The 57671-nt window shown below is 47.3% G+C and carries 52 protein-coding genes (2 of these 52 running past the window's edge); 18 read left to right on the forward strand and 34 right to left on the reverse strand.

Annotation, left to right across the window (positions count from 1 at the left end; genetic code table 11):
• The 23 genes from H9J30_RS12670 to recG all read right to left on the reverse strand — a co-directional run.
• Positions 1-27, reverse strand: partial view of a restriction endonuclease gene (locus H9J30_RS12670; protein WP_240131334.1) — the beginning only. The gene continues 831 nt to the left of window position 1, outside the view; only the first 27 of its 858 coding nucleotides appear in the window; it begins with the start codon at positions 25-27; the stop codon falls past the left edge of the window.
• A 142-nt stretch (positions 28-169) separates the two neighbouring features.
• On the reverse strand, positions 170-721 hold the full coding sequence (locus tag H9J30_RS12675) for a hypothetical protein (protein ID WP_240131335.1): 552 nt from the start codon (positions 719-721) through the stop codon (positions 170-172).
• 724 nt (positions 722-1445) lie between these two features.
• Positions 1446-2189 carry a hypothetical protein gene (locus H9J30_RS12680; RefSeq protein WP_037423265.1) on the reverse strand — a complete coding sequence of 248 codons (744 nt, stop codon included), beginning with the start codon at positions 2187-2189 and terminating at the stop codon, positions 1446-1448.
• Between the two features lie 10 nt (positions 2190-2199).
• Positions 2200-3462: a beta-ketoacyl-ACP synthase gene (locus H9J30_RS12685; RefSeq protein WP_240131336.1), complete on the reverse strand. Its 1263-nt coding sequence runs from the start codon at positions 3460-3462 to the stop codon at positions 2200-2202.
• Positions 3463-4188 (reverse strand): 3-ketoacyl-ACP reductase FabG2, encoded by a 726-nt coding sequence (locus tag H9J30_RS12690; protein ID WP_240131337.1) that lies wholly within the window; start codon positions 4186-4188, stop codon positions 3463-3465.
• 104 nt (positions 4189-4292) lie between these two features.
• Positions 4293-4835 carry a hotdog family protein gene (locus H9J30_RS12695; protein ID WP_240131338.1) on the reverse strand — a complete coding sequence of 181 codons (543 nt, stop codon included), beginning with the start codon at positions 4833-4835 and terminating at the stop codon, positions 4293-4295.
• A gap of 5 nt (positions 4836-4840) precedes the next feature.
• Positions 4841-6058 carry a beta-ketoacyl-[acyl-carrier-protein] synthase family protein gene (locus tag H9J30_RS12700; protein ID WP_240131339.1) on the reverse strand — a complete coding sequence of 406 codons (1218 nt, stop codon included), beginning with the start codon at positions 6056-6058 and terminating at the stop codon, positions 4841-4843.
• Between the two features lie 104 nt (positions 6059-6162).
• Entirely contained in the window at positions 6163-6912 is a 750-nt protein-coding gene (locus H9J30_RS12705) for a DUF3261 domain-containing protein (protein WP_240131340.1), read from the reverse strand.
• Between the two features lie 4 nt (positions 6913-6916).
• Complete coding sequence (locus H9J30_RS12710; protein WP_240131341.1) at positions 6917-8242, reverse strand: NAD(P)/FAD-dependent oxidoreductase; 1326 nt, start codon at positions 8240-8242, stop codon at positions 6917-6919.
• The gene (locus H9J30_RS12715) at positions 8243-10747 is read right to left on the reverse strand and encodes an MMPL family transporter (RefSeq protein WP_240131342.1); all 2505 of its coding nucleotides are present in this window, start codon (positions 10745-10747) and stop codon (positions 8243-8245) included.
• Positions 10747-11571, reverse strand: a complete 825-nt coding sequence (locus tag H9J30_RS12720) for an outer membrane lipoprotein carrier protein LolA (protein WP_240131343.1) — start codon at positions 11569-11571, stop codon at positions 10747-10749. Before H9J30_RS12720 ends, H9J30_RS12715 begins: the two co-directional genes overlap by 1 nt.
• Positions 11568-12002 (reverse strand): acyl-CoA thioesterase, encoded by a 435-nt coding sequence (locus tag H9J30_RS12725; RefSeq protein ID WP_240131344.1) that lies wholly within the window; start codon positions 12000-12002, stop codon positions 11568-11570. Before H9J30_RS12725 ends, H9J30_RS12720 begins: the two co-directional genes overlap by 4 nt.
• Positions 11999-13564 (reverse strand): HAL/PAL/TAL family ammonia-lyase, encoded by a 1566-nt coding sequence (locus H9J30_RS12730; RefSeq protein WP_240131345.1) that lies wholly within the window; start codon positions 13562-13564, stop codon positions 11999-12001. The genes H9J30_RS12725 and H9J30_RS12730 overlap by 4 nt, the downstream gene beginning before the upstream one ends.
• Positions 13561-15369 carry a glycosyltransferase family 2 protein gene (locus H9J30_RS12735; protein ID WP_240131393.1) on the reverse strand — a complete coding sequence of 603 codons (1809 nt, stop codon included), beginning with the start codon at positions 15367-15369 and terminating at the stop codon, positions 13561-13563. Before H9J30_RS12735 ends, H9J30_RS12730 begins: the two co-directional genes overlap by 4 nt.
• A 20-nt stretch (positions 15370-15389) precedes the next feature.
• Positions 15390-15764 (reverse strand): ApeI family dehydratase, encoded by a 375-nt coding sequence (locus H9J30_RS12740; RefSeq protein ID WP_240131346.1) that lies wholly within the window; start codon positions 15762-15764, stop codon positions 15390-15392.
• A complete protein-coding gene (locus H9J30_RS12745; RefSeq protein WP_240131348.1) occupies positions 15757-17121 on the reverse strand; it encodes an AMP-binding protein in 1365 nt (454 codons plus the stop codon). The genes H9J30_RS12740 and H9J30_RS12745 overlap by 8 nt, the downstream gene beginning before the upstream one ends.
• Entirely contained in the window at positions 17118-17666 is a 549-nt protein-coding gene (locus H9J30_RS12750) for a COG4648 family protein (RefSeq protein WP_240131349.1), read from the reverse strand. The genes H9J30_RS12745 and H9J30_RS12750 overlap by 4 nt, the downstream gene beginning before the upstream one ends.
• Positions 17666-17914, reverse strand: a complete 249-nt coding sequence (locus H9J30_RS12755) for an acyl carrier protein (protein ID WP_011074023.1) — start codon at positions 17912-17914, stop codon at positions 17666-17668. The genes H9J30_RS12750 and H9J30_RS12755 overlap by 1 nt, the downstream gene beginning before the upstream one ends.
• 9 nt (positions 17915-17923) lie before the next feature.
• A complete protein-coding gene (locus tag H9J30_RS12760; protein ID WP_011074022.1) occupies positions 17924-18178 on the reverse strand; it encodes a phosphopantetheine-binding protein in 255 nt (84 codons plus the stop codon).
• Positions 18162-19013: a lysophospholipid acyltransferase family protein gene (locus tag H9J30_RS12765; protein WP_240131350.1), complete on the reverse strand. Its 852-nt coding sequence runs from the start codon at positions 19011-19013 to the stop codon at positions 18162-18164. Before H9J30_RS12765 ends, H9J30_RS12760 begins: the two co-directional genes overlap by 17 nt.
• Complete coding sequence (locus tag H9J30_RS12770; RefSeq protein ID WP_240131351.1) at positions 19006-19746, reverse strand: beta-ketoacyl synthase chain length factor; 741 nt, start codon at positions 19744-19746, stop codon at positions 19006-19008. The genes H9J30_RS12765 and H9J30_RS12770 overlap by 8 nt, the downstream gene beginning before the upstream one ends.
• A gap of 369 nt (positions 19747-20115) precedes the next feature.
• Positions 20116-21009 (reverse strand): DUF3014 domain-containing protein, encoded by an 894-nt coding sequence (locus H9J30_RS12775; RefSeq protein WP_240131352.1) that lies wholly within the window; start codon positions 21007-21009, stop codon positions 20116-20118.
• Between the two features lie 178 nt (positions 21010-21187).
• Positions 21188-23263: an ATP-dependent DNA helicase RecG gene (gene recG / locus H9J30_RS12780; protein ID WP_240131353.1), complete on the reverse strand. Its 2076-nt coding sequence runs from the start codon at positions 23261-23263 to the stop codon at positions 21188-21190.
• A 509-nt stretch (positions 23264-23772) separates the two neighbouring features.
• Here recG and H9J30_RS12785 point away from each other — a divergent pair.
• The 7 genes from H9J30_RS12785 (at position 23773) to H9J30_RS12815 (ending at position 33438) form a co-directional block, all read left to right on the forward strand.
• On the forward strand, positions 23773-24435 hold the full coding sequence (locus H9J30_RS12785; protein WP_240131356.1) for a TorD/DmsD family molecular chaperone: 663 nt from the start codon (positions 23773-23775) through the stop codon (positions 24433-24435).
• A gap of 159 nt (positions 24436-24594) precedes the next feature.
• Entirely contained in the window at positions 24595-24918 is a 324-nt protein-coding gene (locus H9J30_RS12790) for a hypothetical protein (protein ID WP_240131358.1), read from the forward strand.
• 63 nt (positions 24919-24981) lie between these two features.
• A complete protein-coding gene (locus H9J30_RS12795) occupies positions 24982-25896 on the forward strand; it encodes a DmsE family decaheme c-type cytochrome (RefSeq protein WP_240131359.1) in 915 nt (304 codons plus the stop codon).
• 11 nt (positions 25897-25907) lie between these two features.
• On the forward strand, positions 25908-27878 hold the full coding sequence (locus H9J30_RS12800; RefSeq protein WP_240131361.1) for an MtrB/PioB family decaheme-associated outer membrane protein: 1971 nt from the start codon (positions 25908-25910) through the stop codon (positions 27876-27878).
• An 18-nt stretch (positions 27879-27896) separates the two neighbouring features.
• Positions 27897-30485, forward strand: coding sequence for a molybdopterin-dependent oxidoreductase (locus H9J30_RS12805; RefSeq protein ID WP_240131362.1), 2589 nt, complete (start codon positions 27897-27899; stop codon positions 30483-30485).
• Between the two features lie 18 nt (positions 30486-30503).
• The gene (locus tag H9J30_RS12810; RefSeq protein WP_144345499.1) at positions 30504-31121 is read left to right on the forward strand and encodes a DMSO/selenate family reductase complex B subunit; all 618 of its coding nucleotides are present in this window, start codon (positions 30504-30506) and stop codon (positions 31119-31121) included.
• A gap of 295 nt (positions 31122-31416) precedes the next feature.
• Positions 31417-33438, forward strand: a complete 2022-nt coding sequence (locus H9J30_RS12815; RefSeq protein WP_240131363.1) for a hypothetical protein — start codon at positions 31417-31419, stop codon at positions 33436-33438.
• Between the two features lie 95 nt (positions 33439-33533).
• On the opposite strand, the gene H9J30_RS12820 is transcribed toward H9J30_RS12815, so the two are convergent.
• Positions 33534-34247 carry a Crp/Fnr family transcriptional regulator gene (locus tag H9J30_RS12820; protein WP_240131364.1) on the reverse strand — a complete coding sequence of 238 codons (714 nt, stop codon included), beginning with the start codon at positions 34245-34247 and terminating at the stop codon, positions 33534-33536.
• A 242-nt stretch (positions 34248-34489) separates the two neighbouring features.
• On the opposite strand from H9J30_RS12820, the gene H9J30_RS12825 reads away from it, so the two are divergent.
• Positions 34490-34894 (forward strand): YkgJ family cysteine cluster protein, encoded by a 405-nt coding sequence (locus tag H9J30_RS12825; protein WP_413725510.1) that lies wholly within the window; start codon positions 34490-34492, stop codon positions 34892-34894.
• On the opposite strand, the gene H9J30_RS12830 is transcribed toward H9J30_RS12825, so the two are convergent.
• Complete coding sequence (locus tag H9J30_RS12830) at positions 34857-35693, reverse strand: substrate-binding periplasmic protein (protein ID WP_240131366.1); 837 nt, start codon at positions 35691-35693, stop codon at positions 34857-34859. The two genes, H9J30_RS12825 and H9J30_RS12830, sit on opposite strands and share 38 nt — an antisense overlap.
• A 171-nt stretch (positions 35694-35864) precedes the next feature.
• Between H9J30_RS12830 and paeA the strand changes: the two genes are divergently transcribed.
• A complete protein-coding gene (gene paeA, locus H9J30_RS12835) occupies positions 35865-37181 on the forward strand; it encodes a polyamine export protein PaeA (RefSeq protein ID WP_240131367.1) in 1317 nt (438 codons plus the stop codon).
• Positions 37182-37239: 58 nt separating this feature from the next.
• Here paeA and ilvY read toward each other — a convergent pair whose 3' ends face one another.
• On the reverse strand, positions 37240-38112 hold the full coding sequence (ilvY, locus tag H9J30_RS12840) for an HTH-type transcriptional activator IlvY (RefSeq protein ID WP_240131368.1): 873 nt from the start codon (positions 38110-38112) through the stop codon (positions 37240-37242).
• Between the two features lie 196 nt (positions 38113-38308).
• Here ilvY and ilvC point away from each other — a divergent pair, with 196 nt between their 5' ends.
• The 7 genes from ilvC to H9J30_RS12875 all read left to right on the forward strand — a co-directional run bounded on the left by ilvC (position 38309) and on the right by H9J30_RS12875 (position 47452).
• Positions 38309-39787 (forward strand): ketol-acid reductoisomerase, encoded by a 1479-nt coding sequence (gene ilvC, locus H9J30_RS12845; protein WP_240131369.1) that lies wholly within the window; start codon positions 38309-38311, stop codon positions 39785-39787.
• A 579-nt stretch (positions 39788-40366) separates the two neighbouring features.
• Complete coding sequence (ilvG, locus tag H9J30_RS12850) at positions 40367-42040, forward strand: acetolactate synthase 2 catalytic subunit (RefSeq protein WP_240131370.1); 1674 nt, start codon at positions 40367-40369, stop codon at positions 42038-42040.
• Positions 42037-42297, forward strand: a complete 261-nt coding sequence (gene ilvM, locus H9J30_RS12855; protein WP_240131371.1) for an acetolactate synthase 2 small subunit — start codon at positions 42037-42039, stop codon at positions 42295-42297. Before ilvG ends, ilvM begins: the two co-directional genes overlap by 4 nt.
• Positions 42298-42382: 85 nt before the next feature.
• A complete protein-coding gene (ilvD, locus tag H9J30_RS12860; protein WP_240131372.1) occupies positions 42383-44242 on the forward strand; it encodes a dihydroxy-acid dehydratase in 1860 nt (619 codons plus the stop codon).
• A 1-nt stretch (position 44243) separates the two neighbouring features.
• Positions 44244-45881 (forward strand): threonine ammonia-lyase, biosynthetic, encoded by a 1638-nt coding sequence (gene ilvA, locus H9J30_RS12865; protein ID WP_240131373.1) that lies wholly within the window; start codon positions 44244-44246, stop codon positions 45879-45881.
• Positions 45882-46023: 142 nt separating this feature from the next.
• Positions 46024-47157, forward strand: a complete 1134-nt coding sequence (locus H9J30_RS12870) for a pyridoxal-phosphate-dependent aminotransferase family protein (protein WP_240131394.1) — start codon at positions 46024-46026, stop codon at positions 47155-47157.
• A gap of 1 nt (position 47158) precedes the next feature.
• On the forward strand, positions 47159-47452 hold the full coding sequence (locus H9J30_RS12875; RefSeq protein ID WP_240131374.1) for a hypothetical protein: 294 nt from the start codon (positions 47159-47161) through the stop codon (positions 47450-47452).
• A 254-nt stretch (positions 47453-47706) separates the two neighbouring features.
• Here the strand turns inward: H9J30_RS12875 and H9J30_RS12880 are convergent, their stop codons facing one another.
• Entirely contained in the window at positions 47707-48519 is an 813-nt protein-coding gene (locus H9J30_RS12880; protein WP_240131375.1) for a hypothetical protein, read from the reverse strand.
• 680 nt (positions 48520-49199) lie between these two features.
• Here H9J30_RS12880 and H9J30_RS12885 point away from each other — a divergent pair.
• Positions 49200-50075: a Tim44 domain-containing protein gene (locus H9J30_RS12885; RefSeq protein WP_240131376.1), complete on the forward strand. Its 876-nt coding sequence runs from the start codon at positions 49200-49202 to the stop codon at positions 50073-50075.
• A gap of 86 nt (positions 50076-50161) precedes the next feature.
• On the opposite strand, the gene H9J30_RS12890 is transcribed toward H9J30_RS12885, so the two are convergent.
• The 5 genes from H9J30_RS12890 to H9J30_RS12910 all read right to left on the reverse strand — a co-directional run bounded on the left by H9J30_RS12890 (position 50162) and on the right by H9J30_RS12910 (position 55619).
• Complete coding sequence (locus H9J30_RS12890; RefSeq protein WP_240131377.1) at positions 50162-51526, reverse strand: sodium-dependent transporter; 1365 nt, start codon at positions 51524-51526, stop codon at positions 50162-50164.
• A gap of 336 nt (positions 51527-51862) precedes the next feature.
• On the reverse strand, positions 51863-52363 hold the full coding sequence (locus H9J30_RS12895; protein ID WP_240131378.1) for an Lrp/AsnC family transcriptional regulator: 501 nt from the start codon (positions 52361-52363) through the stop codon (positions 51863-51865).
• Positions 52364-52545: 182 nt separating this feature from the next.
• Complete coding sequence (locus H9J30_RS12900; RefSeq protein ID WP_240131395.1) at positions 52546-53328, reverse strand: phosphatase PAP2 family protein; 783 nt, start codon at positions 53326-53328, stop codon at positions 52546-52548.
• 116 nt (positions 53329-53444) lie between these two features.
• Positions 53445-54923 carry a cell envelope integrity protein CreD gene (gene creD, locus H9J30_RS12905; RefSeq protein WP_240131396.1) on the reverse strand — a complete coding sequence of 493 codons (1479 nt, stop codon included), beginning with the start codon at positions 54921-54923 and terminating at the stop codon, positions 53445-53447.
• 168 nt (positions 54924-55091) lie between these two features.
• Positions 55092-55619 carry a hypothetical protein gene (locus H9J30_RS12910; protein WP_240131379.1) on the reverse strand — a complete coding sequence of 176 codons (528 nt, stop codon included), beginning with the start codon at positions 55617-55619 and terminating at the stop codon, positions 55092-55094.
• A gap of 236 nt (positions 55620-55855) precedes the next feature.
• Here H9J30_RS12910 and H9J30_RS12915 point away from each other — a divergent pair, with 236 nt between their 5' ends.
• Positions 55856-57022, forward strand: coding sequence for a winged helix-turn-helix domain-containing protein (locus tag H9J30_RS12915; RefSeq protein ID WP_240131380.1), 1167 nt, complete (start codon positions 55856-55858; stop codon positions 57020-57022).
• Here the strand turns inward: H9J30_RS12915 and H9J30_RS12920 are convergent.
• On the reverse strand, positions 57019-57384 hold the full coding sequence (locus tag H9J30_RS12920; protein ID WP_240131381.1) for a hypothetical protein: 366 nt from the start codon (positions 57382-57384) through the stop codon (positions 57019-57021). The genes H9J30_RS12915 and H9J30_RS12920 overlap by 4 nt on opposite strands.
• A gap of 59 nt (positions 57385-57443) precedes the next feature.
• Positions 57444-57671, reverse strand: partial view of a hypothetical protein gene (locus H9J30_RS12925; RefSeq protein ID WP_240131382.1) — the 3' portion only. The gene runs 105 nt beyond the window's last position; only the last 228 of its 333 coding nucleotides appear in the window; its start codon lies beyond the right edge, outside the window; its stop codon occupies positions 57444-57446.

Raw genomic sequence — 57671 nt, forward strand, 5'->3', positions numbered from 1 at the left:
AATCTCGTAATCTCTACCGCTAGACATTTTTCCTCCGAGAATATAACGCCCGGTTAAGGGGCAGCCAACGCCACTGACAACTTAACGCATAACACCGTAAATCACAAAAACCAACGCATAGTAAAAATGCCGCGCGTTGGCTGTCCCTCTTGAACCCTTTGTTATATGCCTAACCGCAATTAGCTACGATATGATCAATTTTTTTAACAACCTTACTCCATTGAGATGATGTAAACTCTTGCTCTTCTAGTTCAGTTAGAAATTTTTCGAACTCCTTTTCTAGCTGATTTAGAAACTTTGTTGCGTGAATTACCTTCGTATCTACGCAAACAATCGGTAACGAGAGATCTCTGCGAATACGCCACCCTCCAGTAGTTTCCGCTTGATGCAGAATACCGCAGCGAATGTGTTTATAAAAATCCGCTCCAAGTCCGGTAAAATCAGTCAAATGATGTGACGTGGAAAAGAACTCTTCGAAAATCATTCTCCCCGACCCATTAGTTTTCTTCCATCCACGTTTTAGTGAAATTAGAGATTCAATAACTAAACACGAGACTGCCATCATACTAAATCCGTGCTTGGATTCGTTTTTCTTGAATGGTTCAAAATATCTTTCTGAATAGCGATGGCGTAGAACCGTGATAATTTGAGCCTTATCTTGGCTATCTTTTAATTGTTGCCAATCCTCTGATGAAAAGGATGACGATAATTCAACTGACATAAAAACCTCATTACTAGAATGGCATATAATAGTGTATTACCCGCACTTCTAATGAAACCCAAACCATAATGGACTCGAAGTTTGAGAAATAAAAGTAAATAATTCAAATGTGCCAGTAACTTAGCATCCATTACGGTGAGTTTTCAATCTTTTTTCATGCAGAAAAAGCGAGACTTTATATACCAAGAAGTATTTTGGCGCGGTATGTAAATCAGAAAACATGAAAAGACGAATATTTTTAGTTGATTAATGTTTTTTTGAAATTAAAAAACGATACTCCTTTGGCTCGTTTTCCCCGAGGGTTGTCACTTTTTCTATTATACCTGTACTTATACAGTCATAAGCGGGACACCAAATTTAACAAGCCACCCATTGTTAAATTTCCTAAATGTTCAGTTGTAAATAGCAATTTTTCAAAGTGTTAATCTGACTCTAGTCTTTCAAGCCAACAGATTACGCTGATGCTCGAAAGGCAAACCATGGTGATTGGTGAGACGACCGTCCGCCCCATGGACGAGGCGGCCCTGCATCCAATGATGGACTTGAACAACATCTGTGTTTAACTGCCAGTTCACCATCCATGGCTCTCGTTTATAAGCTTTGAAATCCTAGTTTTATATTCACCGTGTCGTCGAGTCAGTACCATGATCTGCTTACACTATGAAATCAACAAGCCGAGATGATTCTCGGCTTGTTATTAAGGCTTTTACTAACTCAAAAGAGATTAGTAGTACTTCTTCAAATAGCTCTCGGCGTAGCTTTTCAGCTTTTTGTTAGGGTTATTGTTGGCAATATTTTCAATCACTTCACGATATTGGGTATTGCCCGATGCAGCGAGTGCTTTAGCCATATTGGCGTAGGTATCGATGGCTAACTTGTCGTTACTCATCAAACGTGGATTTTTCAGCTCAACGCTCAGGCGTTCTAGCAAAAAGTCATCGTAGTTTTGATCGTCCATCATGCGTTTGGCTGCGAGGCGCATCAGCTCTAAATCATTGCTTTTAAAGGCGTTGGCATAGGCATTATTTTTAGTACTTTGCTCGGCCACATATTGGCTTTTATCGCCTAAAATAGCATTCCATTTTTTATACTGGTCAAGATTTTCAAGCGCTTGGGTGGCGTATTTTTTCAGCTTCTTATGGTAGTCGCCATTGATAATATTGTTGATGGTGCCGCTGTATTTATCGTTCCCTGAGTAAGCTAAACCTTTGACTAACCATGCACTGTAGTCGATAGCATTTTTCTCGGTGGCTTGTGGCAGCGATGCGATAAGTTTGGCCTCTAACACATCGTAAATGGCGGGATCGGATAATCCGGCAAGCGTCAGGGCTTCGATGGCTTGTTTTTGCTTAAATTGGTTGTCGCCTTTAAAAATTTCTTGATAGGTTTCAACCGTATAATCCTGCGCCCACACCGGCGAGGCCAGTAAACTGATACCGAGTAAAATGCTTGCAACTAATGGTTTCATTGATATGTCCTTATGTCGTTTTCCAGCGTTTAAAAATCAGTGAGGTGTTGATACCGCCAAAGGCGAAGTTATTGCTCATCACATAGTCGGTGTCGAGCGCACGTGGCTCGCCACAAATGTAATCGAGTGCGGCACATTCTGGGTCGATATTGTCGAGATTGAGCGTGGGGGCAAACCAGCCCGCATTCATCATTTCGATGCTCACCCAAGCCTCTAACGCACCGCAGGCGCCTAAGGTATGGCCGGTGTAGCTTTTAAGGGATGAAATCGGCATATCCGCACCGAATACCGCGTGGGTCGCATGGCTTTCGGCAATATCACCGCGGTCGGTGGCGGTGCCGTGGGCATTTACATAACCAATGGCGTCGGGCGTGAGCGCCGCATCCTTAAGGGCTAAACGAATGGCGATTTCCATGGTCTCGCTATTGGGCTGAGTGACATGCTGACCATCGGAGTTAGTGCCAAAACCGACGATCTCGGCGTAAATTTTCGCGCCGCGCGCTTTGGCGTGTTCTAACTCTTCAAGCACCAGCGTACAAGCGCCTTCGCCAATCACTAAGCCATCACGCTGGGCATCAAAAGGGCGTGGCGATAATTCTGGCGTCGTGTTTTTCGTGCTGGTCGCAAACAGCGTATCAAAGACTACGGCCTCGGTGGCGCAGAGTTCTTCGCCTCCACCCGCGAGCATTAAGGTTTGCTGGCCATATTTAATCGCTTCATAGGCGTAACCAATGCCTTGGCTGCCTGAGGTGCAGGCACTGCTGGTGGTATGAATGCGCCCTTTAAGGCCAAAGAAAACCCCCACGTTTACCGCGGTAGTGTGAGCCATCATGCGGATATAACTGGTGGCGGTAACGCCCGACATATCGCCAGTTTTCAGCATATCGCCAAAGGCGGTAATGGGATCGGTGCTGCCAGTGGAAGATCCATAGGCAATGCCCATCTCTCCCGAAGTGACGATAGGGTCGTCCAAGAGTCCCGCATCAATAAGTGCAAGTTCGCTGGCACGAGTCGCCATAATCGAGACCCGTCCCATGGAGCGGATTTTTTTGCGCGAATAATGGCTTGGCACTTCAAAGTCGGTCACAGGGGCGGCAAGGCGAGTGTTTAGCCCGTCATATTTGTCCCAATCCGCCATTGTCACGACACAGTTTTTTTGTGCCTTAAGGCGGTTTGCGATACTCGGCCAGTCGTGACCTAAGGCAGTAATGCCACCGATACCGGTAACAACAACTCGTCTACCCAAGCGGGTCGGGTTTGTCGGCTCAGTCATTTAGATCATGCCTCCATTCACCGAAATCACTTGGCGCGTGATATAAGCAGCATCGTCCGACATTAAAAAGGCTGCTAAGGCGGCGATTTCATTGGGTTTGCCCATGCGGCGCATCGGCACTAACTGCTCGACCATATCCTTAGGAATATCCGCTACCATATCGGTTTCGATTAAGCCTGGGGCGATACAGTTTACGGTGATCTTACGTTTGGCCAGCTCTAAGGACAGCGCCTTAGTCGCGCCAATCAATCCGGCCTTAGAGGCGCTGTAATTGACCTGACCACGGTTACCCGCGATACCGGAAACGGAAGCCAAGGTGATAATTCGTCCGCCCTTGCGCGCTTGTACCATAGGCATAACGCAGGGATGAATCACATTATAAAAACCATCGAGATTAGTGTGGATTACGCTATCCCATTCGGCTTCGCTCATCGCCGGAAAAGCATTGTCACGGTTGATGCCCGCATTGAGTATCACGCCATAGTAGGCGCCATTAGCCTCGATATCGGCCTCAAGGGCGGCTTTGACGGCAACGCGGTCGGCAACATCAAACTTTAATAGGCGGACGTTCACCCCAAGGGCGCGAAGCTCTGTGGCGCTGGCATCAGCGGCGGCTTGATTACTGTGGTAATGCAGCGCGATATCATAACCTGCCGCAGCCAGTTTAAGGGCGATGGCTTTGCCAATGCCGCGGCTCGAACCTGTGACTAATACTCTGTTATTCATCTTTATTTCTCCACCCTATGACGCTGGATTAATGGCTGGTAATGCATCAAAGGGCTAAATCCTTTTGTGATAATACTTGTTGTTGCCAAGCATAACTCTGGGCATTAAGCCTGCTGGCTTGAGGCGATATACGCTTGGGTGTCCTGTGGCTGGAACACATTCACATTGGCCTCTGCAACTAACTGTGGTGTTTGCTGCGCTTGCGCCTCTGGCAATAGATAAATCTGGCAATCGAATACCGCCAGTCCCGACTCTTCCTGATAGAGGCGTTTAACCAGTGTCCGATAGCAGCGATTGAGTTCGTATTGCGCCGAGTGTAAGGCTAATTTACGCGATCCCAATAAAAATCCCACGCGGATTTTATCGTGACGCAGTTTAGCCTCAACGCCCGCTAAAGCGGCAATGCTCTGCGCCATATATTCGATGCCCACATAATTGGGGACGGCTTGACTATGCTCGTCAAAATAAGCGCTCTGCGGAGTGATCAGCACTTCGGTTTCGAGCGCATCCTGCTGATGGCTAATAATCTTATCAATCAAGATCATTGGCGCGCGGTGCGGAATAAAATCGGCAATATTCTGCTCAGCTAAGTGTTGCAGCCAAATCGGCTCGGCGGCTGAAATTGCGGTATCGATAGAACTGGACATCAATCTTAAGCCTCTTTACGGCAAAAAATCAGGCTGGCATTGCTGCCGCCAAAGGCGAAGGAGTTGCTCATCACATAGTTAAGCTTGTCATGATCGGCGCATTGCTTGGGCGCGACTAGCGCAATGCTGGGGTCCTGCGGATCTTGCTGCCCATCAAACCTATGGGGCGGCAGGGCAAAGCTGTGATTATGCGGTGACAGCAAGAGGTAACAAAATGCGGCTTCAATCGCGCCCGCAGCGCCTAAGGTATGGCCGACCAGCGGTTTGGTTGAGCTTGCAGGGGGCGGCGTGTCGCCAAATACCGAGAGTAGGGCGCGGCTTTCCATTGCATCATTTTTAGGCGTTGCTGTGCCATGTAAGTTTATATAATCAATATCTTGCGCAGATATTTGTGCATCATCAAGCGCGGCCTGCATGGCGGCAATCGCCCCTGCGCCTTCAGGGTGCGGCGCTGACATATGGTGCGCATCGCTCGACTCGCCAATACCTGCGAGCAATACGCAGGTTTCATTTGCTGTGTTGTCTGTCGCTAGGGTTAGGGTAAACAGGGCTGCGCCTTCACCGATATTGATGCCATCGCGATTGGCGCTGAAGGGATTGCAATGCCCCTTGGAAACCGATTCTAAGGCGTGAAACCCGTTAACTGTGAGTTGGCACAGGCTGTCGATACCGCCGACAATCACCATATCGCACAGCTTGGCCTCAAGTAGGCGTTTGGCACTGGCAAACACTTTGGCGCTGGAGGAGCAGGCGGTTGAAATGGTGTAGCAGGGGCCTTGGAGCGCAAATAACTGGCGCAAAAAGTCGCTGGTACTGCCGAGTTCCTGTTGGAAATAATGATAATCCGCCGGAAAGTGGCCGTGTTGATTGCGATAGGCCAAGGCGGCTTCGCCCTTCGAAATTCCCGAGGTGCTGGTGCCTAAGACAACGCCAATGCGGTTGGCGCCATATGTCTGTTTCGCCTGTTCGACCGTGTCGGTAATTTGCTGCGCGGCAGCAAGGAGTAACTGATTATTGCGACAATCGAATTGCGCCAGTGCGGCAGGTATCGTCGGTAATGGCTCAGTGACGGGCGCAACCAGTGTTGACTCCCCAAATAATAGGGTGTCATTGGTTTGCATGGCACTGGTATCGCCTGCAATCAAGCGGGCTAACACTTGCTCTTGCGTTTGCCCTAACGGGGTACACAATCCAATCTGTGTAATGGCGACTCTGTTATTCATTGCGGCTTGTTATACCTATTACCGAATCTGGGTGGTAAATATAAGTGGCTAATATTGCTGAGTTTAACATTGTTATTATGGCTTAGCCGTCTTTAACGTGACGCTTAAATCGGTTGTATCTCTAATTCAAACTTTGCCTGTGGCATGGTCAAATTAATGTGTGCCTGCCAGAGGGAATCGTCGGTTTGGTGCTGATAACGAATTTGTATCACTTGGGTTTGGTTATCGTTGTAACTGATAAGCGTGTCTTGGCTATAAAACTGGCGGCAGGGAATGGCGTCACATAACCCTGTCACTAAACTTCCACCTTCTAAATGACTACGAATACTCTGTTCTGGCCAATAGATAAGTTGCATCATCGCCATCAGGTATTCGGCTTTAAACTCATTCCCAAGTAGCTGGCTCTGCTCACTGCTGAGTGTATTCCCATCGTAAACCAAGGTAAACAATGCTTGCCCTAGCGGGGCGAGCCCCACCAGCGTCATGCGTTCCCCTTCAAGTTCGAGCTGGGTGAGCAGTTCATGGGTGTTATCGCCCACTTTAATGCTCACCTTCTGACTAAAAGATTGGGAGGATACCTTTGCTTTGCTGTCGCCTTGCTGACTCTGGCTCGAAGAGTCTGTGCCAGTTGGGTTTGCGGCAGGCTGACTTGTTGGCTTAGTGAGTGGTTTATCCGTTGCAGGGCCAAAATGCTGTGGCAGTGGTGCTAAGCAATAACGCATATCTTTTGTGAATCCGACGCAGGTTTGCCGATAGAGCAGCTCACTGCAACCCATCAAGCCGAGGCTTGAGAACATTAGGGGTACTGTCACTATCGCTTTTGTGCGACCTTTGGCGTTAGGGCTTAGACGCATCGAATTACACCTCGGCTAATTCGTTGATTGTGAGTTCGCTGATTGCTGGTTCGGTGGTCGTGAGTTCAGCATCCTGCCGACATAGCTCGACCACCATGTTTAGACGTCGCTCGGATTCTTTAACAAAGGGATTTTGCACATCCCAAGCATAGCCCGCCAAAATCGAGCAAATCATCTGCTTGATTTTAGGATTCGGATCTTCATAAAAAATCACATCTTGGAAGCGGCCATCGTACCAAGCCTGCACATAAGTGCGGAAGGTGTTCACCCCTTGCATTAACGGCGCTGAGTACTCGGTAGGCCAGTCTACGGTATTACCATTAAGCTGTTTGGTCACGCATTTTGCTGCCATGGATGCCGACTGCATCGCGATAGTTACGCCCGATGAAAACACCGGATCGAGGAACTCACCGGCATTGCCCAGCAACGCAAATTTATCGGTGGCAAGGCGCGATACGTTGGCGGAATAGCCCTTGAGCGTCGCGCAGGGCTGGGCGACTTTGGCATTGGCTAGTAGTGCTTTCAGGCCCGGCTCTTCCTTGACTATAGTCATTAACTGCTGCTCTAAATCGCCTTCTAGGCGCGCGAGCAATTGTGGTTCGGCCACCACACCAAGTGAGCAGCGACCATTGCTGAAGGGAATCAACCAGTACCAAATATCCTGATGCTGCGGGTGCACGCTAATTAAAATCTTATTTCGGTCGAAGTTGGGATCGCTGATGTTATCTTCCACATGGGTGAAGATGGCGCTGCGGGTAGGCAGTGAGGACGGCGTTTCGAGGTCGAGCAGCCGTGGTAAGACTCGGCCAAAGCCGCTGGCATCGAGCACATATTTGGCCTCGACTTGATAAAGTTCACCCTGCTCGTTACGCACAGTTAAACGTGGCGCGGCAGTTAACTCTATCGCCTCAACGGTTTCACCGTAACGGATCTCCACCCCAAAGCTTGCCGCAGTATCGGCGAGCAATTTGTCGAAGTTTCCCCGTTGTACTTGGAAGGTTGTCCCCGGCCCAGGGGTAAATTTGTCGGTAAAATCGAAAGTGGTATACACCCCGTTACGGCGGAAGGCTGCACCGTTTTTATATTGGAATCCCGCGGCATTCAGCGCCTCTAACATGCCCGCTTCTTCGATAAATTGCATACAGCAGGGCAGCAAGCTCTCACCGATCGAAAAGCGCGGAAAGTGTTGTCTTTCAAGCACGACGACACGTTTACCTTGCTTATGTAACAAGCTGGCGGCAATCGAGCCGGATGGGCCCGCACCAATAATGGCGACATCGACGCAAAGGGAGTGAGACTGTGTGGCGCTAGCCGCATTAGAGGTAGACATTTAAATAACATTCCTTGTAGGTATCGAGACCTTGTTGGTGGTTAAAACCTGACTGGTGGTCAAAATCAATGGCGAAAGTACAAAGGTAAAGCCTATGCCGAGGGATAGGGTTAATCCAAAGTAATGAATGGCTTGGGTTTGGCTAAAGGCGAGTAAGCCAAAGGCCAATAGGGTCGAACAGGCAGACATAAATACCGCCATCATCACCGCCTTGCCATGTTGTTCAGCGGAGGCAAAAAACAAGCTGTAATCTATCCCAATCCCGAAGACTAAAATCAGCGCCAGCGCATGGAATAAGCTTAAGGGGGAGCCGACTAAGCCTAAAATGGCTAAGGTGAGTACCGCGGCCAATGCCGGCACGGCGACAACCACAGTGGCCTTTTTGAGCCCAAAACTTAGGCTAAATAGCAAGAGCGCGATAACCAGCGCTAGGCCCAATAATTTAAGGGTGAGCAGGCGATAATGCCCCATCACGGTGGAAATATCCGCGACTTTATCGATAAGTTGTACCTGTGGATCTTTGGCAAAGCGCGCTTTGAGAGCCGCAATATCTTCAATACCACCGAGCAACACTATGGCGCCATGGCTGTCGCTTCCTAGGTTTGTATTATCTGCACTGGCCCTTGGGTTCGTTGAGTGTTCAAGCGGCGCTAATCTCAGAGGTGCAAGCCAAAGTGGTGCTAGCTGTTTACCAAAGCCCAGTTCGAAAAAATCCGTCGGGGTGATATAGCTGTCTTTAGCTGCAAGATAGGCGGCAGTAAGGTTTGGCGCTAGGCTCTCATCAAGGCCAATGCTATTTAGCACTGTGGTTAATTGCGACTGGTAAATCTCGCCCTGTAACCGATATGCAGCATCTTGCTTTTGCTTGCTTGGCAGGTAACGGCTAAGGCTGACATAGTTGCCCAGCTCTTGCTGTTTAATGGCGGTATCGAGTTGTGGGCCTAGGCTTTCGAGTTTCTGCAATAAGGCTTCTTCACTCGATGCGCGCACCAATAAAAACTGGTTATCGGTGCCACCACTGAGGAGTTTTCTGAGCTTATCTTCAGGCTCTGTCACACTCGCAGGGCTTTGCTGTAAATGGCGAATATCATCATCCACCTTAAGCTGACTGATTCCCAGTAAACAGACGCCTACGAGTGCTAAGGTGAATAGGCTCAGGCCCCATGGCGACACCAGCTTGTTTGATAATTGCGTCAGACGCGCAAGATAAGCTTGCGCAAGATTCAGCGGACGCTCCCCCGATGGCAACTTGCTGCCCGCTAATAACGGATAGGCCAGCACTAACGTCAGGTAGGCGCCGAGTAAGCCAGAGGCGCAGAAAATCGCCACCTGTTGCATACCGGGAAACGGTGCTAAGCCAATGCCAACATAGGCCAAGGCGCTAGTGATAAAGGCGAGCGACACTGTGGGGAAGATATAGGCCACGGTCGCCTGCGCGCTACGCTGATGATCGCTTAACCGCTCGCAGTAAAAGTGGAAACTGTAGTCGATGGCTATTCCAATCAGGCTGGTGCCAAAGACGAGAGTCAGTAAATGCAGCTCCCCGAACACGCTTAAGGTAAAGGTCACCGCCAGCAGTAGGCCGCTGGAGATGGTCACTATCGCCAGTAGCAGCGGCATCACGGAGCGAAATGCTAGCCAGACTAATAACACCACCCCAAGCAGAGAGGCGAGGCCAAGGACAGAGATTTCACTCTTGGCAGTATTGGTGGCTTCGATGGCATGAAATAGCGCGCCCGCCTGTAAGACTTGTATGCCGGCATATTGCTCAGTGACGGTAGTAAGTGCTTGTGTTAACGCTGCTTGCTGAATGAGTTGGGCATTGGGATTAAAGGCGCTGTCTTTGCCCTTTGCCATTACAATGGCGGCCACGCCTTCACTGTTATCAACACCTTGGTTGGGATGAGCAAGTAAAATCCCTTGCTTGGCGCTCAGTTTCGAGCTGGGCGCGAGGGCGAGCAAATTGGCGGGAAATAACAGCAAAGGATCTTGGGTCAAGAGTTGGCTATTGGCGTAACTAAAGGCGTTGTAGAGCTGAGCAGTCGCCGAGGCAACTAAGCTATCGAGGCCATTATGGGTTAACGCATCGGCTTGCTCCGAGGTTAATAGCTTAAATCGATGGGGAAAATAATACTGGCCTAGGGTTTCACCCATCTGCATATCGGCGCTGCGAATATCGGTAAAGGCGCCGTTTTGAGCCTTAAGCTGCTCAATCAAAAGTGTTGCCGCGGCAATGGCTTGCGTTTCATCCTTGGCAATCAGGGCAAGATACACTTGATCGGCGAGTGTTGACTCCACTTGCTCAAGAGCGCGCGCCGTAAGGGTGTCTTGCTGCAGATGGGGCAGCATGGCGAGTATATCGCTTTGAACCTTGGCCCCATAGTGCCACAGTTGCAGCGTCCATAGGCTCGCCGCCAGCATCAGGCTCAGCCAAATAGCAAAACGCCATTTGATCGATGTCTGCATCAAAGTGTGATTTATGCGTGCGGCAATCTTGGTCGCCATTATTTCGCCTTACTCTCTTTAGGATCAGTCTCCCGTGAAGGATCTTTTTGAGTCACAGCGATGGAAAACTGGGCTAATTCGGCGTCGCTCAGTTTACCTTGGCGCAGCTCGCGAAAATCGATACGGGTGATATCCTGCGGGCTTACGTTGGGTGCGGCGCTGAGCAGCACTAAGGCATGAAGAGTATCGCTGCCTTCGAGCACCATGTTAGCGATGGCTTTTTTCATTAGCGGATCTTTAGGGGTTAATCCGAGCTGCCAGTTTTCCTTAGCTAATTCATTCGTTAAGGTTTTTTGAGCTAAGAAGTGCAGCTCAAAATGATTGCTTAAACCCGAAATATCACCGCCCAGCATGGCACTCACCAGACTGGGTAATAAATCTCCCATGGCCGCAGCACTTGCCGAAGCATCGGCGCTGCTGACTTGCACTCGTCCTTGGCTATCTCGCTGAATAAGATGCTTATCCTTTAAAATGAGCAAGGACTCAAAGGGCGTAAGCTGCTGCCAAATCAGCCCTTGGTCTTTGTCGAATACAAACTGACCTTGGCTAACGAGGGGCTTTTTTAGCACTTTAAGTTGGCGGGATTGCACAAAGTGGCCGCGCACCGTCTCGCCAAGGTTAAGCTTTTGGCTGAGGGCGAGTAATGCGGCGTTATCGGCACCTTGGTTAAACAGGGGCTGATATTGGCTCGCTTCTGTAAGGTTTGGTGCAGCAAGGTCTTGCGCCTGCACTGAGCCAAGCAGCACGGTGCAGTTTAATAGTGCGCCTTGGCAGAACCATTGCACCCACTTAGCTCGCGACCAGGTTTTGAGGAGGACATTCATTCGTTATCCGCCTTTGCCAGCAGCGGGGCGATTTTGCTGCGAAACACCTCTGGCGTCACAAAGCACATTTCTTGGCTCGTCATATCCACCGCCGCCTGAATGGTATAGCCCTTAGTAATGCGCTCGCCGGTTGCGGTATCACGGATTTGATAATTGATTTTTAAGCGATTTTCCCACTCAACTAACTCGGCACGCACGGTAATATGTTGCTCGAAGGTGCTGGGCTTAACGTATTTGATCTGCACATCAATAATCGGCCAAGCGTAGTTCGAGGCTCGCATTTGGCGGTAGTTATAGCCTAATTCATCGAGCAATTTGCAGCGGGCAACCTCAAAGTAACGCAGGTAATTTCCATGCCAAGTAATCCCCATCGAATCCACATCGTGGAAGGGGACCTGCATATCCATTTCTATGCTAAGCAAGGCTTTCATCGGCACACTTCCCATTCACCGGCTTGGATTTTAGCGACGGTTTGGCGCAGCACGGCTTCCAGTGGTCGGTCTTCGACTAATGGCGCAAAGTCAGCGCGCACTTGGGCGAGCGTGGTCGCCAGCGAAGGGGTCAGTGAGGCTTCGTCTAACTCGTTTTGTTTGATACGAAGATCAATGCCTTGAGTCATGGCCAGCAGGGCTGCGGCGGCGACTTGTTCTGTTAGTTGCAATATGCGCATACAGTCACGGGCGGCGATAGTACCCATGCTGACTTTGTCTTGGTTATGGCATTCGGTTGAGCGTGAGAAAACGCTTGCGGGCATAGTGTGTTTCAGTGCTTCCGCCGTCCAAGCTGAAACGCCGATTTGCACCGCCTTAAAGCCATGGTTGATGGCGCGGCGTGCACCAGTCGAACCCGAAAGGTTAGCGGGTAAACCGTTGTTAAATTTAGGGTCCATCACTAATGCCATTTGGCGATCGATCAGATCAGCGATATTGGCCACAGTATTTTTTAAGGAGTCCATCGCAAAGGCGATATGCCCGCCGTAAAAATGGCCGCCATGGAGAATATGCTCGCCTTCAGCATCGACAATCGGGTTGTCGTTGGCGCTGTTAACTTCGGTCTCGATAAATTGGCGCATAAAGGGCAGCGCATCCTGCAACACGCCAATAATGTGCGGCGCGCAGCGGATGGAATATCTATCCTGCAATCTGTCGGAATTGCGCGGGTGAACATGGTGGTTCAAATCTTCCCGTATCCAAGTGGCGATTTGGTTTTGCCCTGGATGGGGTTTGGCGGCAAACAAAATATCGTCGAAATGGTTGGAGTTGCCTTTGAGGGTTAACGACGCCATGGCGGTAATGCGGCTGGTTAAACGCGCTAAATATTGTGCGCGATCAAAGGCCAAACAGGCTAATGCCGTCATCACTGCGGTGCCATTCATCAGGGCTAAGCCTTCTTTGGGGCGTAGCACATGGGGTGTGATATTCAGCTCGCTGTAAACTTCTTTGGTGGCTCGGCGCTCGCCGTTATAAATCACTTCACGCTCACCAACCAGCACGGCGGCAAGGTAAGACAATGGCGTTAAATCGCCACTGGCACCGACTGAGCCTTCCTCTGGGATCACTGGCACGATATTGAGATTAAGCAAGGTTTCGATGCGCTTTAATAACTCATAGGTGACGCCCGATTTGCCAATGACGAGGGAGTTTAAACGGCAAGCCATCACGGCGCGCGCCTGCATTACGCTTAAGACTTCGCCAAGGCCACAACCATGAAAACGGGATAAGTGCAGCGGCAGTTCGTGGACTAAATCGAGACTCACGTTGACTGTGCAAGAGTCGCCATAGCCGGTGGTGACGCCATAGACCACGCCTTCTTCGTGCAGCAAACTATCGATAAAGCGGGCGCCTTTTTGGATATATTCCTGATAATTAGCATCATCACAGAGTTTGACCTTGGCACCCTTAGCCACGGCGACGACCTGCTCTAATGTGAGTAACTGACGGCCAAATTCGATTGGCGACTCAACGGTTGTCGTGTGAGTAACTGCGTGGTTCATAAATGCTCTGTCCTGTCTGTAGTGCGCTCCTGCTCCGGGAGTGCTGCTGTCGTTTTGTGGGCGGATGTCGCGCGGTTGACCTGGTTATCATCCCGCCAAAAATCAAAAAAGTTAAACCACTGCAAGGGGTCACGCCTTGCATAGTGTTCGAGGCGCTCGCTGTAGCGATAAACGGCCTGTTGGAGTCGTTCCATTCTGCCCGCACGCGGGCCTTTAAGTGTCTCGGCGAAGTGTTCTAAATGCACTCGATAACGCCCTTGCTCACGCAGGCAAAACATCAGATACACAGGACAATCCAACAGGCCGGCCAAAATAAATGGCCCCTGCGGGAAGGCGGCCTCTTGGCCCATAAATGGCGCGTACACGACTCGCCCTTGGGCGTGGGATGAGGTTCTATCCCCTGCAATCACCACTAACTCGCCGTCCTCAATCTTTTGCTGCAATAGCATGGAGGTGGCGGGATTTAGCTCGGTCACTTGGATCAAATTCAGCGTGCTATCAGGATTTAACTGCTTGAGTACGTTATTAAAGTTTTCGGCATGGCTGGTTAACACCATGACATTGACTTTGACCTTGCGCTGGTGGATTGAAATCGCGCGGCACAGCTCGAGATTGCCTAAGTGGGACACCAGCAGTACGGCACCTTGGCCGCTTTCTAGCTGTTCGGCCAGCACTTGGCGGTCGGGAAAATCCACTTGGCTTAATTGAATGCGATCGCACCAAGCATCGATTCTATCGAGCGCCGCATTACCAAAGGCGATAAAGTGGCTTAAGCTGTCGCGCCAGCCAACGGGGCGACTTAATTGCGGGTGTTGTGGCTCAAGGCGCTGCACGCGGCGCAGAAAATCCAATGAGGCTTCGCGGCTGACTTTGCCGGTCAAGAAGAAATAGCAAATCACGGGATACATAATGGCGCGGCATAGCCAATGGCCACCAAAGCGGTAGCTTTCAACTAATAGTTTGATGCCCCAATAACTGCCGCGCTCCTTCATGGCCGACCAATGGGTCGTAGTATGAGCGGATTGTACCGATTTAGCCGCTTGTTTACGGCGCAGCAACTGCGGCAGACGCTTTAACATGCCAAAAAATAACCGCGTGTGCAGTTTAGTGATACGCACATTGTCGGCCACACCTTGAAAGTGGCTGACGCCATTTTCGGGATAAATGACCTTGGTGGGGTGAAACAGAATTTCTACCCCTTGCCAGTAGAGTTTTACTAGGATTTCGATATCAAAATCCATCCGTTCTGTCAGCGCTTGCTTGCTCAGTAGACGCTCGGTGGCAGCTAGGGGATACACCCTAAATCCGCACATAGAATCTTGAATATCAAAGCTTAAGGTTTCGACCCATACCCAAAAATGGGTGAGATAACGGCCGTAGAGTCGCCCCTTAGGGACGGACTCATCGTACTCGGGCTTACCCGAGATCAGTGCATCTGGCTTGGCCTGCGCTTTGGCGAGCATCGCGGGGATATCGCTCAAATTATGCTGGCCGTCGGCATCCACCTGTAGCGCATGGGTAAAGCCATCGCGATAGGCGCGGCGAAGCCCTGTCATCACTGCCGCACCTTTACCTCGGTTGTAGGGGTGTTGCAGCAAGGTCACCCAATCGTGTTGCTTCGCTAAGGATTGCAGCAGATAGCGGGTCTCATCATGACTGCCATCGTCAATCAAATAGCAGGGCAGATTGAGGACAGCGAGCTCGGCCAAGGTCTGGGCGATCGCGGCGCTATGATTGTAATTGGGGATCACCAGTGCCAGCTTGATTGGGGCTGGGCCCATCAAATCACTCGGTGGGGCTAACATTATGTCGTTCATAGCGTCGCTCACTGAGCCACTCCATCACCTTGCTTGCTGGCAAAGCTGATACGGCCTGAGGCATAGCGGTGGTCGCCATCGCTGTAGGCAAAGGTGAGTTTTTCCTTGGCGGCATTGTGACTGATGACTAAGGTCACTTCCTGCCCAGGCAGAATAAGCTGTTGAAACTTTAGTACTTCTAAATTAGCGACCGCAGCGTTGTAACCAAAATGCTCACAACCTAAGCGCACGGCCCAATCGAGTTGGGTCACGCCGGGGAGTACGGCTTGCTCAGGGAAATGGCCGTTAAAATACTCAAGATCGGCGGCGACCAGCAGGCGTAATTCAATGCTATCAGGGCCGATCTGCGACGTGAGTATCGGCGGTAAACTCGACTTAATCATGGTCAAATAACTCAACTAGCTGGGCGGCGACACGCTTACCCTGAGTGTTTAACGGTAAGGTGTCGGGATAACGCCAGCGGCGCGGCAAGGTTACTCGTTCAAACTGGGTCAGTAGATGCGCTTTTAAGGCATTGTTGATACTGAGTTTTCCCTGCTCTTGATGCACGCTGCGGCCCAATGGCGATAGCGTAATAACGGCTCCTAACTGGGATTTAAACTGGGGCAATACCACCAATGCCGCCTGCTCGACATAGGCATGACTACAGAGCAAGGTCTCCATTTGCGCCAGCGACAGGCGTTTTTCTTCAATCTTAACGATGCGATCGAGCCTGCCTTTGAGCCTGAACTGGCCATTGGTCGTCGGCTCAATTTTATCTTCGCAGCGTAACCATTGATCGTCGGCTAAATAGGGTGACTTAAGCAGCAGGGCGCCATCATCTGGATCTTGGTCTATGGTAATTTGTTCAAACACTTGCCAAGGTTCATCGGCCTCGTGTTGGCGACGATAGGCGATACCGCCGGTTTCGGTGCTGCCGAATATCTCTATGGGTAAATGGCCATAACATTGGGCGACACCCTGGGCGGCGGTGAAACTTAAGGGACCACCGGAGCTAAAGACTAAGCTGGGTGAACGTAATTGGCGTTCGTGCTCCAGCGCCTTCGGCAAACGGGATAATTGCGCCGGGCTACTGATCAAACATAAATTCGGCAACAGCGCAGTGTAGTAGCTTAAGGTCTCTGGGTATTCAATCTGCTCGCTTAAAAAGGGTCTACTGGCGGCTAAGGGCCAGAGGATTTTAAACAGCAAGCCGTAGATATGCTGATGGGAAACGGTCGATACCACACTGCAATGGGGCAAATGTTCGGCGAAGGTGTGCTCGAGCACTGTTACTTCGGCATCGAGCTGCCTTAAGCTCTTGCTAATCGCCTTGGGCTCGCCACTGCTACCCGAGGTAAACAGCACCAATTCACCAAAGGTGTCGCTCTTGGGCCAAGGTTTGGTGGGCAGGCTCAACTCTTTATTCAAAAGGATAAAGGCATGACTCTCGCACAATGGTTTGTCGGACAATATGCCTTCAAATTGGTGTGTTAATTCGCTCAGGGTGCCGGTTTGGGTGTTGGGCGGCAAAATAATTTCTTTGCCCGCCAACAGTGCGGCGCACAGACCGACGGCAAACAGATCGCTGGTATCACTCGCTAGCAGCCATTTTTGCTCAGGCGCTTGGCGCAGCTGCTCATAAAAATGGGCCACCTGATTGGTAAACAGGGCACCTGTGACAATGTCATGGTGGTTAAAGCTGATCAGTTGTTGGGCAAATGGCCCCTGGATTAACCAGTTTTTGAGTAGCTGTGTCATGTTTTCTTCAACCAAAAGCTGCGATATAACCATTCCCCACCGAGGAGCAGTCCCATGAGTACATATGCAATCAAACCGTTGTACAAAGTCCAAGTTGCTAAGCTGGTAAACACGGCGGTATAAGCCGCCATGGTGCCATTTAAGATAAATAAGCCACACCAAAGCAGGGTGACTTTTTTAAGGTAACCTATGGCTTCATCCGGCAAGTCGGGCTCTTTGAGCCGTGCGAGCCGTTCAATCATGCTCGGGCCTTGGTATAGCGAGTAGCTAAACAGGGCTAACATGGTGAGGTTAATCACCACAGGGTAATACAACAGCCAGTCGCTACGCTTTGCGACAAAACTGCCCGCGGTGAGCGCAATCCCCACAAGCAAAGGCAAAACTAAGGTTTTAACCTTTTGCTTTTGCAGCATTAAACGCACTACCAACAAGAGGCATAGCACTAAGGCGATTGTGCCTGCGGGTAGATAATTTAGCCCCAAATACACGGCAACTGGGTAGGCGATCAGCGCGAGTGCGGTGAGCACCTGTAGCAGGACGCGCATTAGTCTTTTACTAGGCCTTCAATGGCGTTGACCACATCATTGACTGTACGAACTGATTTAAATTCATCGGGTTGAATTTTTTTGCCTGTCAGTTGCTGCAGTTTTATCACCAGATCGACGGCATCAATGCTGTCCAGATCTAATTCTTCGTAGAGATTGGCGTCGGGGGTAATCGCATCGGCATCAATCTCAAACTCATCCACTAAAATAGTGGTCAGCATAGCGAGGATTTGTTCACGGTTTTGCATCTTCCTCTCCTATGGGCGCTGTGATTCGATAAATTTAGCAAGGCTGGCCACACTGTAAAAATGGGCTTTAGTGCTATCCGAGTTGGCTTCGATTTTGACATCAAACTTTTTCTTGATGGCTAACCCTAACTCGAGGGCGTCGATAGAATCGAGTCCGAGTCCGTCACCAAATAGCGGTGCATCGGTTTCAATATCATCAATACTGACATCTTCGAGGTCGAGGCAGTCGATAATTAACTGTTTAATTTCATTGTGTAAAGTCATAATTATGTTCGAGTTGTTGTTGATAATATTGTTCAAGGTCTCGGGTTAATTGCCGAGCCATTTTCGCATGCTCACCTAAAGAGGCTTGATAGGCTTGGTGAGAAATTGTGTTGCCGATTTCGACGGCCATTCCCATGGTCTGCCTTGGGATCTCATACCAAGGCTGCTCCTTTGTCAAACCGCGCACATTAGTGCGTAATACCACGGGTAAAATATCGGCTTGGGTACGAATGGCAATATTGGCCGCGCCCCGGGCAAACTCATTGATTATTGAGCCAAATACTGTGCGAGTACCTTCTGGGAAAATAATTAAATTAGTGCCTCTTGCGAGCACTTCACGGCAATCTTCGAGCATCAACTCGGCGCCGCGATTGGGGATATAACCGGCGCAGGACACCACACCGCGCAAAAACGGATTACGCCAAAGGCCTTGTTTGACGATACAACCTGCATTGGGCATCAAGCTGATTAACACCACTACATCCACTAGGCTTGGGTGATTGGCAATGACGATCACTCCTTTGGCGCTATGTAACTGCTCGGCATTATGGGTGCTAACTTTGATCACCCCAGCCCACGTTAGCATGGCGACAAAGCCCTTAAACATAAAATGCACGGCTTTTTGTACGCGGATAATCCTAGCCTCAGGTGTGCCGGGCCAAAAACGCAGTAATGGTAATATGGTGAGCGAACTTAATAGTCCGCCCAAGCCAAAGGCGATATAGCAACTGACGCCACCGAGCCAGCGGGGGATGTAGTGTATCCCCGCGCGGCGTTTTTCGGGCAGCGTATAAGCGACATTGAACTGTGCACCCTGTGGAGCGGGATTAGCCATGCTCTACGCTCCAGTGCCAATGGGATAAACAACCAGCAATGTTTTGTGAGGTGGCTAACGCATGGATTAACATCCCGTAGGACAGTGGAGGAATGTTTTGTTGTTGTGCTTGGGCCAACTGGCTGAGTGTGAGTTTGACCGGCGCAGTATGGCTGGCAGGCGCGAGGGTAAAACCTAAGGCTAAAGGGAGTTCATACTCTTGGGTAAACTCATCGTATACCGGTGGCACAGGATCATCGCCAAAGACCAGTAATAGCGGCTCGGCGGATTGATGCAACTGGGCGAAAGCTTCCACCATGGCTTGGGAAAGGGTTTCAGTGCCCGCGGCAACCGAGGTCGAAGGGGCGGTGTTATTGGTTAAAATACCAAAAATACCGCTGCCAGTGTTGTGCACTGATTGACTAAAACCTAAGGGCGAAAGCGGTTGCTTAGCGATAATTTCTTCGAGCAAGCCAATAGTACGGTGCAGCTCGCCGTGGCGAGAAGCAAATATCGAACGGCAGTTTGGGGGCGTATCGCATTGAAAACTCACATCCAACATCATTTTTGTTAAACGACTAAAGCGCCTGCGCTGCATGGCTGGCACTTGGGGAAGGGTTGGAGAGATTCCATCGGTGAGATCATGCTCTTTGGTCGTTTCAGCCGAGTGCTTGCACCAAGTTTGCCAGTCATCATGCTGCTGATACTTTGGAGACCATGCGCCCCAAGAGAGGATGCTGAATCTGAGTTGCACTACTTTGCCTCGACACGATTTAAAGCTGTCTTAGTTATCCCTAACTAAGCAAAAATACTAATGAATTGATTGGCTTATCGCTGTTTGTTCGTTGGATTAACGAACACAATTCCCCCATTTATCGAACTGCGCATTCTACACTAAGTCCTTAGTTTTAATGAAGTCATTTGCATACCTGAGGTTAATAAAATGCAATGGGATAGCGATTTGTCACGGTTGGATAACATAGTTTTCAGGTCGGGGAGTGAGAAGGGGGCAGTGTAGACTAAGTTGCTTAACGCCAGTTGAACAGACAACGAGATCATAAATAAACAGGCGCTTGAGGCGCCTGTTTATTATTTATGCTGTAACAACGGATTGGATATCAAGCTATTGTGCGAGCTGATTTTCCATTTTACGCAGCGCAGCTTTCACTTTGCGGGTGTTCTCAGGGCCCATACGGACAAGCAATTTTTGGGCGCTGGGCAAGGCTTCTAAATTGGGATCGACGAAGCGATAGTTTACGCTAATTGAACTCAGTTCTATGGGTTCTTCAATGATAGGTGCTGCAAGCATTACCTTAATCGCTTGTAGCATTCTGTCATTGAATTTGGCGTTGCTATAACCCAGTTCAGCAAAGGCCTCATCAAACAGCGGCGTGAGTTGCTTGTAGGTGTGCATTAAACTTTGCTGATCCATATTAGCTATCACGGTCGCGTAGGCATCGTATCTGTGGTAACTCTCTGGATTTAAATACACTTTGTTAGTAATTTCAGACACAGTAAATAGCTTTTCAGGGCCTTTCACTGGGCTGACTTTGCGGGTGAGCTCGCCCTGAGCCAAGTTATCGACAAAGACCACAAACTGACGGATCAGATCTTGATTGACTAAGGATGATCCAACGACATTGTTATTGATGATCGCCAGCGCTTTTTGATGCACAAAAGCATCGCTCTCAGGCAAGCTTGGTACGATTTCAGCGGGCACTTGAGGCTCCACAGGTGTAACAGTTGTGTCTGTGGGTGTTGTGACAGCAGGTGTCTCGCTGACCTCTGTTGTCGTTTCAGGTTCAGGGGGTGTTTCCAGAGTGAGTGGTTCAGAAGACGGAGGCTCTGGCAGCACTATCGGTGCATTAGGAATGAGCTTGGGTGAGTCATCTTTACTGTAGTAGTAATAACCTGCCGCAGAGAGCAGGATGACGAGCACAATCGCAATCAATGCAAAGCGATTACTGCTAGAGGAGGTCTCTTGAGGTGTAATTCTATCATCTTGATTAACTTGCATTTTACATCCTTCGCTTCAGTGTCAAGGTAACGTGGTGAATATCATAGTGCTAACATTAAAGTGCAAGTGCCGCCTTGGTTCAGGTTGCAAGTTTATTTTGCAAGTTTACACGCGCTTGTCCATAGAGGTTAGCTGAACAGTTTGAATTTATTTTACCTTGAAGGGGTTAGCTTAAGGTTTAGGCTTGAACATATTGTTGCCTGTGTCCAAGCCAACGATGAATAATGGCATCAACCGCATCGGGTGCTTGTGACATCACATGATTCGCAAGCTTTTGGATATGTGGTATAAGCGCTTGATCTCGAACTAAATCAGCTATCTTAAGCTCGGCTAGCCCTGTTTGCTTAGTGCCTAATACTTCGCCGGGACCACGTATCTCTAAGTCTTTCTGTGCAATAACAAAACCATCATTACTCTGCCGCAGTACATTCAACCGCTGACTTGCGGTTTGACTCAATGGCACCTTGTAGAGTAACACACAATGACTGGCTACGGCACCGCGCCCTACGCGCCCGCGCAGTTGATGCAGCTGTGCAAGCCCCAATCGCTCGGGGTTTTCGATAATCATTAAGCTGGAGTTAGGGACATCTACGCCGACTTCAATGACTGTCGTTGCCACCAATAAATTGATGGTTCCCGCTTTAAAGTCCGCCATAATCTTTTGCTTTTCAGCACTTTTCATCCTGCCATGTACTAAACCTATCGTCAGTTCTGGTAGCGCTTGGTGCAATTCTTCAGCGGTATCTTCGGCTGCTTGACACTCGAGCACTTCGGACTCTTCAATCAAGGTACAGACCCAATAGGCTTGGCGCTTGTCCGTGATCACGCTGTTGCGGACGCGTTCGAGTACTTCATTACGGCGCGAATCGGGAATGGCGACTGTGGTAACGGGCGTGCGTCCCGGCGGTAGCTCATCAATAATCGAGGTGTCGAGGTCTGCGTAGGCTGTCATGGCTAACGTCCGTGGGATCGGGGTGGCCGTCATGATCAATTGATGGGGATGAAAACCTTGGTTGATGCCTTTCTCCCTGAGTCCCATGCGCTGGTGGACGCCAAATCTGTGCTGTTCGTCGATGATGATCAAGGCGAGCTTGTGGAAGATAACCTGCTGCTGAAAAATGGCGTGGGTGCCGATCACCATTTGGGCGGCGCCAGATTCAATATCCGCTAAAGATTGCGCGCGAGCTTTACCTTTAAGCTTACCTGCAAGCCATCCGACTTTTAATCCCAGAGGTTCAAACCACGCGGCAAAGTTTGCCGCATGTTGCTCAGCGAGTAACTCGGTTGGGGCCATCATGGCCACTTGATAGCCGTTTTCAATCGCTTGCAGGGCGGCGAGGGCGGCGACTAAGGTTTTACCAGAGCCAACATCACCCTGCACTAAGCGCATCATGGGGTGCGGTTGTGCTAAATCTTTACCTATCTCGGCAACGACACGTTGCTGCGCGCCAGTGGGTTTAAAGGGTAGCGAGGCGAGAAAAGGGTTTAGTAATTGCCCCGTGGCATGCATGGTTACAGCGGCGTCGAGGTTACTGCGTTGCCTGAGACGAAGCATGCTCAGGTTGTGAGCGAGTAATTCTTCCTGCACCAGTCGCTGCTGCGCGGGGTGTTGACCAAGCTCTAAATCAAATTGTGAAATCCCCGCATGGGGGCGATGCAGGGTTTGCAGCGCCTGTTTTAGGCTCATGTTGTTTGGCTGCAAATGGGCGGGTAATAACTCGGTCAAGCCGCCATCTTCTAATAATTCAAGTGCCTGTTCGGTGAGCTTAATCCAACTCGCCTGTTTTAAGCCCTCGGTGGTGGGATAAATCGGCGTAAGTGTATCGCTTAGGTGAATATCCTCACCCGGATAGACGATTTTATATTCGGGGTGGACTATTTCCGCTTGATGATTGCCGCGGCGAATTTCGCCATAGGCGCGGATCATTAACCCGTTTTGCATCGCATTGCGCTGCGCCATTGAAAAGTTAAAAAAGCGCAGGCTCATACTGCCAGTATTGTCACGCACATTGCAGACTAGCATGCGTTTACGACCTTGAAGGATTTGAGTCGACTGGATTTCGGCCTCAATGGTGCCGTAATTTCCGGGCATGAGTGCGGCGATGGGGTAGATTTGCGTGCGGTCTTCGTAGCGCAGGGGTAAGTGAAACAGCAGATCTTGTACTGTTGTGATGCCGAGTTTGGCGAGTTTTTCCGCGACTCTTTTGGCGACACCCTTGAGTTCGTTGATCGGAACAAGATCCAATTGCTGCAAGTCGTTAGCACTCAATCACTGTGAATTTATACATATACTAACAGAGAATATGCGTAAGGCAATCTTAGGGTTTATTAACTCAAGCTAAACATTCTGATTCATTACTAAACACTCGTGAGGGGCGCTTGCATGTCTAGTTTAGTTCATAGTTTGCAATTTGATTATTTTAGACTTTCATTAAATTTTAATGTTACAGAGGACGCTAGCGAAATAACAATTCTTCAATAATGAGAATGCCAGAATGTTATTTTTCAAATAAAGGTAACACTTATATAGCCATAGGTTAATCTTTAAAATTAAGGTGTTAAATGTTAGCTATTCGTGAGTATGTTTTAACTATAACCTGACAGTGGTCACAAAAAATGACTTTGTGTCATGAAATGTAAATAGGGTTACAAAATTTATTCAAGCTATAGGTTAATTTAGAATTGTAAAGTGATTGGATGTTGTTGGTATATGACTAATTTTATTAATCATGTAAATTATTTAATAGTAATAGGGTAATTTTGATGAGCAAATCCTCATTTGATTATGAACTATATGCAGGTGCTGGGTCCATGCTTGGATCATTAATTTATAATTATCCTAATGATATCGAGCTTATTAATCAGCTTAAAACGGATGAATTTGCTCAAGCATGGCCACGCTTTGATAACAGTACTCTCGAAGAAACATCTATCTCAAAATTAGATAGTTATCTAAATGCTTGGCAAGCAACCGATGCCGAATTGACGGAGTTACAATTAGACTTTGGTCAGTTATTTATTGGCCCTAACAGCCTTAAAGCGGTGCCGTGGGGATCATTTTATCTGTCCAGCACAAGGCTGCTAAATGATAAAAGTACATTAGAGTTATCCAAGTTTTATGACAGTGTTGGGATTAAACTTGAGTGCCGAGCAAATGAGCCTATTGATCATTTTGCATTCTATATGCAAACACTAGGCTATATGTTAAATAATTTACATGATGATATGAATTACCTGCAAAATTTGCGTCATATCGACATTTTACTAAAAAAGCATTTATTGCCTTGGTCTGATCAATTTTTGAATAATTTATTGGCTGCTGCCAACACTGATTTTTATCAGGCCATTGCCGGGCTTTCCAAAGTTTATCTTGATAATTTAACCATGATGATAGAACGCATTATGATGGCAAACAATCTAAAATAACATTAGGTTAATTTGATGAGTTTATTGTCCACAGTGAATGTTCAATATGCTAAGTCAATACTCTCCAATCGATTATCAATTAGCATATGTGCCCATTCGGAGATTGTTGATCTTTTTAAAGGGGCGACGACGATATCGAGTATTAGCAGTCTCATTTCCATGTCGGTATTTAATGAAATGGATAGCGCTAGATTGGATGAATTAATTCAATCGCCAGACATTCCCCTGGATGATGAAAGTTTTACCCAGTGTTTACTGTTTGTTGCTAATGATGTTGTAAATACTGTGTTGATAACCGCAAAGATTGAACAAGCACAGCAGTTGATTATTTCAATGATCAATGTTTGGTTGGAAATTAATAAGCAAGGAGCTGTAACCGCTCAAAAACCTAACCTGTATCAAGCATTGTTAGTTGCGTCGAGTGTATTTGCACAGATTAATAAAAACGTATCATCCTCAGTCAAAAATATGCTTGCAAGATAAACCATGTAAACGGTTGTTTGCTGCTATTTTTGGTAAAAATCAATATTTGGATTGTATTTTAATATGAAAAAAATACTTTTAGTACAGCTATTATTTATTAGCACTTTTTTCCTGCCATCGCTTACCTTTGCAGCAGAAAACCTAGAGTCATTATTAATTAAGAAGTTTGAAGAGAAGCAATACTCTAAGAGTGGTGCAGATACCTGCCTCACCTGCCATAAAAAAGATGAAAAGGTGAGCAGTTTTTTAAACTCAGCCCATGGCGTATCTAATCAAAAAGGGCCGATGGCAGGATTACAGTGTGAAACCTGTCACGGGCCACAGGGTAAGCATCGTGGAAAAAATGAACCAATGATCACCTTTGGTGAGCAAGGAAATATTGATATCAATAAACAAAATGGTATTTGTTTATCTTGCCATAAAAATGAGATGCAAAGTGATTGGCATAATGCAGCCCATCAGCAACAAGCTTGCAGTAGTTGCCATAATATTCACGCAGAGGTGGATCCTATATTGGCAAACGCAGTAAGCCAAAATAAAGTGTGTGCCGATTGCCACCAAGCAGAAAGTCATCAGACATTAATGCGTTCATCACACCCGCTAACAAATGGGCAAATGACTTGTACTGCATGTCATGGAGCACATGGCACAATTAATGATGTTGATTTGATAAAAAATAATATTAACCAAACCTGTTATACCTGCCATGCGGATAAAAGAGGGCCACTGCTTTGGGAGCATGCCCCCGTCGTTGATGATTGCACCCATTGCCATAATGCTCACGGAAGTGTGAATGACAATTTATTAAAGACCAGAGCGCCATTGTTATGTCAGCAATGCCATAACGGTAATCCCCATGCTGCTGTGGATCAAGGCATTGCCGGCACGAATGTATTTAATAGTTCAGGTAGTTGTTTAAATTGCCACAATCAAATACACGGTTCAAATCATCCTTCTGGCAATAAGTTACTGAAGTAATGGAGTGAGTAATGAAGTTAAGTAAAACGACAATTGCTTTAGCGATGGCAGGATTTTGCTTTCAGGCATATGCGCTTGACACGACATTTGTGAATGAAGAACCGCAATTAGTTGATATTAAAAATTGGACATGTAAACAATGTTCAGAAAAAACGATGTCAGGCAATATGCAAGTTGGTGTTGCCCATACCGATAGTGACAATAAGCGTACACTTAATAGCTTGGGGACGACAGCTGGCCTTGATGCACTTGTTGATGCGAATGTCAAAATGCGCACAGGTAGTCAGCAACTGCATGCTAAAGCCTATATGACAGATCCTAATATAGCCTATGGTCAGGTCAGTATTGGTGAATATGGCTTATATCGTGCGAGTGTCTTTGGATCTACAAAATTCCAACAAGATGCGAACAATGCTTATTCGGCTCAATACATCGATCAGAATGGGTTGATCACAAATAAAGCTTATCGTGATGATTTATACAAACAAAGGGATGAGTTTGGTTTTAAAGTTGACCTAGAGTTCAATTTGTTTGATTTGAATGTGTCTAATGGTATTACCTATAAGTATGACAATGCCTATGGCAACAAGGCTCTCGGTCTTTTACAGCGGCAAGCACCTTTAAAGCAAAAAGTTCAGAATATCATTAAACCCTATGATACAGAAACGAATACCCTAGATGCCTTTGTGGGATTGTCTGGTGAACAATGGCAATTAAAGCTTGATTACAGCGGTTCTTTATTTAGTAATTCAATTGATGCTATAACTGATTTTAATGGAAATCAGTTATATGCCGATGCGCCTGATAATGAAAGTCATCAATTGGCAGTAAGCGGTTTTATGCAGCTAGATAACACTTTATTCGCGATGAATGTTGCAAGAGGTGTTCAGCAACAAGATGATGACTTGCTTTATCATAGCGACAGTGATTATTTAGCTTGGAATGGTAAAGTCGAACTGAGCAACAATCACCTTTCAATTGATCATAGGTTCAATACTCAATGGAAGGTTAAAGGTGCTTTTGAGTCGAGCTCCAGAGAGCATTCAGGCGCGCGTTACCAATTAGGTGATTATGGGCAAGTTACGCGATTGCTGGATAAGGAAATTAATAAATACAATCTGAGTACTCAGTATCAGTTTAATCGTGAACTGAAGTCTGAAGTAGGCTTCGAATTAAAAAATACTGTACGCCAAGATCAAGAGCGTGAAGAGGTTGATGAAAACCAGTTTTGGGTAAAGGCTGATTATCGATTCAACCCTAATCTTAAGTTAAATGCAAAATTGAGTTATCTGCAACGTGATGGTTCGGCCTACGAGGCCAATCAACTCACCTCAGAGAGTAGCAATGCTATTATCAGGAAGTATTACCTGGCTGATATGGAGGGGGTTGCATTTAACTTCGGTGCAAATTACACCTATCAGTTTTTGGATTTTGGTGTCAAAACCCAATACAAATATAATGACTATATACATACTCGCTTAGGATTGACTGAAAGCACCAGTATCGGGGTGGATGTATATTCAAATGTAACGGTAAATAATCAGCTCAGAATTTATGCCAATGCAGGTGTTGAGCAAATTGATAATAACCAAAGCAGCGGCTTTGAAAGTGACCTAAATTGGTTAGCAGATACTCAAGACTCTTTTGTCTATGTTGGTGCGGGTGCCATATATCAAGAGTTATTTGATTTGCCGTTAAGCATTAATATGGATTATCGCTATAGTGAATCAGATAGTCAGAGCCGAATTCAACAGCGAGCGTCTGCTGATTATTTTAATTTTACGCATCAGTTTGATATTAGTTTAAATTATGAATTATCAAAGTCAGATAGCCTCTCATTGAGTTATCGTTATGAACGTTACTTTGATACTGATGCCGCGAATGTCGATATTGATACTATTTTGGGTTTAACCACCCTGGGATTAATGGATAATAACTTTAATGCCCATCAAGTCAGTTTCTTATATAAGAAAAGCTTTTAAATTTAGGGGATGATTCTAATGAAAAGACGTGCATTTTTGAAAATGTCGGCCTCATGTGCGGCTGCAGCTACCGTTGTGGGTTGTGGTTCTGATAAAAATCCAGTATTAAAGCCAGAGGTATCGCCTGAGCAGGTGCCTGAAATATCCAAGCTTTCAGCATGTATAGGTAATTGTTTTCAGACTTGTCCATTAAGAGTTTATAGTCGCAATGGCATTATTACACGAATTGAATCTGAAAGCGGTGGTGATATCAAATTTGTGGATAACTGGAGTGTCGATGGTGCTCATCATGAAATTCGCCCTTGTTTAAAAGGTCGTGCACAAAAACAAAAGGCTTATAGTGCCGATCGTGTAAAATATCCCATGAAGCGTGTTGGACCAAGAGGCAGTGGCCAATATGTCCGCATTAGTTGGGATGAAGCTATTAATACCGTTGCCCAAGAGTTATCCACTAAGATTGCTACTTATGGTGCACAATCCATTTATTTACCCGTAGCAACCGGAGATTATGATTATCAAGTCGATGGCATGTATGCGGCAATGATGTTCTTGCATGAAATAACCAAGAAGAAAATTCCACTTTATATTCCAGAGATGGATTTTACGATGGAGTTAGATGCATCTGGTTATCTCATGTATCACGATAGTTATTCGGCCGCGCAGATGAAAGATGCGGTAAAGAGCACCTTTGGTTGGGACGATCTGTGGGGAACGGGGAATACCTTACTCGATGTCAAAAATGGCACCGATTTGATGATTTGTTTTGGTTATAACCCGATGGAAAGTCGGATGGGCGGCGCGGGCTCTGCTTACGATTACACCAATCTGAAGCGTCAATTTGGATTTAAGACCATTTATATCGAACCGCGTTATACCGATACTATGGTGGTTTGTGATGATCAGTGGGTCCCTATTCGCCCGGGTACCGATGCTGCGCTTGCTGAAGCAATTGCCTATGTATGGATTGTTGAGATGGATGAAGCGCCGCTGGATATGGCATTTTTGCAAAGTAAAGTTTATGGCTATGGCGCAGAAGCGGCTTTCGATCATTATCCTGAGTTGCCATTAGCAAAAAGTTATAAGGGGCATATTTTAGGGCTAGATGATGGCCAAGCTAAAACACCCGAATGGGCAGCTGCAATTACGGGTATTCCTGTCGATACCATTCGAGCACTGGCCAGTGAAATTGCGGCGGCAAAAACACCGTTCTTTATTCAAGGCTGGGGTATTCAGCGTGCTCAAAATGGTGAAAATGCGGCCCGTTCATTATTTATGTTACCCATTTTGCTGGGTAAGATTGGTGATAAAGGCACCAATTTCTGCTCTGTACCTGGCGCAAAAACTTACGCCAAGCCGATTGTTGCAGGGATGGAAGCAGACAGTGTCGGTAATAGTGTGGGGTCAGCTGTCATTAATGGTACCGAATTTACCATTCCTGGCTATAAATGGTTAGAAGGGGTTCAGCGTCCACTGAATTCACGGGATGATGGTTTGCGACACATGCTCGGAGAAGAGCAGGCAAAGGATCACGATAATATTCTCGAGCTGAAAAATCCGATTAAGTTTATTTTTGGTAATGCCTGTGGTACGACATTAAATCAAACTGCAGATATTAATCATACTTTAGATATTCTTAATAATGCACCTGAAGCTCAGGATCTGTTCATTTTAGCGATAGATCATATGTTTTCTCCGAGTGCAAAAATGGCGGATATCATTTTACCTTGTATTACTAACTTAGAAAATTCCGATATTGTGACAAATAAGTTAGATCATGATTCAGGAATGATGGTGTATTCCTATGTGTTTGAACGTGCTATTGAACCTATGTATGAAGCCAAAAGTACTTGGGAGATTTGTCGATTATTAGCGGCACGAATGGGGGTTGAGCACTCTTATGCTCGCTTAAAAACGCAAGATGAATGGGTTAAATGGAGTTTTGAGCATTACGCTAAAAAAGTGCCTAATTTATATAATCCAGAAGATACCTATGAGTCGGTATTAGGCCGCAGTCCTGTGCGTCGTATTGCCTCTGAAAATCCATTATTTAAAGGATTGCGTGAATTTAAATATGGTGGCGCAACCTTAAATACTCCTTCTAAAAAAATTGAGGCTTATTCTTTAACATTATTAAATCGCACCCGATTTGAAAAGTTTGAAGAAACAGAGACCAGCTTTATTGGGAAATATATTCCGGCAACTGAAGGCGCTGAGGATAATGAGTTTGCCGCAGAATATCCGTTCCAGTTGATAAGTTGGCATCATAAGGGGCGGGTGCATTCAACTCATGCTAATTATCCTTGGTTAAAAGAAGCCAATGATCAAGTGGCGTGGATTAATCCACTTGATGCGCAGCGCTATGGTGTCGTTAACGGCAAAAAAATGACCTTGACCAATCCTCGCGACGCAAAAATGGTGATCACCGCCAAAGTCACTACGCGAGTCATGCCCGGCGTGATTGCCATGGGGCATGGGGCATGGCATCAACCGGATGCGAATGGGGTCGATCATGGTGGCAGTGTCAACGTGCTCGTTAGCCGCAAAGCTAGCCCGACAGCGCGTGGGATCCCCGCCAATACTGCGCGTATCAGAATTGTTCAGGCTTAATTGAGAGAGATATTGATCATGCAAGAACCAACCCAATACGGTTTTTATGTCGATACCACTAAGTGCAGTGGTTGCAAAACGTGTCAAGTGGCCTGTAAGGATCGCAGTGATATCGAGGTCGGTAAACAATGGCGCCGCACCTATGAATATTGCGGTGGCAGTTGGACGGAAGGAGAGCAAGGCACTTATCATCAGGATGTTTTTGCCTATTATATTTCAATAAGTTGTAACCATTGCAGCAATCCAGTGTGTGTTAAAGCTTGCCCTACGGGAGCGATGTATAAAGAGCGCAGCACTGGCTTAGTGAAAGTGAATCAAGATTTGTGTATTGGGTGCGAAAGCTGTGCTCGCGCTTGTCCTTATGATGCGCCGCAGATCGATCCACAGCGTAAAGTGATGACTAAGTGTGATGGTTGCAGCGACCGTGTTGCTAAGGGCCTCAAACCAAGCTGTGTGATGTCCTGCCCGCAGCGCGCCTTAGATTTTGCATTAATTGATGAGTTAAAGCAGCAGTATGGCAACGATAGCGATATATCAGGTTTGCCATCATCTTCTATTACTCACCCAAATTTAGTATTAAAAGTGCATGCTAAATCGGGGCAGCGTGGTGACATTATTAACATCACGGAAGTGTAATAATTGTAAAAAAATGGATAGCGCTAAAGCCCGCTATCCATATTAACTCAGTAAAACTTTTATAATGTGTTTAACACAAAATTTTTATCAACTTATATAGAGTAGAATTATTTAATTCGCTTTTTATTTTTAATGAAACTTAACTGTGATGTGTCTTTTATTGTTTGCACAATATGATTGTTAGCACAAGTCACGTATCAAATTAGTAGCTATATTATAGCCGCTATATGACGATCTAATTAAAGAATCAGTTTTATAAAAATACCAACTCACTACCTTAAATAGGATGGATTTGATGAAAGTATCTAAAATAGCCAACTTAGTTGGATTAGCCGTAATTAGTACGACGTTAATCGCATGTTCTAATAATGATGATAAAAAGCCAACTTCACCGCTGGAAACTAATTATAAATATGCGAGAACCACCATCGCTCCGGTAGATGAGATTTATTATGGTCGAGCGCATGTGAAGAATGAATTTGCGCCCTATAAAGGATTAACAGATGAAGATGCTGCAAATGATCTGTTGCCTGCAAAGGCTCGTCGTAATGCCGCTTACGCATGGGGAGTCGCAGAATATGGTAATGAGGTGTGGTTTGGTAGCCTAAATAACGGCTGGTGCGGCTGGATGATGAAGCATCTTAAGCTGCCTATCTATAGCACGGCATTTGATTCAGAGATTCAAGCCTGTAACTTAGTTGATATTAGCCGCCCTGGGCAGCTATATATTTATGATGTGGCTAAAGGAAAAACAGAGGTCATTGATCCAAGCAAATTTAATAATGCAGCAGGCCAAAATTACGCTCACGATATTGCAACAGGCCCGACGGCCATAAAAGATGGCCAATATGTGGGTGAGGAAACTAAAACCTACGGTTTCCGCTCTGCAGGTCAGTTTGATGGCATCGTGTTTTTTGTCGGTCACGCCAATTTAAGTCAAGATGCCGAAAGTGATGCCGCTGAAGGCTTTTTACGGTTATTTGCCTTTAACGCAGAAACGCGTACCTATTTAGGTAAGGCGGATTTCCCTTATGATTCAGTTCGTCGTATGACAATTCTTAAACACCCTGATGGTAGTCAGGCCTTGTATACCTTTATGGGGCCAGACACTTCATTAGGTCAAGCTGGGACAGCTGGCACCGTGGGATTACGCTGGGTGGGGACCAAAGAAGCACCATTAACCGGTGGCGATCTACATGGTTTTGAAGTGGTCACAACAGCAGATTTTAACTATGAAGGCTTACCGGGTGAATTTGTGCAAACACCCGATGAAAAGGGCAGTTCACGATTAGTGGTCACAACCTGGGCTCATCCTAAACTGGGTAAGGTTGAAGGTTATCAAGGTGGCAGAATGTTGGCATCTAACCCCATGCCACAGAATGGTTTTAGTAAGGCAGACCCCATTAACTTTGAGATGATTTTCTCAACTGATGATTATGAAGTGGATGCAAACATTGCTAAAGGTTACGAAATGGGCGCAATGACTATGCATAATGGTTATCTCTATTTCGGCACTATGCATGTGGGTCACTCCGGTGGTTATGATAAGGTCAAGCAAGCCTTCCCTGATGCCTTCCCCACCGTTGGCGATGGTGAATTCTCTAAAACAGAGCAAGAATTATCGATTAATTCATGGAGAGCCTCCTCTTTATTTAGAATGAAGATGGATAAGTTTTTGACTCCTGAGCAGTTTAAGCCTGAGTTGCTTTATGGCTATGACAAAATGTGGACCTTTGATGGTAATGTGTGGGCCGAAAAACCGAATAAACTGGGTTTAAGCCCTAAATTTGGCCCAGCAGGTTGGGGTGAGCCGTTAAACGTCTATGCTTGGACGGCAGTGACTCACAATGACAAAGTGTATTTTGGTAGTTTTGATTTAGGCAGTGGGATCCGCGATTATTATGATCTCGTCCGTGGCGTACAAACTCCACAAGCCGATGAACGTATGCAAGGATTAGAAACTAAGCAGCCCGATGTATTCTGTATGGCGCCTAATACCTGTATTGGTGTAGATATGATTGTTTCAGGCAAGTCTTGGTTTGATGTTGCGGTTAATAATCCGATGTTTTATATCTATGAATGGGCAATGAAGCAGCCTGGGGCGGCGAATAAATCTGGAGCTGATCTTATCGTGTTTGAAGATTTAGACAATCCTGCCAAAGTGATCACTTATAATGGTTTTGGTAACAGTGGTAATAATGGTATCCGTAATGCCTCTATTATCGATGGTGAACTGTATTTTGGCACCTCAACCTATTCGAATTTGGGCAGCAATTCCGGATTTGAATTTTATAAAGTGACCGAAGAGCAAAAGTAATTAATAAAAATTAACACCCAAAATGGCCAAGCAACGTTGTTGCTTAGCCATTTTTTATACCTATCAGCGGTATAAATTTTTTTTTGAGTGAGTAATTAGAAACCTTTGAGCTTTTCTGTAAAGTATGACGAGATATCAATTGATAGCTCTGCTTTTAAGGCTGCAATACTTAAAAGAGTAATTTTTTTATACTCCGTTTTTATGATGCCTTTATGTTCTAAATCATGAATAAAGCCACTGTAGAACTGCCTAGTCACCCCAACGTGATTACACATAATTTGTTGACCAACAGAATAGCTTGGTTCTTTATTTTTGACATCTACGGAGAACATTAAAATCATCGTGATGATAATATAGTCTCTTTTGCTCAGTAATGGGCGTAAATAACCGAGTTCAGTCATAAACAGCAGTTCTTGCATAAAAACATGGAGCAGAGCTTGTTTAAGTTGCCAGTTACTATCGAGCACTTGTTTCAATAGCGAGGGATTCCAGTAGATGATCGATGCATCTTCTAGACAGATGTAGTCGCAACGACTGACATCGATAAAATCAGGGAAAGAGGTAAAGACAAAAGTATTATTCGTTTTGTTTGATGAAATTATTTCAAGTCCTTCACCAAAATTATGGCGAGTGATCATTGTGCCGCTGGCAAGATAACAAATACCCTTTGAGCTTCCTGTGGCACAAAACACATCACCCTCATTCAGTTTTTTGATCTGAATAGCATTTAATAAAATGGATAATTCATGTTCGGTCGCGCCAAAATAGGTCAACTTCTCGGTTAAGTCATGTTTTGCCTTAATGATCACGTTTTTCTCTATTATAAGTGCTTATAAATGCGGCTATTATACATGGGGTTTGAAATAATAGATTGACTCTAGTCACGTATTCCAAACTGGTTGACCATAGCTGCTAGTCGCTGTTGTCTTAATCAGTATAATCAGTTCTATATTATTTCTTGTTATCAACTGTATTTATAAATGGTTTACTTTGCTTCTTTTTTTTGCCTGTTATAATTTAGGCTCATTAATGTCTAATGTTGGATTTTAGAGTGTCAAATCGTACTAAAAATAATGTGTTGGTTTTTAATATCGATGACTTATCGACTTGGCAAAAATACCGTAAAGGCTTGTGTGATACCTGTTACGCCACCTGTTGTACACTCCCCGTTGAAGTGACCGTGAGTGACTTAGTCCGCATGACTTTAGTGGATGAGTTTGAAGCCGAAGGTGACCTTAAAGCCATCGCCAAACGCTTGCAAAAAGCACGCATTATCGACAACTTTAACCATAAAACGGCGATATTTACCCTTGCACGTATGGCGAATGATGATTGCCTGTATTTAGACAGTAAAACCCGCCGCTGCACTATTTACTTCCAACGCCCTGAGACTTGCCGCAATCATCCACAAATTGGTCCTAAGGCGAATTACTGCCCTTATCGTCCCCGTGGGTAAGTTTTTGGATATGGAATTGGTATAGAGCATTTAGCTCATGATGATCCTGCATTTCTGTTACCCGCTTATTAAACTCGCGAGCAATCAGATCTTTATGGGCTGAACGTTTAGAGATCAGCATATAAAAAGGTTCCTGTTGGGTATGGGGAGAAACCTGTGACGCTAAGGTTTTAGGGAGTTCAGCGACCTGCGCTAAGGCTAGGGTGCCCGCCAAAACCTCTTTGCGGGCGAGAAAGAATTTACATCTTCGTTTTAATAGCATTTCGGGTAAATGCCTTAGGGAATTAATTGCGCTGATAGGCGTATCTTTACGCCAACCAAAATTATGGTAGTTGAATCCTTTAACGCCGCAAACCGTGCCAAAGTTAGCTAACTGATTGATATCATCGATATGAAATTGCGGGTCCAGTTCAGCTTTTAAATAAAAATAACTCGGTGTGAGGTAATAATAAGCAACAGATGGGATATAATCAGTCGCCCTTTGTCGGTTGAGCGATGCGCTCATCGCGGCATCTATGCTGCCATTTTGAACGTCTTTTAAACAGCGGAGCCAAGGCAAAGCCAGTACTTCATAATCAATTCCAATGGGGTTAAAGGTACGTTCTAGCAGGTCAATATCGTAGCCGCTAAGCGTGGAAGTCTTAATGCCATCTTGTCGAACAAAGTAATTAAATGGTGGATATTCAGTCTCTTCGACACAAAAGCGTAACCTAAATGGGGAAAGCTCATCTGCGCCATGGGCAACAGCCGAGAGCAGAATCACGCATAGTAGGGCGATTAGCGGATATAATAAACGCATCTTACACTTTAAGCGCTGTGGCAATTTTTTAAAGTGTAGCAAAGGGTTCTTCGCCTCACTGGCTCTTTATCGCCACATCTCAGCCCTGCGCTCGAGCAATATTCAACTAACACGCGAAAATCACTGCGCGGGTTGGTGCAAGTAAGTCAAGTGTGAAACAAAAGGTGTTACATGAGTCTCTTAGATAACGTGATGATTATATTGCTTTTAATTGGTGCAAGTTGTTTCTTTTCTATGTCAGAAATTGCTTTGGCCGCATCACGGAAAATCCGTTTACGTCAGTTAGCCGATGAAGGCGATGCCAGAGCTGAAAAAGTGCTGCATTTACAGTCGTATCCCGGCAGTTTTTTTACTGTGGTACAAATTGGTCTTAATGCCGTTGCCATTATGGGTGGTATTGTGGGGGAGTCGGCATTTCGCCCCTATTTCTATCAATTCCTTTCACCTTGGTTAGCCGATCCTTGGCTGAGTCAGGTGAGCTTTTTAATGTCATTTTTACTCGTGACTAGCGCCTTTATTTTGGTTGCGGATTTAATGCCAAAACGTATTGCGATGGCGATGCCTGAGCAGGTTGCCTTGGCCGTAGTTGGCCCGATGAGTGTTTGTATCGCCGTGCTTAGACCATTAGTCTGGTTTTTTAATGGCATGGCTAGCGCGATTTTTAAGCTGCTACAAATCCCGACTGCCCGTAATGATGAAATCACCTCCGATGATATTTATGCGGTAATGAACGCGGGCGCTGAAGCGGGGGTGCTAGATAAGGGCGAGCAACAAATGATGGAGAATGTGTTTGAAATGCAAACCGTTTCAGTCACTTCTGCCATGACTGCCCGTGAGAGCTTAGTGTATTTCTTGCTGCAAGATAGTGAAGAGGATATCAAGCGTAAGATTGCCGAAGATCCCCATACAAAGTTTTTAGTCTGCGATGGCCAATTGGATATGGTCAAAGGTTTTGTCGACGCGAAGGAACTGCTTATTCGTGTGATTAACGGTGAGAACATCACCTTAAAAGACACCAGTCTTGTGCATACTTCGTTGATTATTCCTGACACGTTAAGCCTGTCAGAAGCGATGGAGTATTTCAAAAATAGCCGCGCCGATTTTGCCGTGGTGATGAATGAATACGCCCTTGTGGTAGGGATTGTGACCACCAACGATTTACAACGTGCGGTGATGGGTGCTTGGTCGCTACACGAGAGCGAAGAGCAAATTATTGCCCGCGATGGTAATTCTTGGTTAGTGGATGGGGTGACGCCAATTACCGATGTGATGCGAGCCTTCGATATTGAAGAGTTCCCCCACAGCCAAAACTACGAAACTATTGCTGGTTTTATGATGTACATGCTGCGCAAAATTCCTAAGCGTACCGACTTTGTCAACTACGCCGGTTATAAGTTTGAAGTGGTGGATATCGACGCCTACAAGGTCGACCAGCTGTTGGTGACGCGTATTGAAGCCAACGATAAATTACAGTCGCCAGATACCTAATCGAGCGTAATAAAAATAACATAAAACGGGACTCAGTCCCGTTTTATCCCGTGTAAGCTTAAATCGCTTCTAAAAACGCATTCACTATGGGATCGCCCAAGCGTTTGACCTTACAGCAGCAGCCCAGCTCAAAGGGGGCAATACTGACTGGCGAAGGTAACAACTGAATACGATCCCGTACCGGACTATTATTGATCACCACTTCTGGGCTAATGCTCACACCGCAGCCGAGTGCCACCATAGACGCTATGGCTTCCTGTCCTGACACCTGAGCATAAATATTCGGACTAATCCCCATCTGTTTGAACCAATTATCGGCTCTGCGCCGCCCAGGTCCATGGTCAGGAATGATAAAAGGCACTCGTGACCAGTCTATCTGAGCTTGGTTAATCTGTTGCTGCACCGCGCAGCGCATGGTGGGAGCGATTAATGAAAGTGGTACATCATCAATCTTGGCAAAATGCAGTGTGGCAGGAAAAGGATCCGGCAGCGCGGCAATGGCAATATCAGCGCGATTTTGTTGTATTTCGGCCAGAGCATTGGCGGCATCCCCCGTGGTGAGGGCAATTTCGACAAAGGGATGCTCTTGGCGAAAACGCTCCAATAATTGCGGCAAATGGCTGTAGGCGGCTGTAACCGAGCAATAAAGATTTAAGGTGCCACGCAGTACATCCTGCTTAAGATCAATGCTGTGCCGCAAATTGCGCCAATGGTGCAATGTCTGCTCAGCGAACAATTTAAACTCGCGTCCCGCATGGGTTAAGGTCACGCTGCGGTTATCCCGCTCAAACAGCTTTGCGTTCACTTCTTCTTCAAGGCGTTGCAATGCGCGGCTTAAGGTCGAGGGGCTCACATGCATCTGCTCCGCCGTCTTGGCGAAGTGCAAACTGTCACATAAGTGCAGGTACAATTTGAGGGTGCGTATATCCATAACCTTGTCCTATTGGCTGCTTATCAAGGGTGCTGTAATCGAAAATGGTATTGCAAAAAACGCAATGTGAGGTTTCGAATATATCATTTTAAGCAACGATGGCCATAGGTTATAGTGATTTCAATCACAACCAATCGTTAACAATAGGTTGATATTGGTTGAGTCCCCAATTCCCGACTGAAAGGTGGTATCTCGGATGGCTAACTATTTTAACTCTCTGAATTTACGTCAACAATTAGCGCAGCTTGGCCAATGTCGTTTTATGGACCGTTCTGAATTCAGCGATGGCTGCAATTACATCAAAGATTGGAATATTGTTATTTTAGGTTGTGGTGCACAGGGGCTTAACCAAGGTCTGAACATGCGTGACTCAGGGTTGAATATTGCCTACGCCCTGCGCCCTGAAGCCATTGCCCAAAAACGTGCATCATGGCAAAAAGCCACTGATAACGGCTTTAAAGTCGGTACCTTTGAAGAGCTAATCCCGACCGCCGATTTAGTGCTGAACCTAACACCCGATAAGCAGCATTCCAATGTAGTGAGCGCAGTGATGCCGCTGATGAAACAAGGCGCGACTCTATCTTACTCCCATGGTTTCAACATCGTTGAAGAAGGCATGCAAATTCGTCCTGATATCACTGTCATCATGGTTGCGCCCAAGTGCCCAGGCACCGAAGTGCGTGAAGAATACAAGCGTGGCTTTGGTGTACCAACACTGATTGCCGTGCACCCCGAAAACGATCCAAACGGCGATGGTTTAGACATCGCGAAAGCCTATGCGAGCGCCACAGGCGGCGACCGTGCTGGCGTGTTGCAATCCTCTTTTATCGCTGAAGTAAAATCTGATCTGATGGGTGAGCAAACGATTCTCTGTGGTATGTTGCAGACGGGTGCCATCCTAGGTTATGAAAAAATGCTGGCCGATGGTGTTGAGCCTGGCTATGCCGCTAAGTTAATCCAACAAGGTTGGGAAACCGTCACCGAGGCACTCAAGCACGGCGGTATCACCAACATGATGGACAGACTGTCTAACCCTGCCAAGATTAAAGCGTTTGAAATTGCAGAAGATTTAAAAGATATCCTGCAACCATTATTTGAAAAGCACATGGATGACATCATCAGCGGTGAGTTCTCTCGCACTATGATGCAAGACTGGGCCAATGACGATGCAAACCTGCTGCGTTGGCGTGCCGAAACCGCTGAAACGGGCTTCGAAAATGCACCTGTTTCGAGCGAGCATATCGACGAGCAAACCTATTTCGACAAAGGGATTTTCCTGGTCGCGATGATTAAAGCCGGCGTCGAATTAGCCTTCGATACTATGGTGTCTGCGGGGATTGTTGAAGAGTCGGCTTACTACGAGTCATTGCACGAAACACCGCTGATCGCCAACACCATCGCCCGTAAGCGTCTGTATGAGATGAACGTGGTGATCTCCGATACCGCAGAATACGGTTGTTATCTGTTCAACCATGCCGCTGTGCCACTGCTGCGTGACTATGTAAATGCCATGTCGCCAGAGTACTTAGGCGCAGGTCTGAAGGACAGTTCTAATAGTGTTGATAATCTGCAATTAATCGCGATTAACGATGCAATTCGCCACACAGCTGTGGAATATATCGGCGCCGAACTTCGCGGTTATATGACTGATATGAAAAGTATTGTTGGAGCTTAATTGATAGATGCCAAGCCCTATGGATGCGGGGCTTGGCGTAACAAATTGATTCCCTGCTTCGTAGGTTGTCGAGCGGGCAAAACTGACATGGGTTAGTCGGCATTCATGCTCACTAACGCGATTTTGTTAACGTTTTACTTTGTTGTTTTGCATTGTCTCGGCAGGGAAGCTGAATTTTTTTGACGTAAGAAATTTTTTTATTGTGTTTGGCTGTCGCTTTATGGTAAAGCTAATAGCTCGCGGTGGGGTAAACCTCCCACCGCGAGCCGTCTCAGTCAGAGACGCAAGAATTAACGCGATACTCATATAGAACACCGATTAGGAATCCATATTGATGTTTAACCAAGCTGCCAAGCTCATTCTCGTGATTATTACCGTCGTGATTATTAAATCACAGCGGGGGCGGCGCATGGCAAACTGGTAGACCTAAAAGGTTAAAAGTTTCGAAAGAACCCCCCGCTCCGAAAGGACCGGGGGGTTCTTCGTTTTCAGGCCCCAGGTTTTGGGACTTACATTTCGAACCAGTACAGATTACGAGTCGATTTTCGACAATTCAGAATTAAGGTAGCGAGAGACAATATGGAACCAGGGCAGATGATAAGAGGCGCAGACGCGGTTATAAAAGTGTTGGCAGCACATGGTGTTACCACAGTATTTGGTTACCCAGGTGGTGCCATTATGCCAATCTACGATGCCCTCTATGGAAGCCCTGTCGAACATCTGTTAAGCCGTCACGAACAAGGCGCTGCCTTTGCTGCCGTGGGTTATGCCAGAGCCAGTGGTAAAACTGGCGTGTGCTTTGCCACCTCTGGCCCAGGTGCCACTAACTTAATCACCTCACTTGCCGATGCGCTGCTGGATTCTGTGCCTGTGGTGGCTATTACGGGTCAGGTCTCTACCGCAGTTATCGGTACCGACGCGTTTCAAGAGATCGATGTGTTGGGGATGTCGCTAAGCTGTACCAAGCACAGTTTTATGGTGACGGATGTAAACGATCTTATCCCAACCTTGTACCAAGCTTTTGAAATCGCTGCATCGGGTCGCCCTGGCCCGGTGCTGGTGGATATCCCCAAGGATATCCAAATCGCTCACCTTGAATACCGCACACCGTTACTGGCCGTGACTAATGAACCCCAAGCTGAGATGAGTGATATCGACGCTGCCCGTGCGCTGTTGGCGCAAGCAAAGCAACCTATGTTGTATGTGGGCGGTGGTGTGGGTATGGCGGGCGCCGTCGATCAACTGCGGGATTTTATCAACACCACGGGTATGCCATCGGTCGCCACGTTAAAAGGGTTAGGCAGTATTGCCCATGGTACGCCCGGTTATTTAGGTATGTTGGGTATGCACGGCGGTAAGGCGGCCAATCTTGCGGTGCAGGATTGCGATTTATTAGTGGTTGCCGGTGCGCGCTTTGATGACCGAGTAACAGGCCGTTTAGCGACTTTTGCCAACAAAGCCAAAGTTATCCATTTAGATATAGATGCCGCAGAGCTGGGTAAATTGCGCCAGCCCGATGTGGCCATCGCCGGTGATTTACGCCAGATTTTCCCCGCCCTTGCTATGTCGCTGAATATCACTCCTTGGCAAGTTGAAGTGGAGCATCTTGTCCGCAAACATCAATGGGATTATCAACATCCCGGAAGTTTAATTTATGCCCCCGCCATGCTGCGCCGCCTTGCCAATAAACTGCCCGAAGACAGCGTTGTGTGCTGCGATGTAGGCCAGCATCAAATGTGGGTTGCCCAGCATATGTGGTTCCGCCGCCCTGAAGATCATTTATCCAGCGCGGGCTTAGGCACTATGGGCTTTGGTTTACCTGCTGCCATCGGCGCCCAAGTGGCACGCCCTGATGCGACCGTAGTGACAGTGTCTGGCGATGGCTCTTTTATGATGAACGTGCAGGAGCTGACCACCATCAAGCGCCGCAAATTACCGGTGAAAATCCTGCTGATTGATAACCAAAAACTGGGGATGGTGAAGCAGTGGCAGCAGCTATTTTTTGAAGCGCGCTACAGTGAAACCGATTTGTCTGACAATCCTGATTTTGTGTTATTGGCCTCTGCATTTGACATTCCCGGCCGCACGATTTTCTCTTCCGACGAAGTGGAGGAGGCCTTAACCGAAATGTTAGCGGCTAAGGGACCTTATTTGTTACACGTTGCAATCGACGATGCTTTTAACGTTTGGCCACTGGTGCCCCCCGGCGCATCAAACAGCGATATGATGGACGAAATGGAGAAACAAACATGATCCACTCCCTAAAATTAACGGTTCAACAACGCCCAGAAGTGATAGAACGTGTACTACGTGTGACTCGCCATCGTGGGTTTACGGTCACCCAAATGCAAATGCGGATGAACGACGATGCGAGTCTGTCGCTGGATATGGAAGTGGACAGCGAGCGCGCCATTGAGCTGCTCAGCAATCAACTGAATAAATTGATTGATGTCACTCAATGCATGGTCCTGTTACCGCTAAACTTGCAGCAACAAAAAGTACACGCATAAGAATGAATCCAGTGGTTGCGGCGCATCGGCTCCGTAGCAACGCCCCAAGGGCACGATTTTCGATTTGAGATAAAGGATAGAGTTAATGCCAAAGTTACGATCAGCTACCAGTACTGAAGGCCGCAATATGGCGGGTGCCCGTGCGCTATGGCGCGCCACCGGGGTGAAAGACAATGATTTTGGTAAGCCGATTATTGCGATTGCCAACTCCTTTACTCAGTTTGTCCCCGGCCATGTGCACTTAAAAGATATGGGCTCTCTGGTGGCGAGCGCCATCGAGGAAGCGGGCGGTATTGCCAAAGAATTCAATACCATTGCCGTCGATGATGGTATCGCCATGGGCCACGGTGGCATGCTCTACAGTCTGCCTTCGCGCGAGCTTATCGCCGATAGTGTGGAATATATGGTCAATGCCCACTGCGCCGACGCGTTGGTTTGTATCTCCAACTGCGACAAAATCACCCCCGGTATGTTGATGGCGGCGCTGCGTCTCAATATTCCCGTGGTGTTTGTTTCGGGCGGGCCGATGGAAGCGGGTAAAACCAAGCTATCGGACAAGCTTATCAAGCTCGATTTAGTCGATGCCATGGTGGCCGCGGCCGACTCAAGTGTGAGCGATGAAGATAGCGCCAAAATTGAACGTAGTGCATGCCCGACGTGTGGTTCTTGCTCGGGCATGTTTACCGCCAACTCGATGAACTGTTTAACTGAAGCCTTAGGTCTGTCGCTGCCGGGCAATGGCTCCATGCTCGCAACCCATAGCGACCGCCGTGAACTGTTTTTAGAAGCGGGCCGGCGTGTGATGGCGCTGACCAAACGTTACTACGAACAAGATGACACCTCGGCATTGCCGCGTAATATCGCCAGCTTTAAAGCCTTTGAAAACGCCATGGCGCTGGATATCGCCATGGGTGGTTCGTCTAATACTGTGTTGCACTTGTTAGCGGCGGCGCAGGAGGCGGAAGTGGCATTTACGATGGACGATATCGACCGTATGTCGCGCCTTGTGCCGCACCTTTGTAAAGTCGCCCCATCGACCGCGAAATACCATATGGAAGACGTGCACCGCGCCGGTGGCGTGATGGGCATTTTGGGCGAGCTCGACCGCGCCGGATTGCTGCATACCGATGTGCCACACGTTGCCGCCGATGCGGGCGGAAATCTCAAGTCGGTGCTTGCCAAGTACGATGTCATGCAAACCCAAGATGACAACGTAAAACAATTCTTTATGGCGGGACCTGCGGGCATCCCCACCACGAAAGCCTTTAGCCAAGATTGCCGCTGGCCATCGCTAGACGATGACAGGCAAGAAGGGTGTATCCGCAGCCGCGAATTTGCCTTTAGCCAAGAAGGTGGGCTGGCCGTGCTGTCGGGCAATTTAGCTGAAAACGGCTGTATTGTTAAAACGGCGGGTGTGGATGAATCGAATTTAACCTTTGTTGGCTCAGCTCGCGTCTACGAAAGCCAAGATGACGCAGTGGCGGGCATTTTAGGTGGCGAAGTGGTGGCGGGCGATGTGGTCGTCATCCGCTACGAAGGGCCAAAAGGTGGCCCGGGTATGCAAGAAATGTTGTACCCCACCAGTTACTTAAAATCCCGCGGCTTAGGCAAGGCTTGCGCGCTGATCACCGACGGCCGCTTCTCCGGCGGCACCTCCGGTTTATCCATCGGCCATGTGTCGCCTGAGGCGGCGGCGGGTGGCACGATTGCCTTGATTGAAAACGGCGATCGCATTGAAATCGATATTCCCAAGCGCAGTATCAAGCTTGCGGTGAGTGATGCCGAATTGGCTGCGCGCCGTGAAACCATGCTCGCCCGTGGGCCAATGGCGTGGAAACCAGTTGGTCGCGAGCGTTTTGTGTCTATGGCGCTCAAAGCCTACGCCATGCTTGCCACCAGTGCCGACAAGGGCGCGGTGCGCGATCGCAGCAAGTTGGAGGACTGATATGTTATCTCTCGCAGCATCGCAAACGGAGCAAGCGGAGTCTCAGCCAGCTCAGGCCTCTCCCGCTTCAGTTGAGAATAGCCAGCTAGCTCAACACTATCTGCAAAAGATCCTACTATCGTCGGTTTATGATGTTGCGAAAGTGACACCACTCTCGAGCCTCAATAAACTCTCGGCGCGTTTGGGCTGCCAAGTATTTTTAAAGCGCGAAGATATGCAGCCTGTGCATTCCTTTAAGCTGCGCGGCGCCTATAACCGCATTGCTCAGTTGAGCCAAGCTGAATGCCAACGCGGCGTGGTGTGCGCCTCGGCGGGCAACCATGCCCAAGGTGTGGCCATGTCGGCGGCGAGCCGTGGTGTGGATGCGGTGATTGTGATGCCCGAAACCACGCCGGATATTAAAGTCGATGCGGTGCGCCGCTTGGGTGGCAACGTGATGTTGCACGGCCAAGCTTTTGATCAAGCCAATGGTTTTGCGATGGCAATGGCGCAGCAGGAAGGCCGAGTATATATCGCCCCCTTCGATGATGAAGCCGTGATCGCTGGCCAAGGCACCATTGCCCAAGAAATGCTGCAACAGCAGCGCGACCTTGAAGTGATTTTTGTGCCCGTGGGCGGCGGCGGTTTAATTGCGGGTATTGCTGCCTACTACAAGGCGGTGATGCCACAGGTGAAAATTGTCGGCGTTGAGCCTGAGGATGCTGCCTGCTTAAAAGCGGCGATGGAAGCGGGCGAGCCTGTTACGCTTCCACAAGTGGGCCTGTTTGCCGATGGTGTGGCGGTTAAGCGTATCGGTACTGAGCCATTTCGTGTCGCCAAGCTGTGTGTAGATGCCGTGGTGACGGTCACGTCCGACGAAATCTGTGCAGCAGTAAAAGATATTTTTGAAGATACCCGCGCCATTGCCGAACCTGCAGGCGCTTTATCCTTGGCTGGGCTTAAAAAATATGTCAGCACTAATGCTACAGGTGAGAGTGGTCGCGGCGAGAAGGTGGCGGCGATTTTAAGTGGCGCGAATGTGAACTTCCACAGCCTGCGTTATGTGTCCGAGCGCTGCGAGCTGGGTGAGCAAAAAGAGGCTGTGCTGGCGGTTAAAGTGCCCGAGCGTCCCGGTAGCTTCCTGCGTTTTTGTGAGCTGCTCGAAAAGCGGGTGATGACTGAGTTTAATTATCGCTTTAGCAGCCGCGATATGGCGGTGGTATTTGCGGGTATCCGCCTAACCAAAGGCCATGGCGAATTAGAGCAGATCATCAATACCTTAGAAGACAATGGCTTTGAGGTGCAGGATTTATCCGCTGATGAAACTGCGAAATTGCATGTGCGTTATATGGTCGGTGGTCATCCGCCAGAGCCGTTAGAGGAGCGCCTATTTAGCTTTGAGTTTCCCGAGCATCCGGGTGCGCTGCTGAAGTTTTTAACCACCCTGCAAAGCAAGTGGAATATCAGTTTATTCCATTACCGTAATCACGGCGCAGCCTTTGGCCGAGTGCTGGCGGGATTTGAAGTGCCCGCGAGTGATGCCTTGCCGTTTCAGCAGTTTTTAACTGAGCTGGGATTTGTTTACCAAGAAGAGACCCAAAGCCCTGCTTATCAACTGTTTTTGAATGCCGGAAAAGGAAAAAACAACCTGCCTGTGTAGTCATTTAGCGTTAGGTGACAACTTAGGCTAAAGGAGGGGCGCACAGGCGTCCCTTTTTGTGGTAGTTTGGTTTAACAAATCAAGAGTGAATGCTCTAATCATATAATAGTCAGACCTCGACCCTACGCATTAAGGAGACATGATGTTACCTGCACCGCATTTTTCTGCCTTTAATCCCCCTCGCCGCATTTTAATGGGCCCTGGTCCATCGGATGTTTATCCCGAAGTGTTAGCCGCGCAGGCAAGACCGACCGTTGGCCACCTCGACCCATTGTTTGTCGCTATGATGGATGAGCTTAAAAGCCTGATCCAATATGCGTTTCAAACCAAAAATGAAATGACGATGGCGGTGTCAGCCCCCGGCAGTGCGGGCATGGAAACCTGTTTTGTGAACCTAGTTGAACCCGGCGAAAAGGTGATTGTGTGCCGTAACGGTGTGTTTGGTGAGCGTATGCGCCAAAACGTCGAGCGCGTTGGTGCAATTGCCGTGCTGGTGGATAATGAATGGGGCACACCGGTCGATCCCGTCGCCGTCGAAGCGGCGCTTAAGGCCAACCCCGATGCTAAATTCCTCGCATTTGTGCATGCCGAAACCTCAACTGGCGCATTAAGTGATGCTAAAACCCTGTGCGCGCTGGCGAAGCAATACGGCTGTTTATCGATTGTCGATGCGGTGACTTCCCTTGGTGGCGTGGAGTTAAGGGTTGATGAATGGGGCATCGATGCCATTTATTCTGGCAGCCAGAAATGTCTCTCCTGCGTACCGGGATTATCGCCTGTATCTTTCTCGCCTGCTGCGGTAGAAAAGCTTAAAAACCGTAAAACGCCAGTGCAAAGTTGGTTCCTCGATCAAAGTCTGGTGATGGCCTATTGGACCAGCGCGGGCGGTAAGCGCAGCTATCACCACACCGCGCCTGTCAATGCGCTTTATGCCCTGCACGAATCGCTGCGTTTATTGGCCGAAGAAGGTTTAGAAAATGCATGGAAGCGTCATCAAGACATGCATTTAGTACTGCGCGCTGGGCTGGAAAAACTCGGCTTGAAATTTGTCGTCGCTGAAGCCTCGCGCTTGCCACAACTCAATGCCATTTATATCCCTGAAGGTGTTGACGATGCCGCAGTGCGGACTCGTTTACTGAAGGATTACAACCTTGAAATCGGTGCAGGCCTTGGTGCACTTGCGGGCAAAGCTTGGCGCATCGGTTTAATGGGCTTTGGTGCCCGTCGTGAGAATGTCGCGCTCTGTTTGCGCGCCCTAGAAGAGGTGCTGAACTAATATGTCAGTTTCGCGTATAAGGATGTTACGCAGAGCGAGTTTGCGCTTAGTGAGTTCACGTTTAGTGATTGGCGGTTTGATTCTGAGCTTAAGTGGTTGTGCCTCCAGCAATATGAGCAATGCCAGTTGTGATTTTGTACGAGGCACCGCTGACAATCAGAGTCAACGCGAGGCCAGCGGTGATGATAGCAATGCCCGGCAGATGGATGTGGGCATTGGTATTTTAACCGCAATCTTCGGCAGCATTAGTCGAGCACTTTCTTCCGATGATAAATCGGATGAAAAGTGTGTTTAATCGGCAAAGTTGTATTTTACTTTGGGTGGTATTGATTAAGCACAGTCATTTCAGTGACACGCCGTGAATATGTCCCTATAGGCTCGGCGGCGGCATCCATGCCGCCAACGGTCACTTCCATGGCAGTGCTTAATCTAGTTAAGCCAATGGTATAGCTGATAGTCTGTTATTTACAATTAGAGCATTCCGATAATTTAACAAGGGGAGGCTCGTTAAATTAAGTAGTTAACTAGTAGGTTGAAAAGGTTCATGGATTAATTTTCTTCACAAAGCTGTTTATATTTCCGCTTAGCATTCCTTACTTGTATATCGTCAGCCAGCTTATCAAATGAAATATCAAAAGCGACATTCACAAAAGTGGCTATGGCTTGGTTCGATAGTTCAAAGTCATCTGGGAGTCTAAAATAGCAATTATCACCATCATTATTTTGGGAAAACTGTGTAGCTTCTAATATAGCCCTGATTTGATCTGCATTAGATGGGCGCTCAGATTTAGTGAGGATCAGATCTAATTCTGAACTAGTCTCAATTAAAGTATTTTGAGCATCTATCCCAAGTTGAGTGACTATTTGACTAATAGATGGGTAATACCTTTGTTCATACGGACCAACCATTTTTCTCAACGATTTTTTGAAATAACCCTCAAACATATGATTTGATTGTCCTGCATCTTCTATAAGTTCGAATAGATCGTAGTGAGTGTTGCTTGTGAATGATGTTCTTTCATGTAACTGAGTTCGTTTATCCAGCATGTCTGAAAGTTCAAATGCAAGCTTGGCGATTTTGTCATTAACCGCTTTCAATTCCTTTGGAGCAGTTCTAACGTCCTCAACCTGATTCTCATTTCCAAATGCCACAGCGTCAATCACAAGGCCAATGAAGCGATTCACTTGAGGAATAGTTAGGGTTTGATACATCAGATTTATATGCGGTTCAAGTTCTGAATATCGTTCTAACAATCTCTTTATTACCGCATAGTCTGAGCGGTGCCTTTTCCCCTCAGCGGCTTCCTTTTGCTGAAATTCTAAATACTCAAATACCTTAAGTTCTGTGAATTCATTCATCATCCAATTCTCCCTACTCGTTAAGTGCTACTTTGCAAAGTTAATCAATTTTCAACATAAAGTACCAATCTGAGTTAAAAATTTTTAAAGGCAACTGAGATTACAAACAGTGCACCTAACTCCGTTTAACTCCTCCTTAAATTGTTTAAGTGGTTTTGTGCTAAGCAGAGAAAGATAGGACTGGCGCAGCTTTTTCTCGGTTAACAGTCCACACATTGGCTGCAGAAGTTCACCCTCCCCTGCGAAGTTGCCGCGGGGCGTTGGAATAAATTGCGTGAGTCCGGTCATGGATGACCGGCTAGCTTTCGGGGTACAGGATGTACCATCGGAAGCGATAGCAATTTGTCCATAAGACCAAGGCCAGTATCTAATGCATGCAACTTCGCTAGGGGCGGCAAGGGAGATCCAAGAGGGAATTGCTGTTGATCCCCTCTTGGTCGGGTGTGGGTTGAAGACCCACGACTTTGACTTAGCTAAAAAATTAATTAACGAGCTGATCATAGTTAAATTTACAGAGTACATTTTTGTAAGAGGAGGGCAGATTCCTGTAGGGAATGACAATGCTTAATCGGAACTCACTAAATATGCATAAGACAATCAGCTCCCGCTTTTTCATAGTTGACATATAATGTCATCCCGCTATGATGCCTGCACCTCTGGTCATACATACAAAGAACTTATAAATGAAAAAGTTATTTATTATGCTGGCGATGATTTTTGCGGTTAGCTTGGCTGCTAGTCCAGTCGCAGAAGCGAAAAAATTCGGCAGTAATAAGTCTATTGGCAAAAGTCATCAAACGGCGCCGGCTCAGCCTGCGGCAACCAATACTCCCACAACCCCGCCTAACGCTGCGCCAGCACCTGCTGCGGGCAAAAAAGGTATGATGGGCGGCATGTTAGGCGGTTTATTAGCGGGCGGCTTATTAGCTGCGCTATTTATGGGCGAAGGTTTTGAAAATATTCAATTTATGGATATTTTGATTATCGCTCTGTTGGCATTCGTGCTGTTTAAAATCATCCGTACAGTGATGGCATCAAAAGCCAGTGCGCAGCCAAGACCTGCCTATGCGGGGGCTGGTCAACCTAATCCTAATCTGCAACGCCAGCAAGCGGAACAAACCGGTTTTGCCAGCAGTGCAAACAGTGGTAGCAATGGTTTTGCGCAAGCGGCGAGCACAGTGCCTTTCCATTTGCCTGCGGGTTTTGATTTACCCGGCTTTTTGGAAGGGGCTCGTAGTCATTACAAAACCTTGCAAGTAGCATGGAACGAAAACGACTTAAGCAAAATCCAAGAGTATGTTTCGATTGAGCTTTATAATGAACTCAGCAACCAACGCCGTGAGTTAGTGGGCGATCAACACACCGAAGTGATGTTTTTGGATGCTGAACTGGTCCGCGCGACACACAATGCAAGTCTTGCGGAAGTGAGTGTTAAGTTTAGCGGCCGCTACCGCGATACTGTTGAAGGTGTCGAAGAGGACATTAAGGAAATCTGGCATTTAGAGCGTAACCTTACGCAAGCCAACGCGCCTTGGTTAATCGTCGGTATCGAGCAGTAATCGGCTCGCCTTCAAAAGCAGCCTTAATCTGTTAATTGTTCAATAAAAAATCCCCGTATTAAGCGGGGATTTTGTTTTTTAAAGAGTTACACAAATTGCCTGATGGCGATTGTAATAATCAATACTGGGCAAACATACTTCACGTACCTTGGCCAAATGCGCCAGAAAAGCCCAGAGGCATCGACACCCTCTTGTTTACTTATCGCCTTGAGTAACTGGCTTTGGCGCCAAATCCAACCTAAGTAAATCGCAATGCCGAGGGCGACCAGCGGTTGGGCCATTTGCGTGGTTAGCATGATAGTGAAACTAAATAGCGTCTCAAAAAATACCGCCAGTAATAAGGATAATGAGGTCAACAATAGGCCGATGATCAAGGTGGCACGCTGGCGGCTGAGTCCGCATTTTTGCATCACATAGCTAGTCGGGACTTCGGCGATGGAAATGGCAGAAGTTAGGCCGGCGATGATCAGCAGCATAAAAAACACCACGCTAATAATGAGGTTAGCCGTATCGCCTAGGGTTGAGAATAAGGCGGGTAAAACAGTAAACACCAATGCATCCGAATCGATTAACTTGCCTTCTGCGCTAAAAATCTGCACGCCATTATGCTGGGCCACATACATGGCTGGGATGATTAAAAAGGCGGCGAGAAAGGCGATGCCGCTGTCGGTAAAGGCAACCCAGACGGTTAGTTTGGCGATATTCTCTTTTTGGCTCAAATAGCTGCCATAAACCATCATGGCACCTGTGCCTATGGTGAGTGAGAAGAAGGTTTGTCCGAGTGCGCTCAGCAAGGTATCTGGCGCGATAGCCTTGGCAAAGTTTGGCGTTAATAGTGCGCTAATGCCTTCACTCGCGCCATTAAGGGTGAAGATATAGGCCACGCCTGCGATCAGCATGATCAACAATAGCGGCATTAAGCGTTTAGACCATTTTTCGATACCTTCTTGTACGCCCTGCAGCAATACCAAAAATACCAGCGCGCTAAAAATTAGCGTGAATACCAGATTGCGCGACAGCGAGAAATCCATTAGCCAAGCAGCGGTATCATTCGCGCCAAAGGCTGTGGCGATAGGCGCGATGGCGTAGCTCACAAACCAGCCAGAAAGAATGCTGTAGAAGGTATAGATCAACCCTGCTGTTACGATAGAAATCAACCCTATTGTCTTGCCTAAATTGCGGGTGAGCGAGTTGCAACCGAGTTTACCCATGGCATCGGCGGGGTTGGTTTGTCCGTGGCGACCAATCATCAGTTCGGCCATCAGCATGGGAATGCCTAGGATAAAAATAAGCACTAGGTACACAAGTAGAAAGGCACCGCCGCCATGGGTCGCCGCTTGGGTGGGGAATCCCCAAATGTTGCCCACACCTACGGCACTTCCGGCGGCAGCCATGATAAAACCTAAACGTGAGCTGAAATGGTTAGTCGAACTTGTATTGGCCGATTGCATTGTGCCTCCCGTAAAAAGAAGGCGTATCTTAGGCGGATAAATCAGAAGTTCAACGCAATTTTAGTGCGTTAAATTGCTGTTAACTGGCAATTTATGTTCTTATTTCTCTATTATTTTGAGGTTATATTTCTATTTTTAGCGTCTGTCGAGATTATATTGCTGGTGACGATTGCTGGCGGCCTCGCTTTAGCGATTAATTGCGATGGTAAAAACCTAATAAATTGTGATCTTATCGCTAAAAATACCTTTCGCAGGGTGAGCCGCTTGGGGTAGCGACATTGCAACCATGGCTGCATTGGTCTCACGCTATCGCAGCGGCCGTCACTTTTACTGCGCTTAGGGTTGAATGGTGATATGGCTTAAGGGGATGGCCGTGTGCTCCTTGACCTTTTTCAACACGAAGCTGGAATGCACACCTGCGATATGCACATTGGTGGTGAGTTTATCTAACAGAAAAGTACGAAAGTGCGCCATATCTTGGACTAACACTTTGAGTTGATAGTCGGCTTCAGAACCCGTGATCAGCGCACATTCTTGGACTTCTTCGTAGCCCAGTATATTGGCTTCAAATTGGTTGAGGATTCCAGGCGTGTGTTTTTCCATCCGTACATGGATATACGCAGTTAAATGCAGGTTGAATTTATCCGCTGACAGACGCGTGACATAATCGGCAATATAACCCGCCTCTTCTAGGGCTTTAACGCGGCGTGAGCAAGGGGACGGCGACAGGCCGACTTTCGTTGCCAGTTCAAGATTCGATAACCTGCCGTGGGTTTGCAGTAAACGCAAAATGGTTAAATCGAGTTGATCGAGTTTATATGGGTGAGTTTCAGTCATTGAAAGTTTAGGGGTAGCGGACTCTACCCCTAGTTTGCCAGTGTTAGCGCTGTTTGCCAAAAATCTTGTGTAATACCAATCACATTAAATATCTAATCAGTTCAGAGCCTCACAGGCATTTCAATCCAAGGTGCATTGACGAACAAATGGTTATCCCCTTTTAAGTCAATGTAACTAGGGCGTTATTGCGAAGAGGCTTTTACAAACCCTTGCGTGAATATGCGTATTTTACTGACTAAAAATATGCTTAAGCTGCTGATGATGGCCGCGAGTAGGGTGGAAAAGAGCACATCCTGTGGCCAGTGCATACCGAGTAACATGCGGCTGAGGCCCATTAATAATCCCCATGCTAATAACGCACTGGTGAATAGAGGTAAACCCGCTAAAAGTAGATAGTAGCTGGCGGTTAGCACTAAGGTCACGGCAAAAATAGTGTGCCCAGAGGGGAAGGAATAACCGATTTCATCCTCCCAATGTTGTTTGATATTGGGAGAGAGTGTTAACCCAGACGGCCTGGTTTGTAGCTCGTTCAGCGCCTCTGCAATGACCCGTGAGCGATCGGAGTGAGCTAATTGATAGAAGGTGTTAGGGGTTAACTGTGCCTCCTCTGGGAGAGCTTGCTCGGCAAGATACACAAGGTTAGGCCTTGGCTCTTTAAAAAAGCTTTTAAGGGCATGGCTAGTGCTTAGGCTTAATACTTGGCTTAGGCCGATGGCTAAAAACAAGTTAATAAATAATGCTTTAGGCATATAACGATAGGCGAGTGCCAGTACGACTAAAACGGTCGCAACGCCATAGGGCGCGGTGCCTGTGGTCGTGAGCCAATACAGCGCTGTGGCTAAAGGGGATTGTAGATCGATCAGTGGAAATAGTTGATTTTGTGTGAGTAACAGTAAGCTTGGAATAGCTGCTAGCAGTAACCAGACAAGGGCTAAACGACGCAAAAGATAGGCTGGATGAGTCAAAATATTCGCCTCCGAGTAAACAGCATAGGCTACATGCCATACTTGGACTTGCCAATAAAAAAATCCCGACAGCAAAAATGCGCTGTCGGGGGTCTTCAAGGGTGGAACCTTGGGTGCTATTGCACTGTGTCCTTGGGTTGATGACGGGTTATGAACATCAGAACCAGTAAAACCACTAATAACAATCCAGTGCCCATCAGCAGGGCGTAATCTTCTAGTTGCAGTATTGAGTACAGCACCGCATATAAGCTCACCAACATAGTGCCGACAATCACGCCACGTTTAAGGCTAGCGGTGGCACTGCCCACATAGGCGGAAACCGACAGCACAGGGATACAGGTGGCGATCAGATAGGCTTGCAGGAAGGCAAGATGCTCCGAGAGTGACAGTAACAGCAGGTAGAACAGGGCCATGGCGCTGCCAACCAGCATATATTGCACTGTGCTTAGGCTGGTCTTTTGACCTAGCTCGAAAATAAATAACATGATAAAAGTCAGTACGATAAACAGCAGACCGTATTTGACTGAGCGCTCAATCTTGCCGTAATGGGTCACAGGCTCAAACAGCATGGCATTGGCCACGACTTCGGTAAGCGTTGACTGGTTACTCTTAATAAACTCTTGCGGGTAGTTGCGAGTTAAGTGACTGATATTCCAGCTGGCAGTAAATCCATTGGTGGTGATTTCGCGCTCGGCTGGGAGCAGGCCCTTAAAACTCGGGTGCGGCCAATCGGCATGGATATTCAGCAGGGTTTGCTCGCCTAATGGCAGGGCACTAATCGACTGAGAGCCGCGCAGTGTCATCGCAAAGTTCACGCTAAAATCACTCGCTTCGCCGACTTGAATCCCTTGGTTAAAACCTTTCTCTAGACCACCAGTCGTCAAGCCAGTGCCCGACATCAGTGAACCAGAAAGTAAAACGGAATCACCTGTCACCTCAATTTTTTCGACCTTATCAATTGCTTGATTCGATGATACCCCAAAGACTAAACGGGCATTTTTATTATCGAAGGCGATAAGGTTAGGAATATCGTAACGGTTTAAGCGAAAGTCAGCCTGCCCATTAAGTGCTGCGTTATACACCAGCGATTGATAAATGCCGCGGGTACGGAAATCATGTTTTAGGTCTAAATCGAGGCGGAGTTTTTTTGGCAGGATCACCAGCTCATCTTGATAGGTGCGCTTCACTTCGTGGCGGGTTTTGCCGTCGTTACTGACTTCTTCCTGCATCACAAAATAACTGTAGGGGATCACTAACGCTGGGCCTGAGAGGGTTTGCTGCTCACCCCATGAGCGGCCGATTTCATCGACCACGCTGTTGTAAAGCATTTCGCGATCGGACGTCATGTCCATAATGATCCCCAGTGGGATCAACGCGAGAATTGACAGTATGCCGATGGTTAAGGCTTTTAATAGGGTGGTATTTTTTAATGCAGTTCCCTTTGCTGTGGCTGCTGTCCACGGCTCTTGTGCTGACATGTCGATTCCTTGATCTCGATTAAATTTTTTGAAGAGTGCGCGTACCACGATATAGGCTGCGGCACCAAATAACGCCAAACTAAGCAGGGTGAGTAACCCGAAAATAATGCTGTACAACATTGGATTTCATTCCCTATGAAATACGACCGAGTCATCCGTTGCCATTATGTAGGCTTGACTCGATACCGTGGCGGGTATTAAAACAGATTCGCCTGTAAAAGTTGCGGGCAAGTTGCTGATCAATAGTGGCAACATTATGGCAATCGCCTTTATGTGCGCTAAAACCTATTTTGAACCAGTGTGTTGTTTGCCAAATTTGGGATGCTTGGCCTCATAGTCATCTTCCTTGCGGATATGCTTGAGTAGCGCCTCTAAACACTCCTTAAAGACATTGATTTCTTCCGAGTAGACGGGAGCATGGTGTGAAAACCATTGGTGTTTTTCACGCTCACGATTATTGCAGTCGGGCCAAATACGTAGCTCATACTCATCGTTGATCACGACAATCGCATAGTCGATTCCGCCATTGCTAAATTTGATGCATTGAGGCAGATACACGGGCTTTTCACCTTTGAATAGCTCGTACCAAATGGCTTCACTGCGCCAAGAGACAATGGGTAAAGGCGCAACAATCGAACAGCCAATGGATTGATGTTGGTTAAACAGGATGGCCTGAATATCCTCCATGGCAAAAGGTTGTAAATCGCCATTCTTTGCAGCGAGTGAGTACAGCATATTCATCAAAAATGGCAGCTTAGTGCCATTGCCGGTTTTGCGGCCGCAGAGTTTAGCTTCGCGGTAATAGATATTCATTCATCAATCCTTAATGACGGGCTAACCTTGGATGAGCGCGTCGTTCGTCTCAAGGTAAAGCGATAGCCCTTAGTGAGGAAATGGCTTATGTTAACTCAAGTTGCCCGTGAGCTGGCGAATTCGCGTTAAGTTTGCGAAATATCCGACAAAAGTGAGACAACTTTCCCTTGGATAATAAGCCGATAATGGCATCAATTTGAGGTGGTTATTCACGGTTATTAGCCTTTGGAGAGTGCATGTCGAGCCCTTATTCACCCCGTGAGTGGTTACAACTGAATATGCAACAGCAGGGCTTGTTACAGCCACAGGCTTCGGTGAGCCAGCTGATCGCTCGTCTCGGCTATGTGCAAATCGACTCCATTAATGTGGTCGAGCGGGCGCATCATCATGTCTTGCACAGCCGGATGCCGCAGTATCAACCGCAGATGCTGGATAAGGCGCTGGCACAGGGCGAGATTTTTGAATATTGGTCCCATGCGGCGGCATATTTACCCATCGCCGACTACCGTTTTAGTTTGCAACGTAAACAACAACTGCAAAATGGTGGCAAACATTGGTTTGAGCAAGACGATAGGGTGATGCAGGAAGTGCGTGCCCGCATTCGCGCCGAAGGTCCGCTCAAGGCCAGCGATTTTGAGCATACTGAAGGCAAAAACGGCGCATGGTGGGATTGGAAACCCGCTAAAAAGGCGCTGGAACAACTGTTTATGCGCGGTGAATTAATGGTGGTGCGACGGGATAAATTTCAAAAGTGCTATGATTTGACTGAACGTGTGTTGCCTAGTCATATCAACACCCTAGCCCCGAGTGATAGCGAATTTGCCCGCTACTTGATTGAGCGATATCTCGATGCCCATGCCTTTGGCTCAGCGGCGCAAATCGCTTATCTGCGTAAAGGGGTTAAAGCCAATGTGAATGAGCAATTAGCCGCAATGCAGTCTCAAGGTGAGTTGGCAAGCTTTAAGGCGGAGGGAAAATGGTATTTTTATCGCCCTGAGTTGCAAATAACCGCTGCAATGCCCAATCGAGTCTGGTTACTCAATCCCTTCGATAATCTATTAATTCAGCGGCAACGATTAAAGCAATGGTTTGATTTTGATTATCAAATTGAAGTTTATGTACCCGCCGAAAAACGCCAATATGGCTATTATTCCCTCGCGATTTTGTGGCGGGATGGCTTTGTTGGCCGTGTTGATGTGAAAGCCGAGCGGCAAAGCGGTTTACTGCTATTACAACAGCTGACCTTAGAAGAGGGATTTAGCGGTATGGATGATGACTTCTGTGCAGCATTTGAGGCGGCAGTTGCTGAATATGCCCGTTTTAATGGATGCAGTCGTTGGAAATTAGTAAAGGCTAACCATAAGGCATTTAAACAAAAATACGCACGGCAGCAGACGATCTAATCGGGATCTTTGTCGTTATCTGGGCGTTTGTCTTTAGGCGGTACATCCATCCAGCGAAAGCACAGGTACAGCAAGGCCAAAAAGAGCAGCGGCAGTGCGGCATAGCCTAAGGATAATGAGCTCTTCTCTCCGCGCGCGAGCCAGTAGCAGGGAATGTACACTAAGGGATAAGCCAAGGTTCCCCATAAAAAGCATTTATTCATCAGTCGGTAAAACCAATGCACGTTAATCGTGGTGCGGCTGGCAAGTCCCATTAGGCTTGCGAGGACCACAAAGGGATAACTGAGCAGTGGCAGGCCGCCAAGGAGTAACAATCCCCAAAGCAGATAGTCCTGATAGAAAGTGGTGCTTGTAGTATCCATTATCTTCTTCCCTGACGATTCGAATTCGAGCGCTTAGGTCTAGGCGCCCACAACTATTCTTACTCGGTAAGCCCTTGCTGCATCTTAAGCCAAAAGCGCTGCTGACAGAGATTGCTAAAGGATTTTTGCTGCGGCGAAATCGCGATATTGGCGGTGATGACTCGATAACTCAGCCAATAATCGGCACAAACCATGTCTGACTCATCAACTTGTTTATCTTGCTCGCTTAACAGGCTGACCACAACCCCGTTATCAAAGTGATACAGGGTTAAGGATTCGCAAATTTC

Origin of the sequence: Shewanella cutis, from assembly GCF_022410515.1 — a bacterium.
Lineage (GTDB): Bacteria > Pseudomonadota > Gammaproteobacteria > Enterobacterales > Shewanellaceae > Shewanella > Shewanella cutis.

Bases quoted from the DNA above. Each gene is read 5' to 3' on its own strand.
- H9J30_RS12675 (WP_240131335.1), bottom strand. From the start codon at position 721: ATGTCAGTTGAATTATCGTCATCCTTTTCATCAGAGGATTGGCAACAA.
- H9J30_RS12680 (WP_037423265.1), bottom strand. From the start codon at position 2,189: ATGAAACCATTAGTTGCAAGCATTTTACTCGGTATCAGTTTACTGGCC.
- H9J30_RS12685 (WP_240131336.1), bottom strand. From the start codon at position 3,462: ATGACTGAGCCGACAAACCCGACCCGCTTGGGTAGACGAGTTGTTGTT.
- H9J30_RS12690 (WP_240131337.1), bottom strand. From the start codon at position 4,188: ATGAATAACAGAGTATTAGTCACAGGTTCGAGCCGCGGCATTGGCAAA.
- H9J30_RS12695 (WP_240131338.1), bottom strand. From the start codon at position 4,835: ATGTCCAGTTCTATCGATACCGCAATTTCAGCCGCCGAGCCGATTTGG.
- H9J30_RS12700 (WP_240131339.1), bottom strand. From the start codon at position 6,058: ATGAATAACAGAGTCGCCATTACACAGATTGGATTGTGTACCCCGTTA.
- H9J30_RS12705 (WP_240131340.1), bottom strand. From the start codon at position 6,912: ATGCGTCTAAGCCCTAACGCCAAAGGTCGCACAAAAGCGATAGTGACA.
- H9J30_RS12710 (WP_240131341.1), bottom strand. From the start codon at position 8,242: ATGTCTACCTCTAATGCGGCTAGCGCCACACAGTCTCACTCCCTTTGC.
- H9J30_RS12715 (WP_240131342.1), bottom strand. From the start codon at position 10,747: ATGGCGACCAAGATTGCCGCACGCATAAATCACACTTTGATGCAGACA.
- H9J30_RS12720 (WP_240131343.1), bottom strand. From the start codon at position 11,571: ATGAATGTCCTCCTCAAAACCTGGTCGCGAGCTAAGTGGGTGCAATGG.
- H9J30_RS12725 (WP_240131344.1), bottom strand. From the start codon at position 12,002: ATGAAAGCCTTGCTTAGCATAGAAATGGATATGCAGGTCCCCTTCCAC.
- H9J30_RS12730 (WP_240131345.1), bottom strand. From the start codon at position 13,564: ATGAACCACGCAGTTACTCACACGACAACCGTTGAGTCGCCAATCGAA.
- H9J30_RS12735 (WP_240131393.1), bottom strand. From the start codon at position 15,369: ATGTTAGCCCCACCGAGTGATTTGATGGGCCCAGCCCCAATCAAGCTG.
- H9J30_RS12740 (WP_240131346.1), bottom strand. From the start codon at position 15,764: ATGATTAAGTCGAGTTTACCGCCGATACTCACGTCGCAGATCGGCCCT.
- H9J30_RS12745 (WP_240131348.1), bottom strand. From the start codon at position 17,121: ATGACACAGCTACTCAAAAACTGGTTAATCCAGGGGCCATTTGCCCAA.
- H9J30_RS12750 (WP_240131349.1), bottom strand. From the start codon at position 17,666: ATGCGCGTCCTGCTACAGGTGCTCACCGCACTCGCGCTGATCGCCTAC.
- H9J30_RS12755 (WP_011074023.1), bottom strand. From the start codon at position 17,914: ATGCAAAACCGTGAACAAATCCTCGCTATGCTGACCACTATTTTAGTG.
- H9J30_RS12760 (WP_011074022.1), bottom strand. From the start codon at position 18,178: ATGACTTTACACAATGAAATTAAACAGTTAATTATCGACTGCCTCGAC.
- H9J30_RS12765 (WP_240131350.1), bottom strand. From the start codon at position 19,013: ATGGCTAATCCCGCTCCACAGGGTGCACAGTTCAATGTCGCTTATACG.
- H9J30_RS12775 (WP_240131352.1), bottom strand. From the start codon at position 21,009: ATGCAAGTTAATCAAGATGATAGAATTACACCTCAAGAGACCTCCTCT.
- H9J30_RS12785 (WP_240131356.1), top strand. From the start codon at position 23,773: ATGAGCAAATCCTCATTTGATTATGAACTATATGCAGGTGCTGGGTCC.
- H9J30_RS12790 (WP_240131358.1), top strand. From the start codon at position 24,595: ATGTCGGTATTTAATGAAATGGATAGCGCTAGATTGGATGAATTAATT.
- H9J30_RS12795 (WP_240131359.1), top strand. From the start codon at position 24,982: ATGAAAAAAATACTTTTAGTACAGCTATTATTTATTAGCACTTTTTTC.
- H9J30_RS12800 (WP_240131361.1), top strand. From the start codon at position 25,908: ATGAAGTTAAGTAAAACGACAATTGCTTTAGCGATGGCAGGATTTTGC.
- H9J30_RS12805 (WP_240131362.1), top strand. From the start codon at position 27,897: ATGAAAAGACGTGCATTTTTGAAAATGTCGGCCTCATGTGCGGCTGCA.
- H9J30_RS12810 (WP_144345499.1), top strand. From the start codon at position 30,504: ATGCAAGAACCAACCCAATACGGTTTTTATGTCGATACCACTAAGTGC.
- H9J30_RS12815 (WP_240131363.1), top strand. From the start codon at position 31,417: ATGAAAGTATCTAAAATAGCCAACTTAGTTGGATTAGCCGTAATTAGT.
- H9J30_RS12830 (WP_240131366.1), bottom strand. From the start codon at position 35,693: ATGCGTTTATTATATCCGCTAATCGCCCTACTATGCGTGATTCTGCTC.
- paeA (WP_240131367.1), top strand. From the start codon at position 35,865: ATGAGTCTCTTAGATAACGTGATGATTATATTGCTTTTAATTGGTGCA.
- ilvY (WP_240131368.1), bottom strand. From the start codon at position 38,112: ATGGATATACGCACCCTCAAATTGTACCTGCACTTATGTGACAGTTTG.
- ilvC (WP_240131369.1), top strand. From the start codon at position 38,309: ATGGCTAACTATTTTAACTCTCTGAATTTACGTCAACAATTAGCGCAG.
- ilvG (WP_240131370.1), top strand. From the start codon at position 40,367: ATGGAACCAGGGCAGATGATAAGAGGCGCAGACGCGGTTATAAAAGTG.
- ilvM (WP_240131371.1), top strand. From the start codon at position 42,037: ATGATCCACTCCCTAAAATTAACGGTTCAACAACGCCCAGAAGTGATA.
- ilvD (WP_240131372.1), top strand. From the start codon at position 42,383: ATGCCAAAGTTACGATCAGCTACCAGTACTGAAGGCCGCAATATGGCG.
- ilvA (WP_240131373.1), top strand. From the start codon at position 44,244: ATGTTATCTCTCGCAGCATCGCAAACGGAGCAAGCGGAGTCTCAGCCA.
- H9J30_RS12870 (WP_240131394.1), top strand. From the start codon at position 46,024: ATGTTACCTGCACCGCATTTTTCTGCCTTTAATCCCCCTCGCCGCATT.
- H9J30_RS12875 (WP_240131374.1), top strand. From the start codon at position 47,159: ATGTCAGTTTCGCGTATAAGGATGTTACGCAGAGCGAGTTTGCGCTTA.
- H9J30_RS12880 (WP_240131375.1), bottom strand. From the start codon at position 48,519: ATGATGAATGAATTCACAGAACTTAAGGTATTTGAGTATTTAGAATTT.
- H9J30_RS12885 (WP_240131376.1), top strand. From the start codon at position 49,200: ATGAAAAAGTTATTTATTATGCTGGCGATGATTTTTGCGGTTAGCTTG.
- H9J30_RS12890 (WP_240131377.1), bottom strand. From the start codon at position 51,526: ATGCAATCGGCCAATACAAGTTCGACTAACCATTTCAGCTCACGTTTA.
- H9J30_RS12895 (WP_240131378.1), bottom strand. From the start codon at position 52,363: ATGACTGAAACTCACCCATATAAACTCGATCAACTCGATTTAACCATT.
- H9J30_RS12910 (WP_240131379.1), bottom strand. From the start codon at position 55,619: ATGAATATCTATTACCGCGAAGCTAAACTCTGCGGCCGCAAAACCGGC.
- H9J30_RS12915 (WP_240131380.1), top strand. From the start codon at position 55,856: ATGTCGAGCCCTTATTCACCCCGTGAGTGGTTACAACTGAATATGCAA.
- H9J30_RS12920 (WP_240131381.1), bottom strand. From the start codon at position 57,384: ATGGATACTACAAGCACCACTTTCTATCAGGACTATCTGCTTTGGGGA.